At 64.3% G+C, this 57,671-nt stretch carries 49 protein-coding genes (1 of these 49 running past the window's edge); 22 read left to right on the forward strand and 27 right to left on the reverse strand.

From position 1 onward, the window contains the following. From AC0V2Y_RS07625 to AC0V2Y_RS07635, 3 genes are all read right to left on the reverse strand, one after another. A partial coding sequence (locus AC0V2Y_RS07625; protein ID WP_475418327.1) for a hypothetical protein occupies positions 1–235 on the reverse strand: 235 nt, incomplete at its 3' end. A gap of 106 nt (positions 236–341) precedes the next feature. Further along, entirely contained in the window at positions 342–830 is a 489-nt protein-coding gene (locus tag AC0V2Y_RS07630) for a tetratricopeptide repeat protein (protein WP_475415174.1), read from the reverse strand. After that, positions 827–2,860 (reverse strand): bifunctional 2',3'-cyclic-nucleotide 2'-phosphodiesterase/3'-nucleotidase, encoded by a 2,034-nt coding sequence (locus AC0V2Y_RS07635; protein WP_475415173.1) that lies wholly within the window; start codon positions 2,858–2,860, stop codon positions 827–829. The genes AC0V2Y_RS07630 and AC0V2Y_RS07635 overlap by 4 nt, the downstream gene beginning before the upstream one ends. 202 nt (positions 2,861–3,062) lie before the next feature. Between AC0V2Y_RS07635 and prfB the strand changes: the two genes are divergently transcribed. From prfB to lysS, 3 genes are all read left to right on the forward strand, one after another. Beyond that, positions 3,063–4,167, forward strand: a protein-coding gene (gene prfB / locus AC0V2Y_RS07640; RefSeq protein ID WP_139143151.1) for a peptide chain release factor 2 whose coding sequence is annotated in 2 segments (ribosomal slippage) — positions 3,063–3,143 and positions 3,145–4,167 — 1,104 coding nt in all. Because the reading frame shifts where the segments join, the coding sequence is not laid out codon by codon here. Positions 4,168–4,169: 2 nt separating this feature from the next. Beyond that, entirely contained in the window at positions 4,170–4,871 is a 702-nt protein-coding gene (locus AC0V2Y_RS07645; RefSeq protein WP_475415172.1) for an HAD family hydrolase, read from the forward strand. Positions 4,872–4,889: 18 nt separating this feature from the next. Next, positions 4,890–6,419: a lysine--tRNA ligase gene (gene lysS, locus AC0V2Y_RS07650; RefSeq protein WP_070291572.1), complete on the forward strand. Its 1,530-nt coding sequence runs from the start codon at positions 4,890–4,892 to the stop codon at positions 6,417–6,419. A 204-nt stretch (positions 6,420–6,623) separates the two neighbouring features. On the opposite strand, the gene AC0V2Y_RS07655 is transcribed toward lysS, so the two are convergent. From AC0V2Y_RS07655 to ppnN, 11 genes are all read right to left on the reverse strand, one after another. Continuing rightward, the gene (locus AC0V2Y_RS07655) at positions 6,624–7,625 is read right to left on the reverse strand and encodes a Gfo/Idh/MocA family protein (protein ID WP_475415171.1); all 1,002 of its coding nucleotides are present in this window, start codon (positions 7,623–7,625) and stop codon (positions 6,624–6,626) included. A gap of 12 nt (positions 7,626–7,637) precedes the next feature. Continuing rightward, positions 7,638–8,660: a porin gene (locus tag AC0V2Y_RS07660; RefSeq protein WP_475415170.1), complete on the reverse strand. Its 1,023-nt coding sequence runs from the start codon at positions 8,658–8,660 to the stop codon at positions 7,638–7,640. A 35-nt stretch (positions 8,661–8,695) separates the two neighbouring features. Beyond that, a complete protein-coding gene (locus tag AC0V2Y_RS07665; protein WP_475415169.1) occupies positions 8,696–9,655 on the reverse strand; it encodes a 2-hydroxyacid dehydrogenase in 960 nt (319 codons plus the stop codon). Between the two features lie 18 nt (positions 9,656–9,673). After that, complete coding sequence (locus AC0V2Y_RS07670; protein ID WP_475415176.1) at positions 9,674–10,633, reverse strand: sugar kinase; 960 nt, start codon at positions 10,631–10,633, stop codon at positions 9,674–9,676. Positions 10,634–10,644: 11 nt separating this feature from the next. Continuing rightward, a complete protein-coding gene (locus tag AC0V2Y_RS07675) occupies positions 10,645–11,391 on the reverse strand; it encodes a sugar phosphate isomerase/epimerase family protein (protein WP_475415168.1) in 747 nt (248 codons plus the stop codon). Further along, a complete protein-coding gene (locus AC0V2Y_RS07680; RefSeq protein WP_475415167.1) occupies positions 11,388–12,122 on the reverse strand; it encodes an amino acid ABC transporter ATP-binding protein in 735 nt (244 codons plus the stop codon). The genes AC0V2Y_RS07675 and AC0V2Y_RS07680 overlap by 4 nt, the downstream gene beginning before the upstream one ends. Then, complete coding sequence (locus AC0V2Y_RS07685) at positions 12,109–12,759, reverse strand: amino acid ABC transporter permease (protein ID WP_475415166.1); 651 nt, start codon at positions 12,757–12,759, stop codon at positions 12,109–12,111. The genes AC0V2Y_RS07680 and AC0V2Y_RS07685 overlap by 14 nt, the downstream gene beginning before the upstream one ends. Position 12,760: 1 nt before the next feature. Continuing rightward, the gene (locus AC0V2Y_RS07690; RefSeq protein WP_121669805.1) at positions 12,761–13,453 is read right to left on the reverse strand and encodes an amino acid ABC transporter permease; all 693 of its coding nucleotides are present in this window, start codon (positions 13,451–13,453) and stop codon (positions 12,761–12,763) included. Between the two features lie 90 nt (positions 13,454–13,543). Further along, positions 13,544–14,350, reverse strand: coding sequence for a transporter substrate-binding domain-containing protein (locus tag AC0V2Y_RS07695; RefSeq protein WP_475415165.1), 807 nt, complete (start codon positions 14,348–14,350; stop codon positions 13,544–13,546). Positions 14,351–14,566: 216 nt separating this feature from the next. Further along, the gene (locus AC0V2Y_RS07700; RefSeq protein ID WP_475415164.1) at positions 14,567–15,637 is read right to left on the reverse strand and encodes a LacI family DNA-binding transcriptional regulator; all 1,071 of its coding nucleotides are present in this window, start codon (positions 15,635–15,637) and stop codon (positions 14,567–14,569) included. A 204-nt stretch (positions 15,638–15,841) separates the two neighbouring features. Then, entirely contained in the window at positions 15,842–17,212 is a 1,371-nt protein-coding gene (gene ppnN, locus AC0V2Y_RS07705; protein WP_034782951.1) for a nucleotide 5'-monophosphate nucleosidase PpnN, read from the reverse strand. A gap of 368 nt (positions 17,213–17,580) precedes the next feature. Here ppnN and AC0V2Y_RS07710 point away from each other — a divergent pair, with 368 nt between their 5' ends. The 4 genes from AC0V2Y_RS07710 (at position 17,581) to AC0V2Y_RS07725 (ending at position 21,942) form a co-directional block, all read left to right on the forward strand. After that, entirely contained in the window at positions 17,581–19,029 is a 1,449-nt protein-coding gene (locus AC0V2Y_RS07710) for a peptide MFS transporter (protein WP_475418329.1), read from the forward strand. Positions 19,030–19,160: 131 nt separating this feature from the next. Further along, complete coding sequence (locus tag AC0V2Y_RS07715; protein ID WP_475415162.1) at positions 19,161–19,838, forward strand: UPF0149 family protein; 678 nt, start codon at positions 19,161–19,163, stop codon at positions 19,836–19,838. A gap of 12 nt (positions 19,839–19,850) precedes the next feature. Then, a complete protein-coding gene (locus tag AC0V2Y_RS07720) occupies positions 19,851–21,545 on the forward strand; it encodes a hypothetical protein (protein WP_475415161.1) in 1,695 nt (564 codons plus the stop codon). A gap of 13 nt (positions 21,546–21,558) precedes the next feature. Next, complete coding sequence (locus tag AC0V2Y_RS07725; RefSeq protein WP_475415160.1) at positions 21,559–21,942, forward strand: hypothetical protein; 384 nt, start codon at positions 21,559–21,561, stop codon at positions 21,940–21,942. Positions 21,943–21,951: 9 nt separating this feature from the next. Here the strand turns inward: AC0V2Y_RS07725 and AC0V2Y_RS07730 are convergent, their stop codons facing one another. Further along, positions 21,952–22,179, reverse strand: a complete 228-nt coding sequence (locus AC0V2Y_RS07730; RefSeq protein ID WP_436495566.1) for a hypothetical protein — start codon at positions 22,177–22,179, stop codon at positions 21,952–21,954. A 144-nt stretch (positions 22,180–22,323) separates the two neighbouring features. Between AC0V2Y_RS07730 and AC0V2Y_RS07735 the strand changes: the two genes are divergently transcribed. Both AC0V2Y_RS07735 and AC0V2Y_RS07740 read left to right on the forward strand, forming a co-directional pair. Continuing rightward, positions 22,324–23,517 carry a prenyltransferase/squalene oxidase repeat-containing protein gene (locus AC0V2Y_RS07735; protein ID WP_475415159.1) on the forward strand — a complete coding sequence of 398 codons (1,194 nt, stop codon included), beginning with the start codon at positions 22,324–22,326 and terminating at the stop codon, positions 23,515–23,517. Further along, the gene (locus AC0V2Y_RS07740) at positions 23,510–24,457 is read left to right on the forward strand and encodes an AAC(3) family N-acetyltransferase (RefSeq protein WP_475415158.1); all 948 of its coding nucleotides are present in this window, start codon (positions 23,510–23,512) and stop codon (positions 24,455–24,457) included. The genes AC0V2Y_RS07735 and AC0V2Y_RS07740 overlap by 8 nt, the downstream gene beginning before the upstream one ends. Here AC0V2Y_RS07740 and hepB read toward each other — a convergent pair. After that, positions 24,440–27,316 carry a heparin/heparin-sulfate lyase HepB gene (gene hepB, locus AC0V2Y_RS07745; protein ID WP_475415157.1) on the reverse strand — a complete coding sequence of 959 codons (2,877 nt, stop codon included), beginning with the start codon at positions 27,314–27,316 and terminating at the stop codon, positions 24,440–24,442. The two genes, AC0V2Y_RS07740 and hepB, sit on opposite strands and share 18 nt — an antisense overlap. Before the next feature lie 170 nt (positions 27,317–27,486). After that, positions 27,487–29,748 carry an OPT family oligopeptide transporter gene (locus AC0V2Y_RS07750; protein WP_475415156.1) on the reverse strand — a complete coding sequence of 754 codons (2,262 nt, stop codon included), beginning with the start codon at positions 29,746–29,748 and terminating at the stop codon, positions 27,487–27,489. A gap of 372 nt (positions 29,749–30,120) precedes the next feature. Here AC0V2Y_RS07750 and AC0V2Y_RS07755 point away from each other — a divergent pair, with 372 nt between their 5' ends. Then, positions 30,121–32,448: a penicillin-binding protein 1A gene (locus AC0V2Y_RS07755; RefSeq protein ID WP_475415155.1), complete on the forward strand. Its 2,328-nt coding sequence runs from the start codon at positions 30,121–30,123 to the stop codon at positions 32,446–32,448. 174 nt (positions 32,449–32,622) lie between these two features. Here AC0V2Y_RS07755 and AC0V2Y_RS07760 read toward each other — a convergent pair whose 3' ends face one another. Further along, the gene (locus AC0V2Y_RS07760) at positions 32,623–33,276 is read right to left on the reverse strand and encodes a TetR/AcrR family transcriptional regulator (protein WP_475415154.1); all 654 of its coding nucleotides are present in this window, start codon (positions 33,274–33,276) and stop codon (positions 32,623–32,625) included. 361 nt (positions 33,277–33,637) lie between these two features. Between AC0V2Y_RS07760 and AC0V2Y_RS07765 the strand changes: the two genes are divergently transcribed. After that, positions 33,638–34,552 (forward strand): lipase family alpha/beta hydrolase, encoded by a 915-nt coding sequence (locus AC0V2Y_RS07765; RefSeq protein WP_475415153.1) that lies wholly within the window; start codon positions 33,638–33,640, stop codon positions 34,550–34,552. Positions 34,553–34,562: 10 nt separating this feature from the next. Next, on the forward strand, positions 34,563–35,510 hold the full coding sequence (locus AC0V2Y_RS07770) for a lipase secretion chaperone (RefSeq protein WP_475415152.1): 948 nt from the start codon (positions 34,563–34,565) through the stop codon (positions 35,508–35,510). 59 nt (positions 35,511–35,569) lie between these two features. Here the strand turns inward: AC0V2Y_RS07770 and AC0V2Y_RS07775 are convergent, their stop codons facing one another. Beyond that, the gene (locus AC0V2Y_RS07775) at positions 35,570–37,333 is read right to left on the reverse strand and encodes a methyl-accepting chemotaxis protein (RefSeq protein WP_475415151.1); all 1,764 of its coding nucleotides are present in this window, start codon (positions 37,331–37,333) and stop codon (positions 35,570–35,572) included. Between the two features lie 340 nt (positions 37,334–37,673). On the opposite strand from AC0V2Y_RS07775, the gene AC0V2Y_RS07780 reads away from it, so the two are divergent. The 7 genes from AC0V2Y_RS07780 (at position 37,674) to AC0V2Y_RS07810 (ending at position 45,897) form a co-directional block, all read left to right on the forward strand. Beyond that, a complete protein-coding gene (locus AC0V2Y_RS07780) occupies positions 37,674–38,618 on the forward strand; it encodes a 5'-nucleotidase (RefSeq protein WP_475415150.1) in 945 nt (314 codons plus the stop codon). Positions 38,619–38,705: 87 nt separating this feature from the next. After that, complete coding sequence (gene mfd / locus AC0V2Y_RS07785; protein WP_475415149.1) at positions 38,706–42,149, forward strand: transcription-repair coupling factor; 3,444 nt, start codon at positions 38,706–38,708, stop codon at positions 42,147–42,149. A 55-nt stretch (positions 42,150–42,204) separates the two neighbouring features. After that, the gene (gene serB, locus AC0V2Y_RS07790; protein WP_475415175.1) at positions 42,205–43,047 is read left to right on the forward strand and encodes a phosphoserine phosphatase SerB; all 843 of its coding nucleotides are present in this window, start codon (positions 42,205–42,207) and stop codon (positions 43,045–43,047) included. 91 nt (positions 43,048–43,138) lie between these two features. Further along, positions 43,139–43,867, forward strand: a complete 729-nt coding sequence (locus tag AC0V2Y_RS07795) for a hypothetical protein (RefSeq protein WP_475415148.1) — start codon at positions 43,139–43,141, stop codon at positions 43,865–43,867. Continuing rightward, positions 43,864–44,790, forward strand: coding sequence for a TIGR04222 domain-containing membrane protein (locus AC0V2Y_RS07800; RefSeq protein WP_475415147.1), 927 nt, complete (start codon positions 43,864–43,866; stop codon positions 44,788–44,790). Before AC0V2Y_RS07795 ends, AC0V2Y_RS07800 begins: the two co-directional genes overlap by 4 nt. Further along, the gene (locus AC0V2Y_RS07805) at positions 44,780–45,634 is read left to right on the forward strand and encodes an MbnB/TglH/ChrH family RiPP precursor modification enzyme (RefSeq protein ID WP_475415146.1); all 855 of its coding nucleotides are present in this window, start codon (positions 44,780–44,782) and stop codon (positions 45,632–45,634) included. Before AC0V2Y_RS07800 ends, AC0V2Y_RS07805 begins: the two co-directional genes overlap by 11 nt. Next, on the forward strand, positions 45,631–45,897 hold the full coding sequence (locus AC0V2Y_RS07810) for a hypothetical protein (protein ID WP_475415145.1): 267 nt from the start codon (positions 45,631–45,633) through the stop codon (positions 45,895–45,897). Before AC0V2Y_RS07805 ends, AC0V2Y_RS07810 begins: the two co-directional genes overlap by 4 nt. Positions 45,898–45,901: 4 nt before the next feature. Here AC0V2Y_RS07810 and AC0V2Y_RS07815 read toward each other — a convergent pair whose 3' ends face one another. Beyond that, positions 45,902–47,770, reverse strand: a complete 1,869-nt coding sequence (locus tag AC0V2Y_RS07815) for a serine hydrolase domain-containing protein (RefSeq protein ID WP_475415144.1) — start codon at positions 47,768–47,770, stop codon at positions 45,902–45,904. Positions 47,771–47,856: 86 nt separating this feature from the next. On the opposite strand from AC0V2Y_RS07815, the gene AC0V2Y_RS07820 reads away from it, so the two are divergent. Beyond that, on the forward strand, positions 47,857–48,219 hold the full coding sequence (locus AC0V2Y_RS07820; RefSeq protein ID WP_099410143.1) for a DUF4870 family protein: 363 nt from the start codon (positions 47,857–47,859) through the stop codon (positions 48,217–48,219). A gap of 37 nt (positions 48,220–48,256) precedes the next feature. Here the strand turns inward: AC0V2Y_RS07820 and AC0V2Y_RS07825 are convergent, their stop codons facing one another. The 4 genes from AC0V2Y_RS07825 to phaC form a co-directional block, all read right to left on the reverse strand. Then, positions 48,257–49,423, reverse strand: coding sequence for a cystathionine beta-lyase (locus AC0V2Y_RS07825; protein ID WP_475415143.1), 1,167 nt, complete (start codon positions 49,421–49,423; stop codon positions 48,257–48,259). Between the two features lie 188 nt (positions 49,424–49,611). Then, positions 49,612–50,967: a 30S ribosomal protein S12 methylthiotransferase RimO gene (gene rimO, locus AC0V2Y_RS07830; protein ID WP_322427929.1), complete on the reverse strand. Its 1,356-nt coding sequence runs from the start codon at positions 50,965–50,967 to the stop codon at positions 49,612–49,614. 194 nt (positions 50,968–51,161) lie between these two features. Further along, on the reverse strand, positions 51,162–51,725 hold the full coding sequence (gene phaR / locus AC0V2Y_RS07835; RefSeq protein WP_219116002.1) for a polyhydroxyalkanoate synthesis repressor PhaR: 564 nt from the start codon (positions 51,723–51,725) through the stop codon (positions 51,162–51,164). 224 nt (positions 51,726–51,949) lie between these two features. Continuing rightward, complete coding sequence (gene phaC / locus AC0V2Y_RS07840; RefSeq protein ID WP_475415142.1) at positions 51,950–53,695, reverse strand: class I poly(R)-hydroxyalkanoic acid synthase; 1,746 nt, start codon at positions 53,693–53,695, stop codon at positions 51,950–51,952. Between the two features lie 218 nt (positions 53,696–53,913). Here phaC and AC0V2Y_RS07845 point away from each other — a divergent pair, with 218 nt between their 5' ends. Beyond that, positions 53,914–54,147: a hypothetical protein gene (locus tag AC0V2Y_RS07845; RefSeq protein WP_475415141.1), complete on the forward strand. Its 234-nt coding sequence runs from the start codon at positions 53,914–53,916 to the stop codon at positions 54,145–54,147. A 16-nt stretch (positions 54,148–54,163) separates the two neighbouring features. On the opposite strand, the gene pgeF is transcribed toward AC0V2Y_RS07845, so the two are convergent. Continuing rightward, the gene (pgeF, locus tag AC0V2Y_RS07850) at positions 54,164–54,949 is read right to left on the reverse strand and encodes a peptidoglycan editing factor PgeF (protein WP_475415140.1); all 786 of its coding nucleotides are present in this window, start codon (positions 54,947–54,949) and stop codon (positions 54,164–54,166) included. Beyond that, complete coding sequence (locus AC0V2Y_RS07855) at positions 54,949–55,974, reverse strand: RluA family pseudouridine synthase (protein ID WP_475415139.1); 1,026 nt, start codon at positions 55,972–55,974, stop codon at positions 54,949–54,951. Before AC0V2Y_RS07855 ends, pgeF begins: the two co-directional genes overlap by 1 nt. Positions 55,975–56,063: 89 nt before the next feature. Here AC0V2Y_RS07855 and AC0V2Y_RS07860 point away from each other — a divergent pair, with 89 nt between their 5' ends. Next, positions 56,064–56,867 carry an outer membrane protein assembly factor BamD gene (locus AC0V2Y_RS07860; protein ID WP_070220227.1) on the forward strand — a complete coding sequence of 268 codons (804 nt, stop codon included), beginning with the start codon at positions 56,064–56,066 and terminating at the stop codon, positions 56,865–56,867. 95 nt (positions 56,868–56,962) lie between these two features. On the opposite strand, the gene yaaA is transcribed toward AC0V2Y_RS07860, so the two are convergent. Beyond that, positions 56,963–57,671 carry the 3' portion of a peroxide stress protein YaaA gene (gene yaaA / locus AC0V2Y_RS07865; protein WP_475415138.1) on the reverse strand. The gene runs 62 nt beyond the window's last position, so the window shows 709 of its 771 coding nt (coding positions 63–771); its start codon lies off the right edge, out of view — the gene reads right to left on this strand; the stop codon is at positions 56,963–56,965.

The raw sequence follows: 57,671 nt of genomic DNA on the forward strand, positions 1-57,671 counted from the left end.
GCTTCGGATGGCCCATCTTGACAGGCGCGGGCAGCTGCGCCATCGCGCAAGACGCCACCATCGCCAGCATGCCCAGACCCGCATGCCGCCATCGTTTGCCTGGCAGGCGCGGGGAGACATCACGGACGGATTTCCTTGCCATTGCTTGCATTGCCATACGTTTCCTCAATTTCCATAACAAAGTTATCAAAAGACCATTCATGACATACTGCCACGGATCTTTTAATAACAACAATAAATGGACTCAAACTGAGCCAAATAGAGAAGAAAATATAAGGAAAGGACTTATTTGCGAGAATTAATATTTCTTGAGAAAAATAAGCAATTCTCCAGGCGCATCATCACGGCTCGGCGGCACGGTGCCCCATCGCATGCGTGGCCATCTTCAGGTACAGGAAGGACTGTTCCTCGCTATGCGCATAGCCCATCTGCCCTTCGGCCAGGGCGACGGATTTCTGCTGCAGCGCTTCCGGGTAGTCCAGGTCGCAGGCGGCGTCGAGCCAGTAGCGCGCCCTGGCTTCGTCGGTATCGGCCAGCATGTTCGCCACGATGAACATGGCGGGCGCCACGCCCCGTTGCGCGGCCAGTTCCAGCCAGCGCAGCGCGGCAGCGCCGTCCTGCGGGCCGCCCATGCCGTTCTTGTGCATCAGTCCCAGATAGTACGCGGCGGGACCGCTGCCCTGCCCCGCCTCGCGTTCGAACAGGATGCGCGCCTGCGGCTGGGTCGCGCCCCCCGCGCGCATCAATATCTTGGCCTGGGCCGTCAGGTCCGGCCCTGCCGATGCCAGCGGCGATACGGCCAGGGCGATGGCACACAACCATGCCTTCATTTCGACAGGTCGAGCTGATACAGCGCAAAGCCCTTGCCCGCGCCGTCGTCAGCTTTCAGCTGCGTCACGTTGTCGATGCCGGCCGCTTTCGCCAGCTCGATCACGCCCGGCGCGGAATGGAACACCACCGGGCCTTTGGTGGCCACCTTGGCGAAGCGCCAGCTGCGCGCCGAACCGTTTTTCGCGCGCGTCAGGTTTTTCTGCTGCGTGACGTAGGCAATCAAGAGTTCGCGGTTGTTGTCGGGCGAGGCCACCACCGTCTTGCTGCCGTCGAGGCCAGGGAAATTGCCGCCGCCGCTGGCGCGGTAGTTATTCGTCGCGATGAGGAACTCCTGGCTGGAATCCACGGGCTTGCCCTTGTACGTCAGCGCCTGGATGCGCTGGCCCGGCGGCTGCGTGACGTCGATCTGGTAGCGCACGTCGGCACTGGTGATGGCGTCGAAGTTATAGCTTGGGTGGGCCGTGTTGACCAGTTCCTGCGCTTCCAGCTTGTTCGGGTCGATGGTGTTGAAGCGCCGCGCCGACTGCTCCAGCCAGGCTTTCAGCTCCGCGCCATTCATCTTCACGCCGTACAGCGCGTTCGGATACAGATACAAATCGGCCGCATTGTTCAGCGCCACGTTGCCCGCCTTCACGTCCGTGTAGTCGGACACCCCGGCCGAGCCGCTCTTGAACGGCGACGACATCGACAGCACGGGCAAGTGCGCGTACTGCGGCAAATTCGCTTTTACATACGCGGCCAGGTAGCCGGCCTGCGCCTGGTTCACCACCTCGATGGCGCTGACGTCGCCCACGTCGGCGAAATACGTCGACATGCGGAAGTCCGTGGCGCCGACCGGTGTCTGCACGTAGGCGATCGTCGCCGCGTGCTCCTCGGCCACCAGTGTGGCGATGGCTGGATCGGGAGTGACATAACTCTTGTCCGCGTTCTGGATGCCGCGCGCTTCCACCGTCGTGGCGCTCTTGTCGATCACCCACTGCTTGCCGTCGTGGCGCAGGCGCAAGCCGATCACGCCCAGGTGCTTGCCCCACAAATTGGCCATCACGGTGGGCACGCCGTTGACCAATCCTTTGACCTTGTCGACGCCGGGCAGATTAAACTGCGGCACCGTGCTGGCCGCGTTCGGGAACAGCTGGTGCGAATGGCCGATCAGCATGGCGTCCACGCCCGGCACTTGCGACAGGTAGTAATTGCCGTTTTCCATGGTCGGCGAGTACGGGCTGTCATCGAGGCCGCCGTGCGAGATGGCCACCACCAGTTCGGCGCCCTTCGCGCGCATCTCGGGAATGAATTTTTCCGCCGTCTCGCGCACGCCCTGCGTATAGACGCGCCCTTCCAGCCAGCGCTTGTCCCAGGCCATGATGGTGGGCGGCGCGAAGCTGATGATGCCCACCTTCACGGTGGCGGTGATGGCCTTGCCATCGGGGCCGGCGGCCGTGATCTGCTTGTCGATGATGTGGTACGGCGCAAACAGGGGCTTGCCCGTCCTGGCGCTGTAGACGTTGGCCAGCACTTGCGGGAACGCGGGGCCGGCGCAGCGCGGTTTGCCGGCATCGACGCTGTCGACGTCGAAGCGGTTGCCCGTCACCTGGCTCAGGAACGCCAGGCCGTAGTTGAATTCATGGTTGCCGATGCCGCCGCCGTCCACTTTCAGCAAATTCATCGCCTTGTAGATGGCCAGGGTCTGGTCGCAGGCCAGCGGTTTGACCAATGCCTGGTAGTCGGCCAGCGCCGTGCCCTGGATGGTGTCGCCGTTGTCGAGCAGCAGATTGTTCGGGAATTGCGCACGCGCCTGGGCGATCAGGGCCGCCGTGCGTTCCAGGCCGATCGACGGTTCCGCCTGCAGCTTGTAGTAGTCATAACTGAGTACGTTCGCGTGCAAGTCCGTCGTCTCCAGCAGGGCCAGGGTGGCGCTGCTGCCGGCCGGCGCGGCCGATGGCGCCGGGGCGGATCCCGTGGCGGCGGGCGGCAAGGCGCCGCAGCCGGCCAGCAGCAGCGGTAACAGGGCGAGACGGGGAAGTTGAAGCATGATGTGTTCCTGTGGAAAGACAATATCGCCAGCATCATACGCAGCACGATAGCCATCATCAAGGCAAAAATATTGTCGCAAATACAGCAAAATACGCATTTTATTGCCCCGCGCGGCCGCAATTGCGCCGCGGCGGCAGCGGAAACGCGCCACGCTCGCGTATAATTCAGGGTTTGATTTCACCATAGAAGACCAGAACATTATGGAAGCCGAACGCATCAATATCATCTCCGCCCTGCTCAACGACCTGACGGTCCGCGAAGCCGAACTTCGGAGGTATCTTTGACTTCACTGTCAAGTCGGAGAAACTAGAGCAAGTCAACGAAGAACTGGAAGACCCTACCGTCTGGAACGATCCCAAGCGCGCCCAGGACCTCGGTAAGGAGAAGAAGGCGCTGGAAGCCATCGTCTTTACCCTGGCCAAGGCCGATGCCGACCTGCGCGACACCCGCGACCTGTTCGACATGGCCCGCGAAGAAGGCGACGACGAGACCCTGGAAGCGATCGAGCAGGACGTGCAGGAAATCCGCAAGGTCATCGAAAGCATGGAATTCCGCCGGATGTTCAACAATCCGATGGACCCGAACAACTGCTTCATCGATATCCAGGCCGGCGCCGGCGGCACGGAAGCCCAGGACTGGGCCTCGATGCTGTTGCGCCAGTACCTGCGCTATTGCGAACGCAAGGGTTTTAAAGTTGAAATCCTCGAGCAGTCCGACGGCGAGGTCGCCGGCATCAAGACGGCCACTTTGAAGGTCGAAGGCGATCACGCCTACGGCTTCCTGCGCACGGAAACGGGCGTGCACCGCCTGGTGCGCAAGTCGCCGTTCGACTCCGCCAACGGCCGCCACACCTCGTTTACGTCGCTGTTCGTGTATCCGGAAGTCGACGATTCGATCGAGATCGACGTCAACCCGGCCGATATCCGCGTCGATACCTACCGCGCGTCGGGCGCCGGCGGTCAGCACATCAACAAGACCGACTCCGCCGTCCGCATGACCCATGCGCCAACCGGCATCGTGGTGCAGTGCCAGAACGACCGTTCGCAGCACCGCAACCGCGCCGAAGCGATGGAAATGCTGAAAGCGAAACTGTACGAGCATGAACTGCGCAAGCGCATGAGCGAACAGCAAAAGCTGGAAGACTCGAAGACGGACGTGGGCTGGGGTCACCAGATCCGCTCCTACGTGCTGGACCAGTCCCGCATCAAGGACTTGCGCACCGGTTTCGAGACGGGCAATACCAAGGGCGTGCTCGATGGCGACATCGACGACTTCATCTCCGCCTCGCTCAAGCAAGGCGTATAAGGATGAACGCATCCGCTCCGGTGCCGGCGCAGCGCGCCTTCCTGTTCGACATGGATGGCACGATCGTCGACAACATGGCCTTCCACACGACATCGTGGCTGGCGTTCTTTGAACGCCACGGCCATGCGCTGGACGCGGACGCCTTTTTCCGCGACACGGCGGGACGGCAGGGACACGAAATCATCGCCAAGTACCTGGGCGAGGATGCCGACCACGTCACCCTGCTGGCGGAAAAGGAAGTCGTCTACCGCGAACTGTATGGCCCGCACCTGGCCACGGTGCTTGGCTTCGACCGGCTGATCGCCAGCGCGCGCCAGCATGGCGTGGGACTGGTGGTCGGCACGGCCGCGCCGGACGAGAATATCGCGTTCACGCTCGACGGCCTGGACCTGCGCCACCACTTCGACGCCATCGTCGGCGCCGCCGACGTGGAACGGGGCAAGCCGCACCCGGACGTGTTCCTGAAAGGCGCGCAGCTGGCCGGCGCGCTGCCGCAAGACTGCATCGTCTTCGAAGACGCGCCCCTGGGCGTGGAAGCGGCGCGCCGTGCCGGCATGCGGGTCGTGGTACTCACCACCACCCTGCCGGCCGAGGCGTTTGCCGCATTCGACAACATCATTGCCATCGTGCCGGATTTCTCCGCACTCGACGTCGACGCACTGTTTGCCAGCGTGGCGCCAGCGCTGGCACCACATCATCAATAATCACCAACGAAGAACACCATGACTACGGATATCCAAGAACAAGCCGCCGCCCCCGATGAAAACAAGATCATCGCCGAGCGCCGCGTCAAGCTGGCCGCACTGCGCGAACAAGGCGTCGCCTTCCCGAACGATTTCCGCCCCGAGCACAAGGCGGCCGATCTGCACGCGCAATACGGCGGCAAGACGCGCGAAGAGCTGGAAGCCGAACCTGTCACCGTGGTGCTGGCCGGCCGCATGATGCTCAAGCGCGAAGCGGGCAAGAAAGCCGCCTTCGCCACCCTGCAGGACGCTTCCGGCCCGAAGGCCGACGGCCGCATCCAGATCTACGCCACGCTTGATCTCACCGGCGAAGCGGCCATGGCCGCCCTGCACCACTATGACCTGGGCGATATCCTGGGCGTGACGGGCACCCTGTTCAAGACCAAGACGGACGAACTGACCATCAAGGTCACCGAACTGCGCCTGATCACCAAGTCGCTGCGCCCGCTGCCGGACAAATTCCACGGCCTGGCCGACCAGGAAACGAAGTACCGCCAGCGCTACGTCGACCTGATCATGAACGAAGAGACGCGCCGCACCTTCAAGGCGCGTACCGCCGCCATCTCGTCAATCCGCCGCTTCATGGAAAAGAACGAGTTCATGGAAGTGGAAACGCCGATGCTGCACACGATCCCCGGCGGCGCGGCGGCCAAGCCGTTCATCACGCACCACAATGCGCTCGACATGCAGATGTTCCTGCGCATCGCGCCCGAGCTGTACCTGAAGCGCCTGGTCGTGGGCGGCTTCGACCGCGTGTTCGAGATCAACCGCAACTTCCGCAACGAAGGCGTGTCGATCCGTCACAACCCGGAATTCACGATGATGGAATTCTATGCGGCCTATACCGACTACAAATGGCTGATGGATTTCACGGAAGCCGTCATCCGCCAGGCCGCCATCGACGCGCACGGCACCGCCACCCTGACCTACGGCGGCCGCGAACTCGATTTGGCAAAACCGTTCCACCGCCTGACCATCGTCGAAGCGATCAACAAGTACGCGCCGGGCTACACGCCGGAGCAGCTGAACGATGCTGACTTTATCAAGGAAGAGCTGAAGAAGTTCGGCGTCAAGCCGTTCGCCACGGCCGGCCTGGGCGCGCTGCAACTGGCGCTGTTCGAAGAGACGGCTGAAGCGCAGCTGTGGGAACCGACCTACATCATCGACTACCCTGTTGAAGTGTCGCCACTGGCGCGCGCTTCCGACACGGTGGCCGGCATCACCGAACGTTTTGAACTGTTCATGGTGGGCCGCGAGATCGCCAACGGCTTCTCCGAGTTGAACGACGCGGAAGACCAGTCGGCCCGCTTCCTGGCGCAAGTCGCTGCCAAGGATGCCGGCGATGAAGAGGCGATGTTCTACGACGCCGACTACATCCGCGCGCTGGAATACGGCATGCCGCCAGCCGGCGGCTGCGGCATCGGCATCGACCGCCTGATGATGATCATCACGGATTCGCCGAACATCCGCGACGTCCTGCTGTTCCCTCACTTGCGCCGCGAAGAGTGATGAACACCTGAAAAATCTACTGCGCGTCGCGATTTGCGGCCTGCGATGCTCACTGCCTCGGCGGCCCCGTGCCCAGCACAGTTGCGCTTCTTAGCCGCAACTCACATCCGCTCGCTACGATTTTTCAGGCGTTCGAGGCTTCAAGGCAAAAAAAGCCGCCTGATTTTTTTAATCAGGCGGCTTTTTTACGTCTGCCGCAGGCCGTCAGCCGGCCAGGGTCACGCGCTGGTGGCTGCGGCTCGCTTGCTGCGCCGCCAGCGCCGTCGCCAGCGCGCGCATGCCGTCGTCGCCCGTGGCGGCCGGCTGCCCTTCGCCGCACATGGCGCGCTGGAAGGCACGCACCGAGCGCACGTATAGGTTCTCGTGCTCGACGGGGATGTCGACGCTGCCGCCGTCGCGCGTCAGGCTGATGCTGCCGACGGGACGCTGCGTCATCACGCCGGTGGCGAAGATGGTGCCCTTGCTGCCGATGATTTCCACGCCGGACAGCGAATACGGCGCGTTGAACGCATCGTGCACCTGCACCAAAGTGCCGTTGTCGAACTCGATGACGGCCATCAGGCCTTCTTCCAGCCCGGCCACCGTCATGCCGCCGCTGGTGGCGCAGGCGGTGACGTGGCGCGGTTCCGCGTCCAGCAGGAAGCGCAGGGTGTCGACGTCGTGCACGAACATGTCGAGCGTGACGCCGCCCGATTCCGGCGCATCCAGGCGCCAGCCGCGCAGGTGCTGCGGCAGGTTGTTCGCGTGCAGCACGCGGCAATACAAGGGCTGGCCGATCTCGCCCGCGCGTATCAGCTCGCGCACCTTGCCGTGGCTGGCGGCGTTGCGCAGGTGGTGGTTAATCCCCAGTACCACGCCCGCTTCGGCGCAGCCGTCGACCATGCGGCGGGCGTCGTCCAGGTTCAGCGCCAGCGGTTTTTCGCACAGCACGTGCTTGCCCGCGCGCGCCGCCTGCAATGTCTGCGCCATGTGCCATTCGTTGGTGGTGCTGATGTACACGGCGTCCGCGCCTGGATGGGCCAGCGCCGCAGCCAGGTCCGTGTAGCTGGCGGCGATGCCGAATTGCCCGGCAAAGGCGGCGCCGCGCGCGGCATCCGTGCTGACCACGGCCAGCACTTCCGCGTCGCCCTGCTGGCGGATCGCGTCGACCATCCATTCGCGCGCCACGGTGCTGGCGCCGACCAAAATCCATCCGGTTTTCTTCATTCGATTCTCCAGTTAAAAAGTGTGGCGCAGGCCCAGGTTCCAGGCCTGGTTGCCGGTGCCGTTGTCGGTGGCATTGCCCACCAGGTAGGCGGCGCCGTTGCGGTTGTCGATGTGCGCGTAGGCCGCGTACAAGGTGCTGCGTTTCGACAGCGCGTACGTGTAGCCGATGCCGAGCTGGCTAGCGTCGCCGCTGGCGGCGCGCCGGTCGTCGCGCCGCACGTACGAAAACAGGATGCGGTGCGGACCCACGGGCACGGTGGCGCCCAGCATCAGGTCCGCGCTGTCGACCGTGGTGGCAGCGCCCGCCGTGCTCTTGCTGACGGCGACGGCGCCATGCGCCTTGACGACGCCGAAGTCCCAGGTGGCGCCCAGCACCGTGTTTCTCGCCGTCCCCGCCAACTGCGCGGCAGACAGGGTATTGGCGTCCTGGTGCGCCATGCGCACATGCAGCGGCCCGCTGGCATAGGTGGCCGCCGCGCCCGTGTAGCGCCTGGCCGAAGCGTCGCCCGGCACTTCGCCGAAGCCGTACGCCAGTTCGCCGGACAGTCCCCCGCGCACGGGCGAGCTGTAGGTGATGCTGTTGTCGACGCGGCTGATGTAGCCGGCCGTGAAGACGTTGCTCATCCTGCCCGCAAAACCCAGGTAAAACGGGTCCAGCGCCCCCAGGCTGCTGTCGATGAAGGTGTACTGGCGGCCCAGCCGCAAGGTGCCCGCCGCGCAGGCGAGGCCGACGAAGGCCTGGCGCCCGAACAGCAGGCCGCCCTGGGCCGAAGCGCCCGTGTCGGCCAGGATGCCCGCATCCATCGTAAAGATCGCCGTCATGCCGCCGCCCAGGTCTTCGCTGCCCTTGAAACCCAGGCGCGAACCGTTGGCGATGCCGCTCGTCAGCTTGAGCACCCTGCCTCCGGGGCCGCCGCTCTCGGACACCACGCCCAGGTCCGCGATGCCGTACATGGCCACGTTCGACTGCGCCGCGCACAGGCCGCCGCAGGCGCCCGCGCCGATGATCATTGCCCTTGCTACCTTGTTCTTCATCTCTTGCCCTGTCCATTCTTTTATAAATACTGTTCTTAGCTGACCAGGTGACGCGGCCGCTCGCCGCGCAGGCCGGCCAGCAGGTTGTCCACGGCTTGCTGCGCCATGGCGTAGCGCGTTTCATGCGTGGCCGAGCCGATATGCGGCAGCGCCACCACGTTGGCCATGCGCGGCAGCGGATTGTCCGGCGCCAGCGGTTCGCGCTCGAACACGTCCAGGCCGGCGCCGTGGATGGTGCCCTGCTGCAGCGCCTCGATCAGCGCCGCCTCGTCGACGATGCGCCCGCGCGAGCCGTTGATGAAGATGGCGCCGGGGCGCATCAGCGCGAATTCGCGCCGCCCCATCATGCGTTCCGTCTGCGCCGTCAGCGGCAGCACCACGCAAACGAAGTCGGAGCCGGCCAGCAGCTCGTCGAGCGCCACCTGGCGCGCGCCCAGCGCCGCCTCCACCTCGGGCACGGCCTCGCCGTTCACGTACAGCACCTGCATGCCGAAGCCCAGCGCGGCGCGGCGGGCGACGGCGCGGCCGATGCGGCCCATGCCCAGCATGCCGATGGTCTTGCCGTGCACATTGACGCCGTACTGGCTTTCGCCCACGCTGCGCGTCCAGCGTCCGGCCTTGACGAATTCGGCCAGTTCGACGACCCTCCGCGCGCTGGCGAGGATCAGCGCGAAGATCGTGTCGGCCGTCGTTTCCGTCAGCACGTCCGGCGTATTGGCCAGCAAAATGCCCCGTTCGCGCAAGTAATCGACGTCGAACTGGTCGACGCCCACCGAAATGGTGGAAATGATGCGCAAGTCTTCGGCCGGGTCCAGCAGTTCGCGGTCCAGGCGCACGCTGGCGCCCAGCAAGCCATGCGCACCGCGGATGGCGGCGGCGAACGCGGCGCGGTTGCCCGCGTCGATCGCTTCGAAATACGTCACCTCGCATTCGGCGCGCAGGCGCGCCAGCAGCGGTTCGGCCAGCTTTTTATACACAAGCACATGTTTTTTCACGAGTTTTCCCCTGTTCGTTCAAGATTGACCCAGCGCGTCGAGCTGGGCGCGGGTCGGCAAGCCTTCCATGTCGCCGGCCACCTGGATGGCGAAGGCGCCGACGCGGTTGCCGCGCCGTACCGCCTGCGCCAGCGGCAAGCCTTCCAGCAAGGCGCTGACCAGGCCGGCCGCGAAGCCGTCGCCGGCGCCCACCGTGTCGACCACGTTGTCCACGCGCTCGCCCGCCACCATGCCGCTGTCGCCGTCGGCCGTGCGGTAGTAGGCGCCCTCGGCGCCCAGCTTGATGACCACCAGCCGCGCGCCCTGCTGCAGATAAAAGCCGGCGACGTCGTGCGGCAGGTCATGACCGGTGAGGATTTTTCCCTCCCCCAGGCCGGGCAGCACCCAGTCGGCCCTGGCGGCAAGGCGGTTGATCTGCTCCACCATGACGGCTTGCGACGGCCACAACGAGGGCCGCAGGTTCGGATCGAACGACACGGTCCGGCCATGCTCGCGCATGAAGTCGATGGCCTGGCCGGCGAACGCCAGGCTGGTGGCGGACAGCGCGGCGGCCACGCCCGTGGCGTGCAGGTGGCGCGCGGACAGGAAATAGGCGGGGTCGAAGTGCTCGGGCGCCAGCCGGCTGGCGGCGGAACCCTTGCGGAAGTATTCGACCAGGGGATCGGCGCCGTTCTCGGCCTTCTCCTTGAGCAGGAAGCCGCTGGACTGGCCGGCGACGGCGGCGACCCGGCTGCAATCGACGCCCTCTGCCTGCACGCTGGCGCGGATGAAGCGGCCGAACGAGTCATCGCCCACCCTGCTGAGCCAACCGACTTTCAAGCCCAGGCGCGCCAGGCCGATGGCGACGTTCGTCTCGGCGCCGGCCAGGCGGCGCGTGAAATGCGCCACGGCCGCCAGGTCGCCCGTTTCCTCGGCAACGAACATCGCCATCGCTTCGCCGTAGGTGACGACGTCGAGCGCATGCGCTCCATGCATCATTTCGTGTTCCATCATGCGGCCTCCAGCATCCGGATGTAGCGGCCCGTTTCAGCCACCAGGTCGGTAGCCTCCAGCGGGAATTCGATGGCCCGCTGCACGCCCGGCGCAAAGTGCGCGAAGACGGCGCGCCAGGCCGGATCGGCGTCGGAAACGGCGCAGGCGGACAGCCGGCCCCCATCCTCCAGCACGGCCTTGCAGTGCACATAGCGCACGTACGGCGCCAGCAGGCGCGCCGCCTGCTGCGCATCCTCGCCCACCCAGCGCCAGTTGCCGATGTCGAAGGTCAGCCCCACGGGCAGGCCGATGTCGCGCGCCGCAGCCAGGAAGCGCGCCATGGTCGCCAGCTTGCCGCCATGGGCCGTCTGGTCGTTTTCCACCAGCAGCGCCACGGGCGCCGCCGCCAGCTGGGCGTTCAAGGCGTGCAAGGCCGGCGCGGCCGGGTAATAACCCAGCGACACCTTCAGGTAGCGCGCCCCGAGGCGCGCCGCCTCGTCCAGCATCTGCTGCAGCAGTTCCTGCCGTAGCAGCCCGTCCGCGTCCCACAATTCGATGGGCGTGGAATACACCGAGTACAGGCCGCGCGCGGCCACCGCCGCGCCCATGCGCGCCAGGTCCGGCCAGTCGGAGGTGAACAGTTCGCGGCGGATCTCGATGCCGGCGCCGCCCGCATCGGCCACCACGTCGATGAAATGGCTTTGCCCCAGCTGCCTTACCCTGCTTGCGCCGTAGGCCGACGCCGCCACCAAAACGGGGCTCATTTGATCGCTCCCGCGCCGACGAACTGGCGCGCTTCGGGCGTTTGCGGATTGCTGAAGAACGCTTCCGACGGCCCGCTTTCCCACACCAATCCCTGGTGCATGAAGACGGTGACGTCAGCCATGCGCCGCGCGAACTCCATCTCGTGCGTCACCAAGAGCATCGTCATGCCCGCCCGCGCCAGCTCTTCCATCACATTCAGCACTTCCTGCGTCAGTTCCGGGTCGAGCGCCGACGTCACTTCGTCGAACAGCATCACCTGCGGCTCCAACGCCAGCGAACGGGCGATCGCCACGCGCTGCTGCTGGCCGCCCGACAGCTGCTCGGGATAGGCTTCGTGCTTGTGGTCCAGGCCCACCTGCTTGAGCACGCGCAGCGCCGTGGCGCGGCCCTGGGCGTCAGGCACCTTCTTGACGATGCGCGGCGCCAGCATGACGTTTTCTTCCACCGTCAGGTGGGGGAACAGGTTGTAGCTCTGGAAGACCATGCCGACGTCCTTGCGCAAGTCGAGCAGGTGTTCCTGGCGCGCCGTCAGCGTGTGGCCGGCCACGACGATGCTGCCGCTGTCGATGGTTTCCAGGCCGTTGATACAGCGCAGCATGGTGCTCTTGCCGGAGCCGCTGCGGCCGATCACGGCGATCACCTGGCCACGCTCGACGGCGAACGAGACGCCCTTGAGCACGTGGTTGGCGCCGAAGCTCTTGCTGATATTGTCGATTTCAACGATGGGCATGGAATTTCCTTTCCAGTGAATGGCTGTAGCGCGACAGCGGATAGCACAGCGCGAAGTAGATCAGGGCGACGACGGGGAAGACGATGAAAGGCAGGAAGGTCGCATTGCTGACCAGTTGCCCGGCCCGCGTCAGTTCCACCACGCCGATGATCGAGGTGATCGAAGTGTTCTTGATGATCTGCACCATGAAGCCCACCGTCGGCGGCAGCGAATGGCGCAGCGCCTGCGGCAGGATGACGTAGCGCAGCTGCTGGTAGCGGTTCAGCGCCAGCGCGGCCGATGCTTCCCACTGCTGCCGCTGCACGCCTTCGATGCAGCCGCGCCAGATCTCGCCCAGGTAGGCGCTGGCAAAGATCGTCATCGCCGCGCCGGCCGCGATAATCGGCGACAGCTTGTAGCCGAACAGGGCCAGGCCGTAATACGTCAGGAACAGCACGATCAGCACGGGCGTGCCCTGGACCAGCTGGATGTACAGGGCGCTGATGCAGCGCAGGACCGGGCTGCGCGCCGTGCGCAGCAGCGCCACCGCGAAGCCGGCGATGCCGCCCGTGATGAAGACGAGCAGCGACAGGCCGATGGTCCAGCGCGTGGCCTCGAGCAGGAATTGCAGGTTATCCCAGGAAAAATCACTGATCATGTCAAGCTCCCATGCGCGCCGCGCCCAGACGGCGGCGGCGTTTGAAGACGATCTGGCCCAGCACCCAGAAGCCGAAGCGGAACAGCAGGGCCAGCACGATGTACAGCACCATCACGACGATGTAGATCTCGAAGCTGCGGAAGGTTTCCGCGTCGAGCAGGTGGGCGGCGGCGGTCAGCTCTTCGGCGGAAATTGCCGACACGACGCTCGAGGCGAGCATCATCAAGGTGAACTGGCTGGCCAGCGCCGGATACACCTTTTCCAGCGCCGGTAGCAGCACCACGTGGCGCATCACCTGCCAGCGCGTCATGCCCAAGGCTTGGGCCGCCTCCAGCTGCGAGGGATGCACGGCGCCGATGCCGGCACGCACGATTTCCGCCGCATAGGCGCCCAGGTTGACCGTCATGGCGACCAGGGCCGCGCCGTTCGCGTCGAGCTGCAGGCCCAGCGACGGCAAGCCGAAGTAGATGATGAACAGCTGCACCAGGAACGGCGTACTGCGGATCACCTCGACATACGCGCGCACCACGGCGCGGGCATAGGCGGGACCGTTCTTCAGGATGACGGCGGCGCACACGCCCACCGCCAGGCCCAGCACCATCGCCAGGGCGCTCAGGCGTATCGTCAGCGCCGCGCCCCACAACAGGCGGTCCAGCGATTGCATGACGAGTTCGAAATGAAATTCATACGGCATACTCAACTCCTTGTCTGCGTGCGCATCCCCGGCCGCGCCACCGTGGCGGCGCGCCGTGCGGACGGGCACTTTCCTATGCGGCTGGCGGTATCAGAAGGTCGGCAGCGCCGGCAGCGGCGCGCCGCTCCACTTGCGCGCGATGGCGTCGAGTTCGCCGTTCAGCTTGACGTAGTAGATGAAGTTGTTGAGCCACTGGTGCAGCTCGAAGTCGCCGCGGCGCACCGCCATCGAGTTCGGCTGCAGCGAGTAGGTGAAGCGGACCTCGATCTTGCCCGCGCCGCGCGTCTTGATGATGTCGAGCGCCATCGTGCTGGGGATCGAGACGGCGTCGACCTGCTTGCTGAGCAAGGCCTGGGTGACGGTGGCGTCATCCTCGAAACGCACGATATTGGTGCCGGCCGGCGCCATGCGGCTCAGCGCCGTGTCGTTGGTGGTGCCGCGCGTCACGCCCACTTTCTTGCCCTTCAACTCGGCCAGGGCCTTGAATTTGCCGCCGACCGGCGCGACGATGGCCAGTTCGAAGGCGCTGTAGGGCATGGTGAACATCAGGGTCTTGGCCCGTTCCGGCGTGGGCGCCAAGGTCGCCACGAGGAAATCGACCTTGCCCGACTCCAGCGACGGCACGCGCGACGGCGCCGTCAACGGCACCACTTCCACGGGCAGGTTCATGTATTTGCCGATCAGGTTGGCGACGTCGACGTCATAGCCGACGGGCGCGCCCTTGGCGTCGATGCTGCCAAATGGCGGCGTGCCGCTGACCACGCCGATGGTCAGCTTGCCTTTCTTGATCAGGTCGCCAAGCGTCTGGGCGCCGGCGTCGGCGGCCGCGCCCAGGGCGCACGTGGCTGCCAGTGCGCAAGCCAGTATCTTCGAATAGAACAGTGTCGTCATCTTCATGTTTCCGTCTCCTGTGATCCCGGTACCGGCCTCGTCGAGGCACTTCCGGGAATAGTGTCAAATGGACGATTTATTTCGTCTCTTGCCGTATCACTCCAACTGCATGCCAACCATTGCCCTGCCTGACTATCCACGCTCCTTTCCCAGGTGAATATCATCTATGAAACCGGTTCCATAACGATCTCAAAAAAAAAGGGCAACGCCCTCTTCCCCTTCTCAAGCGTCGCCGCCCTTGCGTACTTCGCTACCCTGAGTGGAATTGCGCACAATCAACTTGCCAGGCAACAGCACCTCGCGCGGCGGGCATTGATCGCCCTGCAGGCGCGACAGCATGCACGTCATCGCCGAAAAGCCGATGTCATAGGTCTGCTGCTCGATCGTGCTCAGGCCCGCCAGCGGCGACCATGGCAATTCATCAAAGCCCAGCAAGCCCACGTCCTGCGGCATGCGCAAGGCAAGGCGCTGCAGCATCAGCGCCAGTTCCAGCGCCACCATGCCGTTCGAGGCCAGCAGCGCCACGCGGCGGCCGCGCCACTGCGCCAGGCATTGCCGCACCTGCGCGTCGATGGCGGACCGGTCGTCCAGGTCCACGGCCAGCACTTCGCCCACGCAGCCGGGATGCTCGGCCATCACGGCCTGGAACCCTTCGGCGCGCATCAGCCGCGAACTGACGCCCGTCAATGGCGGCGCGACGAAGGCGATGGCGTCGAAACCCTGTTCGATCAGATGCGCGGTGGCCAGCCGGCCCGCCTGCACATTGTCCAGGCCCACGAGGTCGAAATCGGCGCCCTCGATGCGGCGGTCGACCAGCACGATGGGCATGTCCGCCTGCTGCAGGTCGGACGACTGAATATTGCGCCCCTGCGTGTTGACGATCAGTCCTTCCACGCTGTACGAGCGCAGCGCGGCCAGCGACTGGCGTTCGCGCTGTTCGTCATTGCCGGTATTGCACAAAATCAAGGTATAGCCATGCTGCTGGCAAGCCGCTTCCACGCCTTGCAGCACGGCCACGGTGTAGGGATTGAGCATGTCGGCCACGACCATGCCGATCAGGCGCGTGCGTCCCCGCTTGAGGCCCCGCGCCATCTGGTTCGGCTGGTAGCCAAGGCGCGCGATGGTGCTGGCGATCTGCTGGCGGATGTTCTCGGACAGGGCATCGAGTTCGCCGCCGAGAAAGCGCGACACGCTGGTCTTCGACACGCCCGCCTCGCGCGCCACCTGGGCGATGGTCACGGGCCGGGCCGGTTCGCCGGAAACTGTTTTCTTGCTGCCGCGTACTGAATCCAAGGGTACTCTCCACTACCTGTTGATCTGCATATTCTTATTTTGGAACCGGTTCCAAAGATAGCACCCACGCATCGATGACGCAAGCGATTTGATTGCCTGTGGCGGCGAAGGAACACGATGGGGGCATGGATGGGAACGCGGATGCAAAAACGCCGCCCGCCCCTTGCAAACACAGGGGGCGGGCGGCGCTGGCTGGAAAACGGCTTATTGGACCACGGTATAGCAAGGCACGTAGGCCGTGCCCGCCAGCTTCATGCGGTGCTGCGCCACGAACGAGGCCAGCAGCGCATCCATGGGGCCGGCGATGGATTTATCGCCGTGGATCTCGAAGTTGCCGTGCTCTTCGATCGAGCGGATGCCGTCATCCTTGACGTTGCCCGCCACCACGCCGGAGAACGCGCGGCGCAGCTGGGCCGCCAGCAAGTGCGTGGGCTGGTTCTTGTGCAGGCTCAGATTGCGCATGTTTTCATGCGTGGGCTGGAACGGCTTCTGGAACTCGTGATCGATCTTCAGCAGCCAGTTGAAGTAATACGCGTCGCTGTGCGCCTTGCGGAATTCGCGCACCTGGCGTATGCCTTCGAGCATTTCGCGCGCCACCAGTTCCGGGTCGTCGATGATGATCTTGTAGCGCTGCTGCGCTTCCGGCCCCAGGGTGTCGCTGATGAACTGGTTGATCTGCACGAAGTACTCGCGCGACGTTTCCGGGCCCGTGAAGATCAGCGGGAACGGAATCTCGGCATTGTCCGGGTGCAGCAGGATGCCGAGGATATACAGAATCTCTTCGGCCGTGCCCGCGCCGCCGGGGAAGACGACGATGCCGTGGCCGGCACGCACGAACGCTTCCAGGCGCTTTTCGATGTCCGGCATGATGACGAGGTCATTGACGATGGGGTTCGGCGATTCGGCCGCGATAATGCCCGGCTCCGTGATGCCCAGGTAGCGGCCATTGTGCAGGCGCTGCTTGGCGTGGCCGATGGTGGCGCCCTTCATGGGGCCCTTCATGGCGCCCGGGCCGCAGCCGGTGCAGATGTCGAGGCCGCGCAAGCCCAGCTGGTAACCCACTTCCTTCGAATAATTGTATTCGGCGCGGTTGATCGAGTGCCCGCCCCAGCAGACGACCAGGTTCGGGTTGAGCTGGGTTTGCAGCACGTTGGCGTTGCGCAGGATGTGGAACACGGCGTCCGTCACGCCTTCCGTGCTCTGCAAGTCGAATTTCGGGTTGCCCGTCACTTCATCGCTGACGAAGATGATGTCGCGCAGCACTGCAAACAGATGCTCGTGGATGCCCTTGATCATCTTGCCGTCGACAAAGGCGATGGCTGGCGCGCCCTTGATGTCGAGCTTGATGCCGCGCTCGCGCTGGATGATGGAGATTTCAAACGACTGGTAGCGCTCCAGCAGGGCGCGGCCATCGTCGATGGTGCTGCCGCAATTCAAGACCGCCAGCGCGCAGCGGCGGAAGGTGTTGTACAGGCCGCCCTGGCTGGTGTCGAGCAGTTTGTTGACTTCAGTCTTGGAGAGCACGTCCAGGCGGCCTTCCGGTGAAACCAGAGTATCGATAACGTCGTGTTCCATAATGCGAAAAATCCCTTTAAAAATCGATGCTCGAAGGTCTTGCAGCCTTAATATACGACAAGTCAGGCAAGTTGTGCTGTACCGCCGCAAAATCGCCCAGGCCATCCTTGCCTGCAAACCGGTTTGACCAATATGAAACAGTCATTCTTGCTAATGCGAATGGAAACCTTCGCTCCACGCAATTTGTAGATTAGAATGCCAGCCTATTGGAATTCCCGTGCGTACGGTTCTTCATGAGAGTCCCCGCCGCCCGCAGGCTTCCATAAGTTCGTTGTATCGATTGACTATAATAATTTTTCAGGAGGAACCGCATGAGCGGTGCGACTACGCCCAACAAGGAAGCCGTTATTCCCGAGTTCAAGCAGATTATGGGCCATCCAAGCCCATTGTGGATGTTGTTCATGACTGAATTCTGGGAACGCTTCGCGTTCTACGGAGTTCGCTGGGCGCTGGTACTGTACATCGTGGCCCAGTTCCACGGCGGTGACGGTTCGGGACAGGCAGCGGCCAACCTGACCTACGGTTCCTTCCTCGCGCTGGTGTACGCCGGCGCCCTGTTCGGCGGCTACATCGCCGACCGCGTCATCGGTTACCAGCGTTCCATCCTGCTGGGCGCCATCTTCATGGCTGCCGGCCTGTTCTGCATCTCCGTGCCGAACCAGGACATCTTCAACCTGGGCCTGGCCACCATGATCGTCGGTAACGGCATGTTCAAGCCGAACATCTCGACCATGGTCGGCAAGCTGTACACGACGGCCGATCCGCGCCGCGACAGCGGTTTCACGATCTTCTATATGGGTATCAACATGGGCGCCATGGCAGCCCCTGTCTTCACCCAGTGGCTGGCCGAGTCGATCTTCGGCACCAGCGCCATGCCGTCGTACAAGATGGTCTTCATGGCGTCCGGCTTTGGTATGCTCATCAGCCTGGTATGGTTCGCCATCGGCCGCCGCGCCCTGAAGGGCATCGGCGCTCCGGAAGCCGGCGCCGACAGCCCGATGCGCGTCGTCTGGGTGGCCATCGGTTCCCTGTGCGTAATCCCGCTCGTGTACTTCCTGCTGACAGTGGATGCGGACAACCTTGCTATGGTCCTGTTTGCACTGTTCGCCGGCCTGGCCGTGATGCTGATGATCGAAGGCATACGCAACGGCAAGGTGGCGCGTGACAAAGTCATCGCCATGCTGCTGATCTTCGCATTCAACATCCTGTTCTGGATGTTCTTCGAGCAGGCTGGCAGCTCGTTTACCTTCCTGGCTGACAAGATCGTCAACCGCGACCTGGGCTTCTGGATCTTCCCGACCGCCTACTTCCAGACCGTCAACTCGGTCGCCATCATCGTCTTCGCGCCGATCATCGCCGCCGTCTGGGTCTTCCTGGCGCGCCACAACGTCAACCCGTCGATCCCGCGCAAATTCGGCCTGGGCTTGCTGGGCAATGCGCTGGCCTTCGGCCTGCTGATCTTCGCACTGTCGAGCCTGGTTGGCGCCGACAACAAGATCCCGTTCTGGACCCTGGCCACCGTGTACGTGCTGCAATCGATCGGCGAGCTGTGCCTGTCGCCTATCGGCCTGTCGATGGTCACCAAGCTGGCGCCAGTGCGCCTGGTGGGCCTGGGCATGGGCGGCTGGTTCCTGTCGACCGGTATCGGCAATAGCCTGTCGGGCATCTTCGCCAGCCACGTCAGCGGCACCAGCGGCATGTCGGTGCAGTCGGCCCTGTCCGGCTACACCTTCGGCTTCTGGTCCTTGCTGGGCGCCGGCGTGATCCTGTTCCTGATCGCACCGCTGATCAACAAACTGATGCATGGCGTGAAGTAAGCGTCTTGCTGTAGATCAAAACGGCGGCCTGCGGGCCGCCGTTTTTCATTCCGGCGCCGGTTGTTGCCTTGGCGGGCGGTACAATACCGCCAGGGCCACCGGCCACTCCACCCACATCACCAAAGAATATTATGTCCAGCATCTCCACCACCACGCCCCTCTCCGACGACGAATACGCCGAACTCGACACCCTGCTGGCTGCGCCTGCCCTGGCCGGCCGTGCCATGGATGTGTCGATGCTCGAAGGTTTTCTCACGGCCGTCGCCCTGAGCCCGAAACAGATCGCGCCGGAACAGTGGTTGCCATGGGTGTGGGACAAGGCGGCCGGCAGCGCCTTGCCGGCACAGGGCGAGGCCAGCGAACGGGCGGCCAGCCTGGCGCAGCGCCACCATGCCTACATGGTCGAATGGCTGGCGAAGGACCCGGACAGCTTCGAACCCATCTACGTCTGCGGCCCCGAATGGAGCGTGCCCGCCTGGTGCGCCGGATTTATCCTGGGCACGAGCCTGGACAAGCCCCAGTGGGCGGCCCTGGCCGTCAGCCATCCTGAGTACCTGGCGCCGTTCCAGCACCTGGCCACGGCCAGCGAACTCGATGACGAGGCGGCCGAAACGGCCATGGATGGCGTGATTCCCGCTGTCATCGCCATCAACGGGGCCTGGGCGCGCCAGCGCCATCTGAAACAAAGCCAGCCCGGCGCCACCGTCTTGCGCGAACTGCCGAAGACGGGCCGCAACGACCCGTGCCACTGCGGCAGCGGCAAGAAATACAAGAAATGCTGCGCCGACGCCGATAGCGCGGCCGGCTAAGGACGCATCTCCTTGCGCCAACTGCTGACGGCCATCCTGCGCTTCCTGCTGCGCCACGCGCTGCAGTTCGCGCTGTTCATCGCCATCCTGCTGGCAGGACGATTGCTGCTGGCCGAATGGCGCAGCTACAGCGCCGGCAGCGAGGCTGTCGCCGCGCTCAGGCTGGCCGCCGATGACGCCAATAGCCATGGCGCCAGCCTGGCCGAGGCGGCCACGCTGCGCGTCAACGCCTTGCAGCACGCCTCGCACGCGGCCATCGCGGCACGCCTGGCGCAAGTGCAGGCGCAATTGGCAGCCTTGCGCGCGCAGCGGCAGCCGTCGCTGTTTTCCCTTCCCCTGCCCGACACGAGTACCCTGGCCTTGCATGCGCAGGAGGAAGCCACGCGCCGCGTGGAAATCGAAGTGCTGGCGCAGGAAGCCCGTTACCTGACCGCCCTGCAGGCAGCGATCGGCGGCGAGGATGCACGCCAGACGCTGGCGCGCCTGCATGCTGAGCATGTACGCGCGTATGCCGCACTGCAAAATAATGGGCGCCAGCGCCGGCAGCTGGAAGCGCAGCACCCCGTGGCGGCGCGCCTGCCCGGCAGCGACGCTTACGCGCAGCTGTCGCAGCTCGAAGCGGAGGGCCAGCGCTTGCGCGAGATCAATCTGCAAGCGTATCAGGCCTGGCTGGCGCAGCGCGCGCGCACCAGCAATGCTGCCCGCCCCGCGCCATTCGCCATCGACGAGCCAGCGCTGGCCGGCGCGCTGGCGCCCGTACAAAAGGCGATTGCATCAGGCGAAGAACAACTGGCGCGCAACTGGATCGCCCGCTGGCGCGCGCCCGTGCTCGACGTGGCGCCCACGGCCGCCCTGCTGGTGCTGTCGGCCATCCTGCTGCCCGCCACCATCAAGACCTTCTTTTACTTCGTGCTGGCGCCCATCGCTTCGCGCCTGAAGCCCTTGTCCATCGCGCACGCGCTGGACGTGACGGCCACTGCGCTCCCCCTGCCGCCCGATGGCCAGTCCCGCATTTCCGCCGTCTCGCAGGCGTTGCAGCTCAAACCCGGCCAGCAGATGCTGATCCATCCCGCATACCTGCAATCGTCGCCCGTCGGCACGCATAAACGCACGCAGTGGCTGCTGGACTGGCGCTTTCCCCTCACCAGCCTGGCCGCCGGCATGGCGGCGCTGACGCGGCTGGAAAGCAGCGAGCCCGCATCCGTGACGATCTCCGCCAGCGACGACCCGCTGCTGGAAGTGGCCGTCGTGCACCTGCCAGCCGGCAGCGCGCTCGTGTTCCAGCCACGGGGCCTGGTGGGCCTGGTCTGCGACGCGGACCGGCCGCTGGCGCTATCGAGCCACTGGCGCCTGGCCAGCCTGCACGCCTGGCTCACATTGCAGCTGCGCTTCATCGTCTTTCGCGGCCCCGTCACCCTGATCGTGCGCGGCTGCCGCGGCGTGCGCCTGGAACGGGCGGGCCAGGGCCGCTCCATCAGCCAGTCCGCCACCCTGGGCTTTACTACCGACGTGCTGTACTCGACGATGCGCAGCGAAACCTTCCTGCCCTACCTGCGCGGCCAGCAGGCGCTGCTCAACGACCGCTTCGACGGCGCCCACGGCGTCTACCTGTACGAAGAAACCCCGCGCCACGGCAAGCAGCCGGGCAAGGTGGGCAGCTGGTTCGAGGGTTTTACGGACGCGATCTTGAAAGTGTTCGGCATCTAGCCGAAGAGACCATATGAACGACTTCCTGTTTGCCGATTTTCTCGAAGACCAGGCCGCGTATGCGGCGGCTGAGGCCTACTGGCAGGCGCGCCTGGCCTTCCTCGACGGCCTGTGCGCGCCGTATCTGCGCACCGCGTTTGCCAACGGCCAGCCTTTTTATGACGGCAATCCCATCGTCAACCTGGCGGACCGCAACGCCGGCAAGGCGGCGCGCATCGTGCAGCAATGCCCGCAGGAGTGCGGCCCCGGCTACACGAGCTTCGGGCAAGCCATCGAGCTGGCCGGCAGCGATGGGCCGCATCGGCCGGCGCAGGAAAAGATCATCGTGCTGACCTTGACGCAGGCAACGGCGCAGAAGGCCATCGATGAACTGCGCGCATGGTTTGCGCCAGCGTAGGGCTGCCGGCTACGCCGCGATCGAATGCGACACCGTCAGCCACTCGCCCGGCTGCAGATTCGCCGCCGCCTCGCGCGTGGCCAGCACGCTGTCCGGGTCCAGGTCGGACCGGTTCAGCTTGTAGGAATAGGCGAAATCGTCGGCATCGAAGGCCTGCCCCGCCTTGACGTAATACTTGAAGCCGACAAACGAGTCGGGATTGGTGACGACCGAATACTCAAGCGTGACACTGTTCATGGCTGGCCTCGTCGATAACGGTGAAGTGTCCATTATGCGTCAATTCCGGCGGCAGCGACGCGGCGGCCAATCCTTGCGGCACGTCAATAGGCCTGCCGATGGCCGGCGCTACAGTAGCCTGAGCCAACCACCGAATGGAATGCCATGCGCGCCTTGCTCGCGAAGATACGGAACACACTGGCGCCGCGGGCGGGCCTGCCGGCGGCGGCGCGCATGGAGCGGCTGTCGGACCGGCGCGGCCTGCCCGCCTTTGACCCCGGGCCGCAAGCCGTCGTCGAGGCCTGCACGGCCTGGCTATGCGCGGCGCAAGACCATTCCAGCTCGAACGACGGCGGCGTCGCGCGCGACTACAGCCTGCTGACAGGCTGGTCGAGCTCCTACCCGGAGACCACCGGCTACATCATCCCCACCATGATCGCGCTGGCGCAGCGCACGGGCGACGAGGGTGGGGATGATGCGCTGCACGGGCGCGCGCGGCGCATGCTCGACTGGTGCGTGGCCATCCAGTTCCCCGCAGGCGGTTTCCAGGGCGGGAAGATCGATTCGACGCCGCGCGTGCCCGTCACCTTCAACACGGGCCAGATCCTGCTTGGCCTGGCGGCCGGCGTGGCAGCGTACGGCGACGCCTACCAGGACGCCATGCACGGCGCGGCACGCTGGCTGCGCGACAGCCAGGATGCCGACGGCTGCTGGCGCCGCCATCCGACGCCGTTCGCCAGCGCCGGCGACAAGGCCTACGAAACGCACGTGGCGTGGGGCCTGTTCGAAGCGGACCGCATCGCACCGGGCCAAGGCTATGGCGCGGCCGGCCTGCGCCAGGTCGACTGGGCGTTGACAAAACAGCGTCCCAACGGCTGGTTCGCCTCGAACTGCCTGGACAACCCGCTGCTGCCCCTGACCCACACCATCGGCTACGCCCTGCGCGGCGTGCTCGAAGCGCACCGTTATTCGGCGCGCGCCGGCCTGCTGGACGCCGCCGCGCGCACCGGCACGAGCGTCGCCAGGGCCGTGGCGGCCGACGGCTACCTGGCTGGCCGCCTCGGCCCGGACTTCCAGCCTGGCGCCGATTACGCCTGCCTCACGGGTTCCGCGCAAAACGCGCATTGTCTGTTCCTGCTGTACCAGCGCACGGGCGAACGGCGCTACCTCGACGCGGCGCGCCGCTTGAACAGTTACGTGCGGCGCGCGGTCTGCATCGACGGCCCCGCGCACGCACGCGGCGGCGTCAAGGGCTCGTTTCCCGTCGATGGCGACTACGGCACCTGGGCTTACCTGAACTGGGCCGCCAAGTTCTGCATCGATGCCAACCTGCTGGAACTGGAATTAGGCCATGCTTGACGGGGCCAGGCGCGCCGCCAGGGCCGCGCTGGAAGCGTGGCGCCGCGCCGCCAGCGCCCGGCAAGTGCGCCACGACGCCCCACACGTGACGCGCGCCGGACTGGCCGCCGGTCTGGCGCGGCTGGGCATCGCGCACGGAGACACGCTGTTCGTGCACTCGTCGCTGAAAAGCCTGGGCTATGTGGAAGGCGGCGCGGCGGCCGTGGTCCATGCCCTGCAGGACGCCGTCGGCCCGCAAGGCACCCTGCTGCTGCCCACCTATTACCTGCCCGGCGGAACCGTGCGCGCCACCTGCGCCATGACGAACTATGTGTTCGACCCGCGCCGCCATGGCACGCACATGGGGCGCCTGCCCGAAGCGTTCCTGGCAAGCGGCAATATCCACCGCAGCATCCACCCCACCCACTCCGTGTCCGCGTGGGGCCGCCATGCCGTCCGTCTCACCGAGGCGCATCACCGCGCGCCGTCGATCTTCGGCGTGGGCTCGCCCTGGCAGCGCTTCATGGGCTGCGAGCAGGCCAAGGTGTTGGGCCTGGGCATTTCCATGGGACCGGTGACGTTCTATCACGCGCTGGAAGACGCCATGGGCGACGCCTTTCCCGTCCCCGTGTGGGAAGACAAAACAGAACTACTGGCCTGCCTGGACCACGCCGGCCGGCACTGGGACGTGCCCGTACGCCCCTTCGATCCGGCCATCGCGCAGCGCCGCATCGACCATCCGGGCCGCGGCGACCTGCGCGATTATTTTGCGCGCGAATTCGACGCCGCGGGCCTGCGCGTCAACGGGCAAGTGGGCCACGCGGCGGCGTGGGCCATCCCGGCGCAGGCATTTTATGACCACCTGCGCCAAATGGCGTCCGAACACATCACGATCTACGCCAGCGCGGAAGAACTGGCGGCGCGGCCCGTCGCCGATGGCGCCTTACGGCACGGCCGGTGAGGCTGGCAAGGCCGCCGCGCGCGCCGTTCCCGTCCCGTTGCGCTGCAAATCGTACATGCCTGCGCCGCTGGCGACGAAATACAGGGTGCCCGCCTCGGCATTGACCTCATCCTCGATGGGGCCACCCGTACCGCGCTTGCGGACAGTCCAGCGCCCCTCCTGCAAATCCGTCACCAGCACCTGCATGGACGCGCTTTGCGCCGGCAGTTCGACAGTGATGGTCCCGCCGAGCGGCAGGCCGCTCCTGGAAAACAGCACCACGCGGTCCTTGATCTGCACGCCGGCCAGCAGCGGCGAGGCGATGGCCGTCGTGGGCAGCGCTGGCAGCGCGCTGCCGGCATCCATCACCTGCATGACATTGAGGAACAAATCCGTTTCGTTACCCGTCGGCGGCGAGACTTCCAGCCGCCAGGCGCCCGCTTCCTCGGTCGAATAGTCCGCTTCGGGCTGGATAGGATAATTGGTGCCGCCGACGCTGAACTCATTGCCGCTGCCGCCCACCTTGGCCAGCACGGCATTCGCCGGCAGCAGGGTGCGGTTGATCAGCTTGCCGTTGTACTGGTAGCGATGGTTGTAGTCCCACTCCGTGCGGCGGACCACCGCGGTGTCGCCGGCGATCTCGGGCTCGGACTGGCTGTGCAGCAGCCAGGTCTTCCTGAATCCCGCATCGCTGGCGCTGACCCTGTCGAAGACGACCAGGGCGGCCGGGTGATCCCCGTCCTTGAGATTGAGGAACACGAACGAGCGCTGGAACTGGCGCACCTTGCTGCTGTACGCGGCCGTCAGGTCGCCCTTGATGTAGCTGAAGTCCGGCGCCTGCGCCTGGGGGCCGGACTGGTGCCGGAGGACCGTGGCCACCTTGTAGCCGTTGGCCAGTTCCGCCAGGGTTTGCGGCTCCTCGCCAGGAAAGCGCTGTCCGCCGTCATTGGCATAACCGTCAAAACTCTCGCTGGGGTCATACACCAGCATCGTGTTATGCGCGATGCTGCGCTTGTGATAGTTCATGTCGTGCGTGCTGCCGTATTCCAGGACAATGGCGGGATCGGTCACATCCCTGCCGCTGTAAATGCCCGAATCGATGGCAAGGCCGCCCTTGTAGTAAATCTGGAAATGCCCGGCGTCGTAATGCTCGTGGTTGCCGAACCAGTCGCCGCCCAGCTTCATCGTGGCCACCACATGGCCGGACTCCGCCTGCATGCCATCGGTCCAGCCCGTGCGGGCGATCATCAGGCCGCCCGGGTCCGGAAAATACTTGGTCAACGGCAAGGTGGCGGGACTGGGCGTGCTGTCCATGGCCGTGTTGCCCAGCAGCACAGGCCACAGGCTGTCCCGGGGATGGATAAAGCTGGTCGACTGCTGCGACGACTGCGTCAGGTACTCGTGCTTCAGGGTGGGATTGTTGTAATAGGCCGCCGGCAGCAGGAAGGCCAGCGGTTCGCTCCAGTATTGCGTGCTGTTGGTGTACGAGGAATGGTAGACGTCGCCATCGCGCATCCATTGCCCGTCGGGGCGGCGCGCATACAGCCAATGATACGGCGTCATCTGCTGCACGGGATCGAACACGGGAGCGGCGCCCATGCGCCGGAACAGCCATGCGGCGTACATGTCCGCCAGGAAGCGCACCGTGCCGTAGGATGCCCCCTGATGAAAGGCTTGCGCCGCGTACGCATAGTTGCGCGGCGCAATATAGTCGGCAAAGAAGCGTCCGGCAACGATGTTGTAGACCAGCGGCGCCTCGTCATAAAAGGCGATGGCGGCCGACAGCTGGTCGCGCAGCAGCTGGTTGTCGCTGCCATGGCCCACGACGGCGCCCTGGCGCGAGGGCGGAAAGCCGATTTCCATCGTCGCGGCGATCTGCGTGAAGCGCGTGACGACATAGGCGCGCTGCTGCGCGCTCATCAGCCTGTAGCACCAGTCATACACCATGGCGCTGGCCAGGATGATGTCGCCTTTTTCGTTCGGGTGGCTATACCCGGGTGAAAAGCGCACGGCCGCCAGGTAGTCGAGCAGCATTTGCACGGCTTCGCCGCCCCGCTGCGCCGACGCCGGCGCGCCACCGCCTTCATACAGCAGCGAGAACAGCGCCTTCGCCTTGATCCGGCTCACGACTTCGGTCTGGTGGTTCGTCGCGGCCGGGCCGCCGGGCACGAACGGCGGCAGCGCAACCACGGCCGGCGCCTGGATAAACGCATGCAGGACCGTGCGGTGCTGCGCCATCTCGGCCGCATTCGACTCGAAACGGCCGCGTATGGCGGCCAGGTCGCCCACCCGGGCAAACAGGCGCGGATGCTCGCCTGGCGGCGGCAGCACGGTGGGCAGCGGGTACGCTCCATAGCCTTGCGGGACAAAGTCGGCGAGCGCCGTCACCAGCAGGCAATCGATGCCCACGCCGCCGTCACGGTACTTGAGCTTGAGTTCGCGCACGCCGGCCGCCAGCCAGCGCGTGACGGGCACCCAGGTCCACTGCGCGGCCTGGCCGGCGATGAACGGCACCGCTACGCTGGCATAGGCGCCGTTGTCGAGCGCCAGGTACAGCGAGGCGGCATCCGCCGCCGGCGCCAGCACGCGCAGCCAGACCGTGTAGTTGCCGGCGCGGGGTACGGCCACGCTGTACGACAGCTCGGCCGCCGCGCCCGGCGTATCGGCGCGCGCCAGGTCCGCCGGCGTGGACAGGTAGCTGCCGCCGGAAACCACATTGCTGCCGAGATACTCTTGCGTCCACGGACCGCCTGGCGCCCCGGCCTCCGCCTCGAACATGGCTTCGACGGGAAAAGACGCCGCCTGCAGCGCGGGACTGGCCGCCAGCAAGGCGACATGGATCAAATATTGCAACTTGTGACGGTATCGCAGCTTGAACATTCCTGGCACCCCATTTTGTTGTATTTTAAATATCAGCAACGATACACCATGCGGCGTCAGTCCGATTGTATTTTTACAACAAATACCGGCGGCGGCCCGCCGCGCGCATAAAAAAACCGCCCGGTATCACTCCCGGGCGGTTTTGGCTGGCAATACGGACCGGCCGCGCGCTATGCCTGCGGCGCCTTCTTCTCGCGCGCCACGAAGTACAGCAGCACGATGATGGCCGCATACGGCAGCAGAGACAGCGCATCCGCATTCAAGCCCGCGTAGAACGGATTGCCGTGTTCGGCCCAGTCGGCCATCATCTGGTCGAAGTGCGTGAGCACGCCCGCCGTGATGGCGATGATGATGCCGGCCAGCGCGCCGCCGGCGATGTAGCCGGACGCCAGCAGCACGCCAGAGCTGCGGTCGCCCGCCAGCTGGCGCTCTTCCTCGTTCAGCTTCGCGTTGTGTTCCAGCTTGTTGTTGCGGCGGTCCGCCAGCCAGCGCACCAGGCCGCCGACGAAGATCGGCAGGGTGGAGGACAGCGGCAGATACACACCCACGGAAAACGCCAGCGACGGGATGCCGGCCATTTCCAGCACCACGGCAATCATCACGCCGAACAGCACCAGGGTCCACGGCAGCTGCTGGTCGAGGATGCCCTTGATGATGTAGGACATCAGCACGGCCTTCGGCGCATCGTATTTCTTCACTTCCGAACCGTCCGGTCGCTTGCTGTAGTGGCCATTGATGCCCGGGTCCACCAGGTAAGCCAGCTGGCCATCATCCTTGACAAAATACTTGCCGGCCGGGCCGCCCACGGTATCGGTCTTTTGCCAGACTTTATACGTATTGTGGTCGCTCTCGGCTTGCGGGCCATGCAGCGCGCCCGTCACCGTCAGCTTCGATGCATCGACCGTCAGGCCGGGCGCCACCTGCGCGGCCGGCACGTAGACGGTGCTCGCCTCGTTCAGCTTCAGCAGAATCGGACCGAGGATCAGGGCCGACGACAAGGCGCCCGCCAAAATCGCGTACTGCTGCAGGCGCGGCGTGGCGCCGACCAGGTAGCCCGTCTTCAAGTCTTGCGAGGTGGTGCCCGCATTGCTGGCGGCGATGCAGACGATGGCGCCCACCGACAGGGCCGTCACATAGTAACGCCCGCCCGTCCACCCCATGATCAGGAAGATCAGGCAGGTAAACAGCAAGGTGGCCACGGCCATGCCGGAGATCGGGTTCGACGAGGAGCCGATTTCGCCCGTCAGGCGCGACGACACGGTGGCGAACAGGAAGCCGAAGACGAGGATCAGCAGCGCGCCGAGGAAGTTCATGTGCAGCGGCGTGGCGAAGGTGATCACGGCGATGATGGACAGGCAGCCGATGACGACCCATTTCAGGGGGATATCCTGGTCCGTGCGCAGGGTGGAATCGCTCTTGACGCCCTTGCCGATGCCTTTCAGGCCGGCCGACAGGCTCCGCCAGATCATGGGCATGGCGCGCACCAGCGAAATCAGGCCGCCGGCGGCCACGGCGCCCGCGCCGATGTACAGCACGTAAGCGCTGCGCACATCGTCGGCGCCCATTTCGCTGATCAACTTGGTGCCCGGCGAAAGCACGGTGGTCAGGCTGTCGCCGAAGAACTTGATCATCGGGATCAGCAGCAGATACGACAGCACGCCGCCGGCCGCCATGGTGGCGGCAATGCGCGGGCCGATGATGTAGCCCACGCCCAGCAATTCAGGGGAAATCTCGGCGCCGATGGAGCCGCCCTTGAGCGGCGCGGCAAATTCCACGCCCGGTGTGTCCTTCCAGCCCTTGAACGAGATATTGAAGACTTTATACAGCAGGCCGACGGCGAAACCGCCGAAGATGATCTTGGCGCGGCGCTTGGCGTCCAGCGCCGCGGCCGAGTCCTTCTCGATGCTTTCGCCGGCGGCGATGCGCGATTCTTCCGTGGCGGCCGCCTTCAGCACTTCGGCGCAGGCCGTGCCTTCGGGGAATTTGAGTTCCTTGTGCTGGTCGACGATCATGGTGCGGCGCATGGGGATCATCATCAGGATGCCCAGCAGGCCGCCGAGGATACCGACCAGCATGACTCTAGAGATTTCCAGGTCGAAGCCCAGGATCAGGATGGCGGGCATGGTCACGCCCAGGCCGAAGGCCAGCGATTCGCCGGCCGAACCGGCCGTTTGCGTGATGCTGTTTTCCAGGATCGAGGAATCCTTGCCGCCCACCTTCTTGGCCAGGCCGAACAGGGTGATGGCGATCACGGCGACGGGAATCGAGGCGCTGACGGTCAGGCCCACTTTCAGCACCAAGTACAGCGAGGAGGCGCCAAAGACCATCCCCAGGATGACGCCCATGAACAGCGCGCGGAAGGTCATTTCGGGCAATTTCGCGTCGGCCGGAATATACGGCTTCATGGCGCTCGGTGTTGCATCTTTTGCCATACAAAGTTCCTTAGTCTTGTAAAATAAACAGCCCGGATCTAAGTAACCCTCGGGAAATTAGTGTGAATTTATGACGAACAGAAGCGGATGCTATGCAAGGCGCTCACTGCGACGCAGTGCGAGCACTGCTAGCAGTGAGCAAGCCTCGTCGGCCACCTTGCAGAGCGCCGGTTATGGAAGTCAGAAATCACAATAATTTATTGGGGGTTACTTAGGCCCGGGCTATTTTCTTGAAGCCGTGACTATCGCACAGGCGCGTTTCGATGAAAAGGTTTTTTGCTCCCCGTCCCGGCGCCTTGCCCGCACGGGAAGCGCCGCCGCATTGGTCTATAATCGCTGCCACCGTGCCCTGCACGCTCACGTGAGACTGCCTTGACTGCCAAACGATCCGGATTCCCCTGGCCTTCCCGCCGCGCCACCGTGCGCGCCTTCATCCTCGCCGGCGGCGCCGCGCTGGCCGCCGCCGTGCTGCTGGCCGCTTATCTGTTCCTGTACGTGCGCCCCCGCCTGCCCGAACTGGGCGTCATCACCGATTACCAGCCGAAGATCCCGCTGCGCGTGTACACGGCCGACAATGTGCTGATCGGCGAATTCGGCGAAGAGCACCGCGACTTCGTGCCGATTGCGCAAGTGCCGGAAATGATGAAAAAAGCCCTGCTGGCCATCGAGGACAGCCGCTTCTACGAACACCACGGCATCGACTTCGTGCGCGCCGGCGGCGCCGTACTGTCGAACCTGCGCCATGGCTTCGGCCACGGCGGCGGCTCCACCATCACCATGCAGGTGGCGCGCAATTTCTTCCTGACGCGCGAAAAAGTCGCCTCGCGCAAGCTCAATGAAATCATGCTGGCCCTGAAGATCGAGGCGGCCTTGTCGAAAGAGCAGATTCTCGAGCTGTACATGAACCAGATGTACCTGGGCCAGCGCTCGTTCGGCTTCGGCAGCGCCGCGCAGACGTATTTCGGCAAGCCCTTGTCCGAACTGTCGATCGCGGAAATGGCCATGCTCGCGGGCCTGCCGCAAAACCCCTCGCGCCACAACCCGATCAGCAATCCGAAAAAGGCGCACGCGCGCCAGCAACTGGTGTTGAAACGCATGCGCGAACTCGATTACATCAGCGAAGGCCAGTACCGGCAGGCGCTGGCGCAGCCGCTGCATGTCAATACGCGCGGCAAGCAGGGTTTCGACACGCACGCCGAATACGTGGCCGAACTGGCGCGCCAGGCCGTGTTTGCGCAGTTCAAGGAAGACAGCTATACCAAGGGCATCAGCGTCTACACGACGATCCTGAAGGCGGACCAGGATGCGGCCTACGCCTCGACGCGCCGCAACGTCATCGCCTACGACCAGCGCCACGGCTACCGCGGCCCGGAAACCTTCATCGACATGCCGGCTGACGCAGAACAGCGCGACGACGCCATCGATGCTGCACTGCAAAAACGCCCGGACAGCGACGGCCTGATCGCCGCCGTCGTCACGGAAGTCGCCAGCGGCAAGGTGGTAGCCGACACGGGCGACGGCGACGCCAAGGCCATTACGGGCGACGGCTTGCGCTTTGCCGCCCCGGCCCTGTCCGCCAAGGCGAGCGCCGGCATCAAGCTGCGCCCGGGCGCCGTGATCCGCATCAGCCAGGACGCCAAGGGCAACTGGGCCATCACGCAAGTGCCGCTGGTGGCCGCCGCCTTCGTTTCGCTCGATGCGGACACGGGCGCCTACCACGCCATGGTGGGCGGCTTCGACTACAACCTGCAAAAGTTCAACCACGTCACGCAGGCGTGGCGCCAGCCCGGTTCGGCCATGAAGCCCTTCGTGTATTCGGCGGCGCTGGAAAAAGGCTTTTCGCCGGCCACCCTGATCAACGACGTCCCCCTGGAAATGCAGGCGGGCGGCAAGGTGTGGGCGCCGCAGAATGACGATTTCAAGTTCGACGGCCCCATCACCATGCGCTACGCGCTGGCGCAATCGAAGAACGTGGCCTCGGTGCGCATCCTGCGCGCCTTGGGCGTGCCGTACACGCACGACTTTATGGAAAAATTCGGCTTCGACCCGGCACGCCAGCCGAACAATCTCACCATGGCGCTGGGCACGGGTTCCGTCACGCCCGTGCAGATGGCGGGCGCCTACGCCCTGTTCGCCAATGGCGGCCACCAGGTGGAACCGTACCTGATAGACCGCATCATCGACGCCAAGGGCACCATCCTGATGCAGACCAAGCCGCCCGCGCCGAACGACGACAAGACCCTGGCGCTGGACCCGCGCAACGCCTTCGTCATGGACAGCATGCTGCGCGAAGTGGCGCGCACGGGCACGGGCGCGGCGGCGACGAAAAAACTGGGCCGCACTGACATCGCCGGCAAGACGGGCACCACCAGCGACGCCGTCGATGGCTGGTTCGCCGGCTACGGCGGCGGCATCGTGGCGGTGGCGTGGATGGGCTATGACGAACCCAAATCGCTGGGCGGACGCGAATTCGGCGCCACCCTGTCCATGCCGATCTGGATCGACTACATGCGCACTGCCCTGGCAACGCGCCCGCAAATCACGCGCGACGTGCCGGCGGGCCTGAGCCAGGTTGACGGCGAATGGCTGTACGATGAATTCATCGACATGAATGGCGTGAAAACGCTGGACATGGACGTGGAGACGCCGACGGATCCGGCGGCGCTGCCGGAAACGCTGCCGCCGGAAACCACGAACTGACGCAGCTATCTTGTCGGATGACGCTTCGCTAATCCGACCTGCCTCTTACTGCATCAATCACCAGTATCTTGTCGGATTACGCTTCGCTAATCCGACCTACCTCTTACTGCATCGATCACCAGTCGTAGGTCGGGTTAGCCGGGACGGCGTAACCCGACAAGTACCGCCGGGGGTTTACGCAGCGGTCATGCTCAAATATCCGCGCACCGTGCCGACCACGCTGTCGGCGAAATCGTCGACATTGACCTTCGCGGCGCGGTACTTCCAGCGTTTCACGTACCAGTCCTGGAACAGGGCCAGGCAATGCGCCGCCAGCAAGGTGGGATCGCCTTGCGGCTTCGGCGCGATTTCGGCGATGGTGGCGGCGATCAGGGTCTGCACGTAGAGTTCGGAATTTTTAGCCATGCTGCGCTGCTCCACCTGCAGCACGCGCGAATCCATGAAGACGAAATAAAACCACGGCTGCAGCACTTCGGACAGGTAGATCGACGAGCGTATCATCGCCTCCAGGCGGTCCAGCGGCGACTTCACGTCAACGAACAGCAGCGGCAAGGCTTGCGTGGCGTGGCGCACCACGTCCTCGATCATTTCCGCCAATTGATCCTTGCTGGTGATGTAGCCATACAGGCCACCCATCGACAACCCCGTCTCGCGGCACAGGTCGCGCAAGCTCATGGCGCGGAAGCCCACGTCATTGGCCAGGCGGAAGGTGGCGACGAAGATGCGTTCGAGATTTTCCAGCGCCGGCTTGCGGCGCTTGACGCCGATGCGCTCCGCGTGGCGGTCAAGAATATATTCCCAGATGTTTTCGCCATTTAAGGGCGTCATCTGCTGAAACTGTTCAAAATTAAAATGGGTCGACAAGTGCATTCCCAAGTAACGGTGTATGAGCAATGTAAGACAGCACCTGGGCGGCGCTGCAAGACGGCGGGACGGCTGATGCGGGGCCGATTATAGCTCAGGAAAACAACTATTTGACCTTTCAACTATGCAATGACTACATACGCAACGCCAAATTCCCACAGTTATTGCGCTGCATCATGCAATTCAAATGCAATTTAAATCCAGCGGTGCTACATTCAAAAAACCGAGCGCTCGCTATATTTAACGCATCGATAGAATGTGAAGGAGCACGCGGTTCATCGCTACAGCATCGACATTTCCATATTATTCAAATAACGGAGACAAAATGAAGACTCGCTTTTGGCAACTGCTATCCACCCTTCTGCTTTCCCTCGCCATCCTGCCCGGCAGCGCCAGCGCCGCCGGCTACACGCAAACGAAGTACCCGATCGTGCTCGTGCACGGCCTGTTCGGCTTCGACAAGCTGGGGCCCGTCGACTATTTCTATGGCGTGCCCGACGCCCTGCGCAGCGGCGGCGCGCAAGTGTATGTGACCACCGTGTCGGCCGCCAACAGCACGGAAGTGCGCGGCGAGCAGCTGCTGTCGCAGGTGCGGCAGATCCTCGCCGCCACCGGCGCGGCCAAGGTCAATTTGATCGGCCACAGCCACGGCGGCCCCACGGCCCGCTATGTCGCTTCCGTGCGGCCCGACCTGGTGGCGTCCGTCACCAGCGTGGCCGGCGTCAACAAAGGTTCCAAGGTGGCCGATATCCTCAGCGGCGCCATTCCCAACACCAGCGGCGCGCTGGGCAATGCGCTCGCTTCCCTGATCGGCATTTTGTCGGGCAACAAGGGCTTGCCGCAAAACGCGGGCGCCTCGCTCGCCTCGCTGTCCACGGCCGGCTCGCTGGCTTTTAACAGCCGCCACCCGCAAGGCGTGCCCACCTCCGCCTGCGGCGAAGGGGCCTACCAGGTGCAGGGCGTGCACTACTTTTCGTGGAGCGGCGCGCAACCGTACACGAACGTGCTCGACGTGGGCGACCCGGCGCTGGCGGCCATCAGCCTGGCCTTCGGCGGCGCCAAGAACGATGGCCTGGTCAGCAGCTGCTCCAGCCACCTGGGCAAGGTGATCCGCGACGACTACGCCATGAACCACCTCGATGAAGTCAACCAGTTCGTCGGCATCGTCAACCTGTTCGAGACGAACCCCGTCACCGTCTTCCGCCAGCAAGCCAACCGCCTGCAAGGCCTGGGACTGTAAGGAGGCTGCGATGCGCACGAACGCGAGATGGCTCATCGGCGGCAGCCTGGCGGCCCTGGTCCTGTACCTGGCATTGCGGCCGGGCGAACCGCCCGCCCCGCCGCCGGAGAAGGCGGAACCGGACCTGTTCGCGTTCGTGCGCTCGATGGAAGGCACGCGGCCCGACGGCAACGTGACGGTGGCCACCGGCGACAAGCTGGTGGTCGACGCGGAACTGGGCCATCTGTTCGACTACTACCTGGCGGGCCTCGGTGAAAAGCCGCTGGCCGCCATCCGCAGCCAGATCGAGGCGGAACTGGACAGGCGCCTGGCGCCCGTCCCCGCCCGCGAAGCCAAGCGTCTGCTGGGCGCTTATCTGACCTACAAGCAGGCGCTGGCCGGTGCGGAACAGGCCTTGCCGGCGCAGGCCGATCCCGCCGTGGCGGCGCGCGCGCGCCTGCAAACGATGCGCGCCCTGCGCGGCAATTATTTTACGCCCGAGGAAAGCGCAGGCCTGTTCGGCGCCAGCGACGCGTATGACGACGACGCCGTGGCGCGCATGGCGATCCTCGGCGATACGTCGCTCGATGAAGCGCAGCGCCAGGCGCAATTGACGGCGCTGGACCAGAAAATGCCGCCCGCCCAGCGCGACGCGCGCGACGCGCCCGTCAGGGTGGCGCAGCTGGACGCCTCGGTGAAGGCGTTGCGGGCCCAGGGCGGCGGCGAGAATGAAGTCTACCGCCTGCGCGCCAGCACCTTCACGCCGGCGGCGGCGGCGCGCCTGGCGGAACTGGACCGCGAGGAATCGCAGTGGCAGCAGCGCATCATCGCGTATCAGGCACAGAAGGCGCGGCAGGCCGAGCTACCTGGCGGTGCGCAGGATGCGGCAGCCCTGCAGCAGCTGCGCGACGCCAGTTTCACGCCGGATGAACAGCGCCGGCTGGGCGCCTACGAACAGGCGCCGCCGGCCACGCCTTAGACAACAAAACGGCCGCGCGAGGCGGCCGTCCGGTAGCGCATGCTGGCGCCGTCAATCCGTCAAAACACTTCCCACTCGTCGTCGCGCGGCGCGCTCTGGCGCGAGGATGGCACGGCGTGCAGGGCCGGGCGGCCAGAGTTGGGGCGCGATGCGGGACGCGGTGCAGGACGCTGCGGTGCCGCGCTGGCCACCGCGGCGCGCGGCGCAGCAGGCTTCGCGCGCGCGGCCGGCGCCTGCGCGCCATCGAGCTTGAAGACGCTGACCACCTGGGCCAGCTGGCCCGATTGCTCCTGCAGCGATTCGGCCGCGGCGGCCGCCTCTTCCACCAAGGCCGCGTTTTGCTGCGTCACCTGGTCCATCTGGCCGATGGCCTGGTTGATCTGGTCGATGCCCGAGCTTTGCTCCTGCGTGGCCAGGCTGATTTCCGCCATGATGTCCGTCACGCGCTGCACGCTGGCGACGATTTCCGCCATCGTGCTGCCCGCCTCGGCCACCAGCTTGCTGCCCGTGTCGACGGCCACCACGGAGTCGCCGATGAGCGTTTTGATTTCCTTGGCCGCCGCCGCCGAGCGCTGCGCCAGATTGCGCACCTCGGTCGCCACCACGGCAAAGCCGCGTCCCTGCTCGCCCGCGCGCGCCGCTTCCACGGCCGCATTCAGGGCCAGGATATTCGTCTGGAAGGCGATGCCGTCGATGACGGAAATGATGTCGACGATCTTGCGCGACGAGTCGTTGATGGCGTCCATCGTTTCGACCACCTTGCCCACCACGGCGCCGCCCTTCACGGCCACGCCCGAGGCGGAGAGCGCCAGCTGGTTGGCTTGCTGGGCGTTGTCGGCGTTTTGCCGCACGGTGGACGTCAGTTCTTCCATCGACGACGCCGTCTCTTCCAGCGAACTGGCCTGCTCTTCCGTGCGCGATGACAGATCCAGGTTGCCGCTGGCAATTTCCGACGAGGCCGTGGCAATCGTCTCCGTGCCGCCACGCACCTGGCCGACGATGTTGACCAGGCTGGAATTCATGTCTTTCAGCGCCTGCAGCAGCTGGCCCGTTTCTTCCGTCGTGTGCACCTCGATCCGGCTCGTCAGGTCGCCCGAGGCCACCGTTTGCGCCACTTTCACGGCCGAATTGATCGGCTGCGTGATGGCCCGCGTGATGTAGGCGGCGCAGCCCATGCCCAGCGCGGAGGCCAGCAAACCGAGGATGACCATCAGGCTTTCCGAGCGGATCACGGCCGCGCTGCCTTCCTTGACGCTGGCATCGGCCACGCCGTTATTGAGCTTGATGATCTCGTTGAGCGTGGCTTCGGCCTTGCCGAACAGCGCGCGCGAATCCAGGTACTGCTTGTAGAACGCCACGAACAGCTCTTTCTGCCGCTGCTCGTCACGGTTGTCGGCCAGCTGGCGCAGGATGGCGCGCACCTTGTCGTCGTCCGCCTTCCAGGCTGTCCACTCGCCCTGAAAGCGCTGCCACAGCACGGCTTCCTCGGGAGTTTGCGGCAGCGGCTCGTACAGCTTGCGGCCCGCCTCGATATTCGTCCAGGCCTTGGTGCGCAGCTGCAGCGCTTCCGCGAACTTGTCCTGTGCCTGGTAATTGTTTTCATAGATGGCGGCCGTCAGGGTGGCGGCGGCGACGGCCGTCTGGCCTTCGCTGATCATCATCAGGCCCTGGATCGATGGCAGGCGCACCACGCCGATCTCATTGACGGCGGTGCCCACGGTGGCGATGCCCGTATAGCCGCTGATGCCCACCACCAGCAAGGCCACCATCATCACGGCGACGAGCGTCGCCAGCTTCCATTTGATCAGTAAATTCTTAAACATGGCTAGGTCCTTTATAAAGTCACGACGACTGCTGGCGAAGTTGGGGCTGGCATGTTCGAGTAAAACAGCTGACACTTGTATAAAGGTGGCGGGGATAGGGCGTACGCTTCGTTACAATTGGCGAGATTTCGTAAGTGGAAGCATAGTGGAAAATACGCTCGCTGGCTGCTACATACTTGATACAAAACAAGATTTCTTTCTTTACTGTGGCGCATATTGCACAGGGGACAGAAAAAACGGCCTGGCGCCCCGCTTTGGTGCAAAAAATCCCCATAGGCCACTATTGGCTACGCAGTTGATAGTCGTATAAGATGAGCAACAAGCAAACAACGGACAGACCATGGCTTATCCTATCGAACACAAACTGGTGATCGGGGTCGCATCCAGCGCCCTGTTCGACCTGGCCGAATCGCATCAGGTCTACCTCGACAACGGCCCCGAGGAGTACCGCAAGTACCAGGAAGCGCATATCGACACGGTGCTGCCGCGCGGCGTGGCCTTCCCCTTCATCCGCCGCTTCCTGAACATCAACAAGCACTATCCGCGCCAGTCGCCCGTGGAAGTGGTGCTGTTTTCGCGCAATTCGCCGGAAACGGGCTTGCGCGTGATGCATTCCATCGCCCACTACGGCCTGGACATCTCGCGCGCCGCCTTCATGACGGGCAAGTCGCCCTACCCTTACCTGCCCGCCTTCAACGCCTCGCTCTTTCTCAGCGCGAACGAGGACGACGTGCGCAGCGCGCTGGCCTGCGAGTATCCGGCCGGCCTGGTGCTGCCATCGCGCACGGAAGACGACGAAAGCGACGAGGAATTGCGCGTGGCCTTCGATTTCGACGGCGTGATCGCCGACGACGAGGCGGAAACCGTGTTCAAGCGCAACAATGACGTCGATGAATTCCACGCCCATGAAACCCTGAACGTGGGCACGCCGCACCGCCCCGGCCCGCTGGCCGGCCTGTTCCAGAAGCTGGCTACCATGCAGCGCCTGGAAGAAAAGGCGCAGCGGCGCGACCCCGGCTACAAGAAAATCCTGCGCATCGCCATCATCACGGCGCGCAACGCGCCCTCGCACGAACGGGTCGTGACGACCCTGAAAAGCTGGGGCGTGGCGGCCGACGAGACGTTTTTCCTCGGCGGCATGGACAAGTCGCGCGTGCTGTCCGTGTTCAAGCCGCATATCTTCTTCGACGACCAGTTGAGCCACCTGAAATCAGCGGGCGGAACCATCCCGATGGTGCATGTCCCGTTCGGGATTGCAAATATGCGTGCGGGCGATGGTCTATAATCCTGCCTGTCAGCGCCGTCACTGGCGGCGCGGCGCGCATCACAGCTGTCCCACTCAACTGCCTCTGCCACTAGTGTCATCGCCTGCATGTCCTTAGACTTAACAAAAGCCCTCCCCAAGCCCGGCAACCGCTATGCGCTGCCCGCCCTGTATGGTTCATCCGACGCCTATGCCCTGGCGCTGGCCGCTTTGGCCTTGAAAGCGCGGGGCCAGATGCTGGCCGTGGTGGTGGCGCAGGCCAGCGACGGCCAGCGCCTGCTCGATGAAATCCCCTGGTTTGGCGGCAAGGAACTGCGCTGCCATCTGCTGCCGGACTGGGAAACCCTGCCCTACGACGCCTTTTCGCCGCACCAGGACCTGGTCTCCGAGCGCCTGGCCACCCTGCACGAAATCCAGACGCGCCAATGCGACGTACTGATCGTGCCGGCCACCACGGCGCTGGTGCGCCTGGCGCCGCCGTCGTTCCTGGCCGCCTACACCTTCTTCTTCAAGAAGGGCGAAAAGCTCGACGAGGCGCGACTGAAGTCGCAGCTGACACTGGCCGGCTACAACCATGTGTCGCAAGTGATGTCGCCCGGCGAATACTCGGTGCGCGGCGGCCTGCTCGACCTGTTCCCCATGGGGTCGGCCCTGCCCTACCGGCTGGACCTGTTCGGCGACACCATCGAAACCATCCGCACCTTCGACGCCGACACCCAGCGCTCGCTGTATCCCGTGCACGAAGTGCGGCTGCTGCCGGGGCGCGAATTTCCCATGGACGAAGCAGCGCGCACCACCTTCCGCAACCGCTGGCGCGAACAGTTCGAGGGCGACCCGTCGCGCTCCGTCGTCTACAAGGACATCAGCAGCGGGATCGCCTCGGCCGGCATCGAATACTATCTGCCCCTGTTCTTCGAACAGACGGCGACCCTGTTCGACTATCTGCCGCCCGACGCCTCGCTGGCCCTGGTGGGCGAGATCGACGCCGCCATCGGCCGCTTCTGGACGGACACGCAGTCGCGTTACCGCTTCCTGAAGGCGGACCGCGAGCGGCCGATCCTGCCGCCCGAAGCGCTGTTCCTGTCCGACGAGCAGTTCTTCGGCCTGGCCAAGCCGTATCCGCGCCTGGCGATCGCCAAATCGAACGATGCGCTGGCCTCCGAACTGTCGGCGCCGATTCCCAACATCGCCGTCAACCGCCGCGCCGACGACCCGCTGGCCAACCTGCGCAGCTACCTGCTGCAAGCGGGCCGCCGCGTGATGATCTGCGCCGAATCGAACGGCCGCCGCGAAACCCTGCAACAGTACTTCGCCGAATACGACCTGCACCTGACACCGGTGGAAGGCAGCGACGGCTTTTTGCAGTCCGACGCCAAGCTGATGCTGGGCGTGGCGCCGCTGCACGCGGGCTTCGAGCTGTTCACGCCGGAAGGAAATCTATCCTTCATCACCGAGACGGAGCTGTATGCCGGTTCCGGCCGCCGCGTCGGCACGAAGAAACAGGAAGGCGTGACGCAGGTCGAGTCGATGGTGCGCGACCTGTCCGAGCTGAAAATCGGCGACCCCGTGGTGCACATCAACCACGGCATCGGGCGCTACATGGGCCTGACCAGCATGGACCTGGGCGAAGGCGAGACGGAATTTTTGCACCTCGAGTACGCGAAGGACACCAAGCTGTACGTGCCGGTGTCGCAGCTGCATGTGATCTCGCGCTATTCGGGCGCCTCGCCGGAAGACGCGCCGCTGCATTCGCTGGGCTCGGGCCAGTGGGAAAAGGCAAAGAAGCGCGCCGCCGAACAGGTGCGCGACACGGCCGCCGAACTGCTCAACCTGTACGCGCGCCGCGCGCTGCGCCAGGGCCACTCGTTCGAATTCTCGTCGCACGACTACCAGCGCTTCGCCGACAGCTTCGGCTTCGACGAGACGCCGGACCAGGCCGAGGCCATCCACAACGTCATCAAGGACATGACGTCCGGTAAGCCGATGGACCGGCTCGTGTGCGGCGACGTCGGCTTCGGCAAGACGGAAGTGGCGCTGCGCGCCGCCTTCATCGCCGTCATGGGCGGCAAGCAGGTAGCGATACTGGCGCCCACCACCCTGCTGGCCGAGCAGCATGCGCAAACCTTCGCCGACCGTTTCGCCGACTGGCCCGTGCGCATCGCGGAACTGTCGCGCTTCCGCACCGGCAAGGAGATCACGCAGGCGTTCAAGGGCATGGCCGACGGCACCATCGACATCGTCATCGGCACGCACAAGCTGCTGTCGGACGACGTGAAATTCACGCGTCTGGGCCTCGTCATCATCGACGAGGAACACCGATTCGGCGTGCGCCAGAAGGAAGCCTTGAAAGCCTTGCGCGCGGAAGTGGACGTGCTGACCCTGACGGCCACGCCGATTCCGCGTACCCTGGGCATGGCGCTGGAAGGCTTGCGCGACTTTTCCATCATCGCCACGGCGCCGCAAAAGCGCCTGGCCATCAAGACTTTTGTCCGCAGCGAGGGAGAAGCCATCATCCGCGAAGCGTGCTTGCGCGAACTCAAACGCGGTGGCCAGATCTACTTCCTGCACAACGAGGTGGAAACCATCCAGAACCGCCTGGCCATGCTGACGGAACTGCTGCCCGAGGCGCGCATCGCCGTGGCGCACGGCCAGATGCACGAGCGCGACCTGGAAAAGGTCATGCGCGACTTCGTCGCCCAGCGCTTCAATATTCTGCTGTGCACGACCATCATCGAGACGGGCATCGACGTGCCGACGGCGAACACCATCATCATGCACCGCGCCGACAAGTTCGGCCTGGCGCAGCTGCACCAGCTGCGCGGCCGCGTGGGCCGCTCGCATCACCAGGCCTACGCCTACCTGCTGGTGCACGACGTGCAGGGCCTGACTAAACTGGCGCAGCGCCGTCTGGACGCCATCCAGCAGATGGAAGAACTGGGCAGCGGCTTTTACCTGGCCATGCACGACCTGGAAATCCGCGGCGCCGGCGAGGTGCTGGGCGAGAGCCAGTCGGGCGAGATGACGGAAATCGGCTTCCAGCTGTATTCGGACATGCTCAACGAAGCTGTGCGCTCGCTGAAGGCCGGCAAGGAGCCGGACCTGGCCGCACCGCTGGCCTCGACCACCGAGATCAACCTGCACGTGCCGGCCCTGCTGCCGGCCGACTTCTGCGGCGACGTGCACGAACGCCTGTCGATCTACAAGCGCCTGGCCAACTGCGCCACGCAAGAGAAGATCGACGATATCCAGGAAGAGCTGATCGACCGCTTCGGCAAGCTGCCCGACGCCGTCAAGGCCCTGGTCGAGACGCACCGATTGCGCATCGCGGCGAAAACCGTGGGCATCGTCAAGATCGACGTGCATGGCGAGGCGGCCACGCTGCAATTCATGGCCAAGCCGCCCATCGACCCGATGCGCATCATCGGCTTGATCCAGAAGAACCGCCATATCAAGCTGCATGGCCAGGACAAGCTGAAAATCACGGCCGCCATGCCCGACCTGGCCGCGCGCGTGACGCAGATCAAGACCACCATCAAGCAATTGACGGTGTAGATTATTCCCATCTTTTATGCAGGCCTGACCCATGACCAATACCAAGACCATCACCATGAATCTGATCCTGCAGGGTCTGGACGGCGATAGCGCCCGCCTCGAACGCATCGCCGCGCTGGCCGCGCCCACGTCCATCACGCGCCTCGGTCCGAACGCCGTGCGCTGCGAACAGATCGCCTATTCGCCCGCGCTGCGCCCCACCATCGAAGTGGCGGCCCAGGCGGCGCAGCTGGACGCCACCTACATGATGGGACAGCGCGAACTCAGTGAGTTCAAGCTGGTGGCGATGGACATGGATTCGACCCTGATCACCATCGAGTGCATCGATGAAATCGCCGACATGCAGGGCCTCAAACCGCAAGTGGCGGCCATCACGGAGGCAGCCATGCGCGGCGAACTCGATTTCGCGGCCAGCCTGAAGCAGCGCGTGGCCCTGCTCGAGGGCCTCGATGCGTCGGCCCTGCAGCGCGTCTACGACGAGCGCCTGAAACTGTCGCCGGGCGCCGAGAAGATGATGGCGGCCGTGCAGGCGGCCGGCCTGAAGACCCTGCTGGTCTCGGGCGGCTTTACCTTCTTCACCGAGCGCCTGAAACAGCGCCTCGGCCTCGACTACACGCACGCGAACGAACTGGAAATCGTCGACGGCAAGCTGACGGGCAAAGTGTTAGGCGGTATCGTCGACGCCGAGGAAAAGCAGCGCACGGTGGAGCGCGTGTGCGCCGAGATGGGGATTGCGCCATCGCAGGCCATCGTCATGGGCGACGGCGCCAACGACTTGAAAATGATGGGCATCGCCGGCCTGTCCGTGGCATTCCGCGCCAAGCCCGTGGTGCGCTCGCAGGCGGACGTGGCGCTGAACTTTGTGGGACTCGACGGCTTGCTCAACGTCTTGACCTGAGCCGGTGCCAGGCGGTGCGCGCACGGTTGCATAAGTTTGCTATATTGCAAACTTATGCTCATCCCGCCAGCCCACCGTGAAAGAACACCGCATGCCGCCACCGCTGCCAGAAGAAATACGACGCCACCTGGATGTGTTCGTCGCCGCCGCGCAAACGGCCTTCGGCGCCGACTTGGCCGCCGCCGTGCTGTTTGGCTCGGCCGCCGACGGCCAGTTGCGCGCCACGTCCGACGTCAACCTGCTGTTGCTGCTCAAGCGCTTTACGCCGCCGGCGGCCGATGCGCTGCGCGCTCCCTTGCGCCTGGCGCACGCCGCCATCGACTTGCAGGTGATGTTCCTGCTGGAGAGCGAATTGACGCAGGCCGCCGATGCCTTCGCCGTGAAATTCGCCGACATCATCGCGCGCCACCGCGTCTTGCTGGGCAATGATCCTTTCGCCAGCCTGCACACCAGCCGCGATGCCGTGCTGCGCCGGCTGCGGCAAGTGCTGCTGAACCAGCAGGTGCGCATGCGCGAACGCTATATGCTATTGAGCCTGAATGAAGAACAGCTGGCCGGCGCCATCGCCGACGCCGCCGGTCCCTTGCGCTCGGCCGCCGCCTCGCTGGCGCAGCTGGCGGGCAAGTCTGCGCTGTCCGGCAAGCAGGCGCTCGAAGCGTTTGTCGACCAGCTGGGCGAACCGTCGCTGCACGCAGCCCTGCAAGCCATGTCGGCGGCGCGCGAAACGGCGCGCCTGGCGCCCGGGCAAGCGCTGCCCGCCTTCACAAGCCTGATGACGATTACCGAACGCTTGCGCGAACACGCGGAGCAGATGCGTTGAACGGTCTCAATCCCTTTGACTGGAGCGGGCCGTGGTTCCTGCTGGCCTATCTGATCTTCGGCGCGCTCGTGTACTACGGCGTGCGCGAGCTGCTGATCCGCCAGGAAGTGCGCAATCCGCATGCCCAGCTGTCGCTCGCCGACGATCCCTACCGCATCGCCTTCTTGCGCGGCGGCGCGCTCGAAGCCGTGAAGATCGCCGCCATCGTGCTGGTCGACCGCGGCTTGCTGCGCGCCGATGGCCCGCTGCTGGAAACGGCCAGCGCCGACAGCCTGCGCTTCGCCAGCCACGACATCGAACGCGATGTGCTGCGGCTGTACCTGGGCCGCCAGGGCCATAGCAAGGAACTGGCCGTGCAGGCCGGGATGCTGCCATCGTGCCGCGCCTACCAGGAGACCTTGACGCAGCAGGAATTGCTGGTCGGCCCGCCGCTGCTGCGCCGGCGCGAACGCATCACCTGGGCCGCGCACTGGCTGCTGGTGACGGTGGCCGGCGTCAAGGCCGTCATCGCCATCAGCCGCCAGCACTACAACCTGCTGTTCCTGGCGCTGCTGCTGGCGATTTTTCTCCTCATGCTGCGCGGCTTACGCACCCAGGCGACCAGCTGGAGCGCGCAGCGGCTGCTGACCGACTTGCGCATGCTGTTTGGCCGCCTGAACATGCGCTCGGCGCGCCTGCAGGCGGGCAGCAGCAGCGCGGACATGGCACTGCTGGCCGCCATCTTCGGCATCGGCGCCCTGCCCTTGTCCGTGTACGCGTATGTCGCCGAGCTGTACCCGGCGCCCCGGCACAGTTCGGGCGGCGACTCCTCGTCCGGCGGCACGGGCGACTCGGGTGGCTCTTCATCGGGCGGCGACGGCGGCGGAGATGGCGGCGGCAGCGGCTGCGGCGGTTGCGGCGGTGGTGGCGGCTGTGGCAGTTAGCCAGGCAAGCGCGCGCGACCGCGTCGGCCTGGGCTGGCGGGGCGAACTGGCTGCCGGCATCCTGTCCCACCTGGCGCGGATCGACGTGCTGGAAGTGATCGCCGACGATTATTACCATGCCTCGCGCGCCGCCATCGCCGCCCTGCGCCGCCTGGCGCGCCAGGTGCCCGTCAGCCTGCACGGCGTCGGCATGGGACTGGCCTCGACGATACCCGCCGACCCGCGCCGCCTGCAGGCGATGGCGCGCCTGATGAAGGAGGTGCAGGCGGAATCGTGGTCCGAGCACCTGAGCTTTGTGCGCGCCGGCGGCATCGAAATCGGCCACCTGGCGGCGCCGCCGCGCACGCCGCACAGCGCCGCCGGCGCCATCGCCAATATCGCGCTGGCCACGCGCATCGTCGGCAGCGCGCCGCTGATGGAAAACATCGCCACTCTGGTGCAGCCGCCGGCCAGCACGCTGGACGAAGCCGGGTGGCTGGCGCAGATTATCCATGGCGCGCAAGTCCCGCTGCTGCTGGACCTGCACAACCTGTATGCGAACGCCGTCAATATTGGCGAGCAGCCGGAGCAAATGCTGCTGCGCCTGCCCCTGGACAGGGTGGGCGCCGTGCATCTGAGCGGCGGCCACTGGATAGCTGCGCCTGGCGGCGGCCAGCGCCTGCTGGATGACCATCTGCACGACGTGCCGCCCGACGTCTTTGACCTGTTGACCCAGCTGGCGCGCCATGCGCCGCAACCGTTGACGGTGATCGTCGAACGCGACGGCAATTACCCGTCGTTCGACCACGTGCTGGGCCAGCTGGAATTGGCGCGCGCGGCCTTGCGCGCGGGGCGCAACGCATGAGTTCCCCCGCACTGGAAACCTACCTTGCCAGGCTGTACACGGACGACGCCGTGCGTGACGCCTTCCTGCTGGAACCCCGCGCGCAAGCCTTGCTGCATGGCTTGTCGCAGCAGGAAGCGGAGGCGATGGCGGCGATGGACCGCGTCGGCCTGCAGATGGCGGCGGCCAGCTATCGCGCCAAGCGGGCCGGGCGCGCCGAACACGGCACCCGGACTACTCCGCTGCAACCCTGGTGGCGCCGGCTGCTGGCTGCCTGGATCTGACCGCCTACATCTGCCACAGCCGCAGCGGCAGCAAGCCCCACCAGGCCAGCACCAGCAGCAGTTGCAGGGCCGCCAGCAAGGCGACCCAATCCCATTTCGCCCACGAGCCCGCCTCGGCTAGCGTGCCGCGGCTGCGCCAGCAGCGGGCCAGGCCGAATGCCGTGGCCAGCGGCAGCGCGGCCGTCGCCACTGTCAGCAGCACGCTGGCCACGGTGACGTCGCCGAGGCGCAGATAGGACTGGAAATAAAAGAACGGCAGCGGCAAGAGCAGCGCCAGCAGCGACAGCAAGGGCGCGAACAGATGGTCGCCCCGCCCCAGCCTGCGCAGCGCGGCGCGCCAGACGCCCACCACGAGCACGTACAGCAAGCCGGCAGCCCCCAGGGCCAGGCTGCCCCACAGCACCAGCATGCGCAGCATCGACGCGCGCTCGTAGCTGCGCAAGCCGTCGCTGAGCACATGCTTGCCATCTTCCTGCATCAGCACATGCGACGCGGTGCTGCGGTCGCTGGCGCGGAACAGCAAGCCGCCCACCGGTTCCAGTTCCTTCGGTTCGCCCTGGAACGGGATCAGGAACAGCGATTCGCCATCCCATTTGAGGCGCGTAAAGCCGAAGACGGCATCGACCCAGGCCATGCTGGCCATGGCGCTGGGCGACGGCACGTAGACGCCCTGCCAGTTTTCCACCGTGGGCGCGGGCGTGCCCTGCGGGGCCGGCGCGCGCAGCGGCAGTTCCAGGTCGCGCAGCAGCAGGCGGTTGAAGCGCTCATAGTCGGCCCGCTCCGCATCCGTGTTGAAGGCCACGAAGAAGGCGCTGTCCTGCTCCGGATAGATGCACAGCATGGCGCGGAAACCCACGGCCGTACCAGGGTGGCAGGCACCCACCACATTGTGGCGGTCGCGCACGGCCAGCGCCAGGCCGTGGCCCGTCGTCAGGCCCGCCTGCGCCGCATCCGTGCCGGCCGGCTCCGACAAGGCGCCCATCAGGGCCAGGTCGATGAACTGCGTACCCTGCAGCTTGCCGTCGCCCATCAGGAACCGCGCCAGCTTGCCCATGTCGGCCGCCGTGGTGGTAAATTGCGCGGCCGGGCGCAGATACTGGGGCACGGCCGGCTGCGCCACGCCATGCTCGAAATAACCCATGGCCAGGCGCGGGTCCGCCTGCGGGCCTGTCTGGCTGACAAAAGCAAACGTGCTGTCCGCCATGCCCAGCGGCCGCAGCAGCTGCGCGTCGAGGTAGCGCTCATACGGCTGGCCCGTGACTCGCTCGATCACCATGCCCAGCAAGCCGTAGCCCATGTTCGAGTAAGCATAGCGGCTGCCGGGCCGGGAGCGCACGCGCAGCAGATTGCCGCCGCCGTCAAAAGCGGCGGCCAACGGCGTGTCCGGCGCCGGTTGCAGGCTGAAGGCCTGCCAGAAGCGCACGTTATCGAGGCCGGACGTATGTGCCAGCAGGTGGCGGATGCGCACGGGATCGCTGGCCAGCCACGGGTTTCTCAGCGCCAGATCGGGCAGCACCTGCCGCAGGGGCGTGTCAAGCGTGAGCTTGTCTTCGCTAATCAGGCGCAAGACGCCCAGCGCCAGTGCCACCTTGCCCACGGAGCCCACCTGCATGCGCGTATCCGCCTGCATGGGTACTTGCCTGGCGGCGTCGCGCAGGCCGGATGCGCCGACCTTGACTGTGCCATCGGGCAAGACTTCGCTCCAGACGGCGCCCGCCAGGCCCTCTTCCTTCAAGCCGGCCGCAAACTCCGCCTCGAGGGTGGCACCGGCGGCATGCGCCGCCGTGGCGCAGCACAGCAGCAAGGCCGGTGCGGCGCGCCGCAGCCATGACCTGGCGCGCGCGGCCAGGGTGGGATATTGATTTCGTTTCAACAATGTAATCCGCCTTTTTCCATGGACTGCGCTCCCGCGCCGCTTTGCTTGTTACAATTAAAAATTGCGCAACGACGGGAGCTTTCATGTCACAAGATATTATTTTGGATACCCAACTCCAGCAGACCAAAAACCTGGCCTGGTGGTTGTACCTGATACATGGCGCCAGCTTCGTGTTTTCGCTGGGCGCGTTTTCCTTCATTCCGCTCATCATCAATTATGTGAAGCGGGACGAGGCGGCCGGGACCTTCGTGTACAGCCATCACAGCTGGATGATCCGTTCCTTCTGGTGGTATGTGGCCTGGATCGTCGTCGGCGCCATCCTGTGGATCACGCTGATCGGCATTCCGCTGGCGCTCGTCGTGTGGGGCGTGGCCTGGCTGTGGAAGGCTTACCGCCTGCTGCGCGGCTTTCTCGACCTGAACAACAACAAGCCCGTGCCCATGTAAGGACTTGCGGGCAAGCCGTCGTGCTTGCCCACTGCCGCTACATCGCCGCGAACGCCCGTTCGATATCGGCGATCAGATCCTGCGGATCTTCCAGCCCCACGTTCAGGCGCACCAGCTGGCCCGGCAGCGGCCAGCCCTTGCGCATGGCGGCGATGCGGTACGGCATCACCAGGCTGTTCGCGCCGCCCCAGCTGTAGCCAATCTTGAACAACTGCAAGGCATCGACGAAACGGTCCGTCTGCGCCTCCGTGTAGCGGGCGTCGAACAGCACGGAAAACAGGCCGCCCGCGCCCGTGAAATCGCGCTGCCAGATGGCGTGGCCGGGGCAATCGGCGAAAGCCGGATGCAGCACCGTGGCGATCTCGCTCCTGCCCTTGAGCCAGGCGGCCACCGTGCGCGCGCCCCTGTCGTGGGCGTCGAAGCGCAGCTTCATCGTCGGCAAGCCGCGCAGCACCAGGTAGGCGTCGTCCGCCCCCACGCCCATGCCCAGACGCATGTGCGCCTGCGCGAGGCGGTCGTGCAGCGCCCGCTCGCGCGTGATCAGGGCGCCCATCAGCACGTCGGAACCGCCCGACTGGTATTTCGTCAGCGCCTGCATGATGATGTCCACGCCCAGGTCGAAGCCGCGCAGGGCCAGGCCCGCCGACCACGTATTGTCCAGGGCCACCAGCACGCCGCGCGCGTGGGCGGCCGCGCAGATGGCAGGCAAGTCCGGCACTTCCATCGTCACGGAACCTGGTGCTTCCGTCCAGATCAGCTTGGTATTTTCCTGGATCAAGGCCGCGATGCCTGCGCCGATGAGCGGATCGTAATAACGGGCCGTGATGCCGAAATCCTGCGCCAGCCAGCGTCCCAGTTCGCGGTTCGGGTTGTAGATATTTTCCGGCAATAACACATCGTCGCCCGTCTTCAGCAGCGCGAAGTCCGCCATGGCGATGGCCGCCAGCCCCGACGGCGCCAGCAGGCAGTGCGTACCCCCTTCGATCTCGGCCAGCCGCGCTTCCAGGGTGAACGTGGTGGGCGTGCCGTGCAAGCCGTAGGTATAGGCGTTCTTTTCTTTCCAGTCGCCCGAGCGCATGGCCGCCACGTCCTTGAACAGCACGGTCGAGGCGTGATGGATGGCGTTGGGAAACGCGGCAAAGCCTTGCGGCGCCTGGTAATCGCTGTGGATCAGCGCGGTTTGCGGAGATTTGGGTGTGGTCATGGCGTCGGAAAGTAAAAAAGGCGGCCCAGCATTTGCTGGTCCGCCTTGATTGTAAGGGCTTATGCCCTTGCCTGCCGTACGTATGACAGAGTGTTACACCTGCATAAAAAACGTTCAGGCCAAGGCGCGCTGCCGAAGACAGTACTTTACTGTACGGCAAGGCAGCGCAACGCAGGCATGGACGTTTTTTACTCGGCGGCGCCCCACAGGTCGTGCGCATCCGCTGATGTAATTGTGACGTCGACGAACTGGCCGACGGCCAGCTTGCGGTGCGGCTCGAACGGCGGCTTGACGTACACGACGCCGTCGATTTCCGGCGCGTCGGCGGACGAGCGGCCCACGCCGCCGGAACGGGTGACTTCATCGATCAGCACGCGTACGGTCTTGCCGACCTTGGCCTGCAGACGTTTCTTGGAAATTTCTTCCTGCAGCAGCATCACGCGGCCGCGGCGCTCTTCGCGCAGCTCTTCCGGCACAGGATTGGCGATGGCGTTGGCCGTCGCGCCTTCGACGGGCGAATACGCGAAGCAGCCGAGGCGGTCGATCTGCGCTTCCTTGAGGAAGTCGAGCAGGTATTCGAATTCTTCTTCCGTTTCGCCAGGGAAACCGGCGATGAAGGTCGAGCGGATGGTCAGGTCCGGGTTGATGGCGCGCCAGGCCTGGATGCGGTCGAGGTTTTTCTCGCCGCTGGCCGGGCGCTTCATGCGTTTCAATACGTCAGGATGCGCATGCTGCATCGGAATATCGAGGTATGGCAGGATGTGGCCGCCGCTCATCATCGGGATGATCTGGTCCACGTGCGGGTACGGGTATACATAGTGCAGGCGCACCCAGGCGCCGTAGGACTTGGCCAGTTCGCCCAGCGCTTCCGTCAGCTGCGTCATGTGGGTTTTCACGGGACGGCCATTCCAGAAGCCGGAGCGGAATTTCACGTCCACGCCGTAGGCCGAGGTGTCTTGCGAAATGACCAGCAATTCCTTGACGCCGGCCTTGAACAGGTTTTCCGCTTCGATCATCAGTTCGCCGATCGGGCGCGAGACGAGGTCGCCGCGCATCGACGGGATGATGCAGAAGCTACAACGGTGGTTGCAGCCTTCGGAAATTTTCAAATACGCATAGTGCTTCGGCGTCAGCTTGACGCCTTGCGGCGGCACCAGGTCGAGGAACGGCGCATGCGGTTTCGGCAGGTGAAAATGGACGGAATCCATCACTTCGGCCAGCGCGTGCGGCCCCGTGACGGACAGCACTTTCGGGTGCACCTTCATGATGATGTCGTCGCCGGCAGCATCTTTCTTGGCACCCAGGCAGCCGGTGACGATGACCTTGCCGTTTTCAGCCAGCGCTTCGCCGATGGCGTCCAGCGACTCTTGCACGGCAGCATCGATAAAACCGCAGGTATTGACGATCACCAGATCGGCGCCAGCGTAGGATTTCGCCGTTTCGTAGCCTTCGGCGCGCAGTTGGGTCAGGATTTGTTCGGAGTCGACCAGCGCTTTCGGGCAGCCGAGCGAGACAAAGCCCACTTTCGGCGCCGCACCTGGCATGGCCTGCATGGCCTCGGGCTGGGCGGAAGGAACGGGAATACGGTGAATTTCAGACATAGTTGGCAGCTAGTAAAATGGTGAGGCGAATCGGCTATTGTACCCCGAGCCGCCCCTTGCTGACAGAACTATGCTGTTTTGATGACGCCGATACAACTCCCGGACGATCAAATCGCCCGGTGAGCGTGTGGCATTGATTACTTTTTGTCGCTTGGAGGAACCGGCGGCACAAACGGGAAGGTGCCGAACAGATTCTTGCTCTGGCTCTGCATCTGTTCCTGCATCTGCACGAACAGACTCTTGCTCTGGTCGATGTAGTTGTTCATCATGCCTTGCATCATCGGGCCCTGGACATTCATGAACTGGGTCCACATTTCCGGGCTGAATGGCTTGCCTTCGAAACTGCCGGCCGACGTGCCCGTGAATTTGTGCTGGATATCGGTGAACGCTTGCACGTTCTTTTCCAGGTAGGATCCCATCATGCCCTGCATGGCGTGGCCATAGTAGCGGATGATCTGCGACAACACGCTGCTCGAGAACATGGGTGCGCCGTTCGCTTCCTCTTCCAAAATGATTTGCAGCAAGATGCTGCGCGTCAAATCTTCATTGGATTTGGCATCGACGACGGTAAACACTTCATTGTCCAACACCAGCTGCTTGACATCCGTCAAGGTGATGTAGGAACTGGTTTGCGTGTCGTACAGACGGCGGTTGGGATATTTTTTAATCAGGCGGTCTATACTTTTTTTTGCACTACTCATCACAAGTTCCACTTATTGCGCCGCAGCGCATACTGAGTTAATCCGAAAAAAAAGCGAACGTGGGTCCGCTTTCGCACCTGCCTACGTTTTCCATTATAGAGTGGAAAACGGCTCCATTGCACATCAGGGTAGTAGATTCCCGCATTTATTGCAACGCAACTAAAAGTAGATTCCTGACAAGACCGGTGATTACGCCGGTCTTGCCCGGCAAAACGCTTTGTGAATTAATCCGCCCTGACTTTAACATACCGCCCCGGCGCCGGCTCGATTGCCGCGTGGCGCTTGTTGCCCGGCTTGCCTGGCGCCTTCACCTGGGCGCCGCCGTGTTCGGCCAGGAAGGCCGCCCATTCGGGCCACCAGCTGCCCACGTGCTCGGTCGCGCCTTCCATCCATTGCTCGGCACTCAAGGGCTTGGCTTTCGCCGTGCGCGCGCCTTTGCCTGCGTCGTTGCTCCAGTAACTGCGCTTTTTCTTCGAGGCCGGGTTGATCACGCCGGCGATATGCCCCGAGGCACCGAGGATAAAACGGTTGGCTTTCGGCTTTTTCGGGTTCAGCAGGGCCGTGCTGGCGTAGGCCGCGCCCCAGGGCACGATATGGTCTTCGCGCGAACCGTAGATGAAAGCGGGTGCGTCAATGCTGCTCAGGTCGACTTTTTCACCGGCCACCGTCAGCTTGCCCGGCACCTTCAGGCTGTTTTCCAGGTAGGTGTTGCGCAGATACCAGCAAAACATGGGGCCCGGCAAGCCCGTGCCGTCGCCATTCCAGTACAGCAAGTCGAACGCGGGCGGTTCCTTGCCCTTCAGGTAATTCGACTGCACATAGTTCCACACGAGGTCGTTCGGACGCAGGCTCGAGAAAGTGCTGCCCAGGTCGCGGCCCGACATCAGGCCGCCCTTGGCCAGCGTCTGTTCGCGCAGCGCCACTTGCGGCTCGTCGATAAAGACGTCGAGCGCGCCCGTGTCGCAGAAATCGAGGAAGGTGGTCAGCAGGGTCAGGCTGGCGGCCGGATTCTCGCCCCGTGCCTTGAGCACGGCCAGCGCCGTCGAGACGATGGTGCCGCCCACGCAAAAGCCGAACATATTCAGCTTGTCCTGGCCGGAAATGTCCTGCGTGACCCGAATGGCTTCGATCACGCCTTGCTCGACATAATCGTCCCACGTCAGGTGCTGCATGCTCATGTCCGGATTGCGCCAGGACATGAGGAATACGGTATTGCCCTGCTCCACCGCATAGCGCACGAGCGAGTTTTCTGGCTGCAAGTCAAGGATATAGAATTTATTGATGCACGGCGGCACCATCAGCAGGGGCCGCTGGTGTACCGTGGGGGTGCTTGGCGTGTACTGGATCAGCTGGAACAAGGCATTTTCAAACACCACCGTGCCCGGCGTGGTGGCCACGTTGCGGCCCACTTCGAAGGCTGATTCGTCCGACTGCGAAATGCGGCCCTTCTGCATGTCGGCCAGCATGTTCGTCAAACCCTTGGCCAGGCTTTCGCCCTTGGTCTCGATCAGGGTTTGCTGGGCATCGGGATTGGTGGCCAAAAAGTTGGCGGGCGACATGGCATCGACGATTTGCTGTACCGCAAAGGCAATCTTTTGCTTCTGGTGCGGCGTCGCTTCCACGGCATCGGCCATGGCGCTGAGAAATTCGGCATTGAGCAGATAGGCGGCCGCGTTGAAGGCCGACAGGGGGCTGGCGTGCCAGGCGGGCGCGGCGAAGCGGCGGTCTTTCAGCTCCGGCGCCTTGCCAGCCATAAAGTCAGCCCACAAGCCCGTCAGCTTGGCCACGTAGGCATTTTTCAGTTGCTCGATCGCTTCCGGCTTGATGCTGACGCCCGCATCCTGCAAAATGCCGGCAATCGGATTGCCCTGGGGCTGCGGTACCATGTTGAACCACGTCTTCCACTGCTCAGGATTGCTGATCTGCGCCATCCATTCCTTGGTCATCATTTGAGGATCGGGCATGTTCATAGATATATGTAAGTCCATTCAAGATTGAGGGACGCCGAACAAAACCTACTGCGCGTCGGTATAGGCGGCCTGCGATGCTCACCGTACTAGAGTACGGTTGCGCTTCTTAGCCACCTCTCCCTTCCGCTCGCTACGGTTTTGTTAGGCGCCGAAACGTAGTCGAAAAATAAATATTTTTGGATCATCTGCATGCAAACTCTTACCCACTGCCACTACTCATGATGCTCATGACCGCTGTTGCCTGGATCTATGTCGTCGGCCTCATGGCGCTGACGGAAGCGTCCATCGTCGCCGGGGTGATGACCTTCGTGCTGTACTGCGTCATCCCGCTGTCCATCCTATTCTATCTGACGGGCTCGCGGCGACGCAAACGCAAGGCTGAGCGCGTCGCTGAACTGAACGCCCGCGCGCTCGCCTCAGCAGACGATAAAACAAAAACGGCAGACACATAAGTGCCTGCCGTGCAGATTATTTGCGCCAGATCAAACTGGCCTGTCTTCCCGTGACGCCATCGCGCCGGTACGAGTAAAACTGCGCCGCATCGCTGACGGTGCAATATTCCCCACCCGCCACTTGCGCCACGCCATCGCGCAACAGCATGGTGCGCGCCAGCGCATAGATGTCGGCCAGATACTTGCCCGGCTTGCCGGCGATGGCGGCGAATGCATCCGACAACACTTGCCGTTCAGCATCGTCGCGCGCGCCGTCGCGGAACGCCTGCAGCACATCCTGCCCCACTTCAAATTGCTGCGGACCAATGGCCGGCCCCAGCCAGGCGAGGATCTCCGTCGCGCCCTGCGCGCGCATGCTGTCCACCGTGCGCTGCAAGACGCCGTTGGCCAGGCCGCGCCAGCCCGCGTGGGCCGCGCCGACGACCAGGCCATCGCTTGAGCTGAACAGCACGGGCAGGCAATCGGCCGTCATCACCACGCACACGGCGCCCGCCTGCGTGGCGATGCTGGCGTCGGCATCGGGCACGCAAGCGCCCAGCGTAACGGCATCGGCGACGGCCACGCCATGCACCTGCGACAGCCAGGCCGGCTCGGCCGGCAAGACTGCCGCCAGCCGCGCCCGGTTGGCGGCCACGTGGTCAGGATCGTCGCCCACGTGCGTGCCCAGGTTCAAGCCGCCGCCGCCCTGCCCGTCACCATATGGCCCCTGGCTGACGCCGCCCGCGCGCACGGTCGCCAGCGCGCCCACATTCGCGGGCAAGCCGGGCCAATGGGGAAGAATGCCAGGCAACGGTGACGTCATCAGACCTGTTCCGGCTCGGGAATGCCGGCCGTGGCGATCAGTTGCGCGAAATCATCGGCCAGCGGCACGATCCATTCGCACGCTTCCAGGGTGCCCGGATGCACGAGGCCCAGGCGGCGCGCCTGCAGCGCCTGGCGCGAGAAGACGGACACCAGGTGCTGCTTGCCGTACACGTAGTCGCCGACCAGCGCAAAGCCCAGATGCTGCATGTGCACGCGGATCTGGTGCGTGCGGCCTGTTTCCAGGCGGCATTGCATCAGGCTGACGGGACGGCGGTCGAGTTCACCGCTGCCGATCAATTCATAGTGCGTGATGGCGGGCTTGGCGGTGAAATTCTCCGACACGGCCATCTTGACCCGGTCGCGCGGGTGACGCGCGATGGACGCATCGATGGTGCCCGCCATTTTCGGCGTGCCCCACACGAGCGCGAAGTACTCGCGCTTGACGGTGCGCGCCTGCAGCTGGCGCACGAGGTCCGTTTGCGAAGCGAGGGTCTTGCCGACCACCATCAGGCCGCTCGTATCCTTGTCCAGGCGGTGCACGATGCCGGCACGCGGCACGCCGGCCAGTTGCGGGCAGTGGTGCAGCAAGCCGTTGAGCAAGGTGCCCGACCAGTTGCCGGGGCCCGGATGCACGACCAGTCCGGCCGGTTTGTTGATGACGATGATATGCTCATCTTCGTGCACGATGTTCAATTCCATCGCTTCCGGCTTAAAAGCCTCGTCTTCCGGCGCGCTTTGCGGCAGAATGACGATCTTCTCGTCGCCATAGGCGGTCATGTTGCGTTTGGCAACTTTTCCATCGACGGTCACGAAACCGGCTTCCAGCCACAATTGCAGGCGGCTGCGCGAGTATTGCGGCACCAGCTGGGCGATGACTTTATCGAGGCGGTGGCCGCAGGCGTCCGGCGTCAGTTCCAATGTAATCGGGGCCATTTCCTCGAAGACGTCGTCGGCGGCAAAATCGCCGTCAAACGCCTCTTCGGCAGCATGGTAAGAAAGGGAGTCAAACGCGGGGTCAGCCAAATTAGGCTTCGGAGTTAATATCACAGCATTCCCATCGGCTATAATCAGCCTATTGTAAAATCTTGGTTAAAACCTTCTTGCAAAACGTCATGCAAAAAAAATTATCGTTGGTAGTCGCTTCAGTCGTTCTGCTCGGCATGTCCGCTTGCAGCTTGTTGCCTGAAAAAGTGGATGAGACCAAAAACTGGTCCGTTACGAAATTATACTCGGAGGCGCGTGAAGAAATGGCCGGGCAGCACTATGAAGCTGCAATCGGCCTGTTCCAGAAGCTGGAGGCTAACTATCCTTTCGGCAACTATGCTCTGCAAGCGCAGATGGAGATCGCTTACGCGTATTATAAGTCGGGAGACCAGGCTCAGGCACTGGCCGCCGTCGAACGCTTCATCAAGTTGCATCCGAACCACGCCAATGTGGACTATATGTACTACCTGCGGGGCCTGATCAGCTTTAACGACCAGATCAGCTTCCTGAACTTCCTGTACGAGCAAGACCCGACCGAGCGCGACCCGAAAGCCACGCGCGAAGCGTTTGCCGCCTTCAAGCAACTGGTCGACAAGTTTCCAAATAGCAAATATGCGCCCGATTCGCTGGCCCGCATGAACTATTTGATCGATGCCATGGCGAAATATGAAGTCCACGTGGCGCGCTATTACTACCGCCGCGGCGCCTACCTGGCCGCCGCCAACCGCGCGCAAACGACGGTCAAGGACTTTGCCGCCTCGCCGGCCATCGAAGAAGCGCTGTTCATCATGTACCGCTCGTACGACAAGCTGGGCTTGACCGACCTGCGCGACGATACCTTGCGCGTGCTGACCAAGAACTACCCGAACACGGCATTCCTCAGCCCGGAAGGGGTGAACAAGGAACGCAAGTGGTGGAAATTCTGGCAGTAAAATGAAAAAACCGGAGCTTGCTCCGGTTTTTTCTTGACCCAACAACAGAATCCGGGGTCAGACCCGTCGGGTCTGACCCCAGCCGTCCGCTGCATTCAGTTGCCAATTTTACGTCGAAACACCCAGCTAGCATCATTCGACGCTTCCGGCACGAAGCCATAGCCATCGACGTCGAACTGCTTGAGCTGCTGCGGATCGCGGATCTGGTTGACGGCCGCATAGCGGGCCAGCATGCCGCGCGCGCGCTTGGCGTAGAACGAGATGATTTTATATTTGCCGTTCTTCCAGTCCTCGAACACGGGCGCGATGACGGGCACGTCCAGCTGGCGCGGCTTGACGGATTTGAAATATTCTTCGGAAGCAAGATTGACCAGCACTTGCGCGCCCTGCTCCTTCGCCGCGCGGTTCAGGCCGTTGGTGATGGTGTCGCCCCAGAACGCATATAAATCCTTGCCGCGCGCGGTCGTCAGGCGCGTGCCCATTTCCAGGCGGTGCGGGTGGATCAGGTCCAGCGGGCGCAGCAAGCCGTACAAGCCCGACAGGATGCGCACGCGCGACTGGGCATAGTCGAGCTGGGCCGGCTGCAGGCTGCGCGCCTCGAAACTGGCATATACGTCGCCGTTGAAGGCCATGATGGCCTGGCGCGCTTCCGCCAGCTGCGGCGTCCAGGATGCATAGCGGGCCACGTTGAGGGCCGACAAGGCATCGGAAATGCCCATCAGGCTGCCCACTTCGGCGGGCGAGAACTGGCGCATGCGCTCGATGAGCTGGGCAGAATGGTCGAGAAAATCGGGGGTGCTGTGC

It is taken from the genome of Janthinobacterium sp. BHSEK (assembly GCF_056174685.1).

Coding starts and splice junctions, on each gene's coding strand:
- AC0V2Y_RS07630 (WP_475415174.1), bottom strand. CDS start 830: ATGAAGGCATGGTTGTGTGCCATCGCCCTGGCCGTATCGCCGCTGGCA.
- AC0V2Y_RS07635 (WP_475415173.1), bottom strand. CDS start 2,860: ATGCTTCAACTTCCCCGTCTCGCCCTGTTACCGCTGCTGCTGGCCGGC.
- AC0V2Y_RS07645 (WP_475415172.1), top strand. CDS start 4,170: ATGAACGCATCCGCTCCGGTGCCGGCGCAGCGCGCCTTCCTGTTCGAC.
- lysS (WP_070291572.1), top strand. CDS start 4,890: ATGACTACGGATATCCAAGAACAAGCCGCCGCCCCCGATGAAAACAAG.
- AC0V2Y_RS07655 (WP_475415171.1), bottom strand. CDS start 7,625: ATGAAGAAAACCGGATGGATTTTGGTCGGCGCCAGCACCGTGGCGCGC.
- AC0V2Y_RS07660 (WP_475415170.1), bottom strand. CDS start 8,660: ATGAAGAACAAGGTAGCAAGGGCAATGATCATCGGCGCGGGCGCCTGC.
- AC0V2Y_RS07670 (WP_475415176.1), bottom strand. CDS start 10,633: ATGATGCATGGAGCGCATGCGCTCGACGTCGTCACCTACGGCGAAGCG.
- AC0V2Y_RS07675 (WP_475415168.1), bottom strand. CDS start 11,391: ATGAGCCCCGTTTTGGTGGCGGCGTCGGCCTACGGCGCAAGCAGGGTA.
- AC0V2Y_RS07680 (WP_475415167.1), bottom strand. CDS start 12,122: ATGCCCATCGTTGAAATCGACAATATCAGCAAGAGCTTCGGCGCCAAC.
- AC0V2Y_RS07685 (WP_475415166.1), bottom strand. CDS start 12,759: ATGATCAGTGATTTTTCCTGGGATAACCTGCAATTCCTGCTCGAGGCC.
- AC0V2Y_RS07690 (WP_121669805.1), bottom strand. CDS start 13,453: ATGCCGTATGAATTTCATTTCGAACTCGTCATGCAATCGCTGGACCGC.
- AC0V2Y_RS07695 (WP_475415165.1), bottom strand. CDS start 14,350: ATGAAGATGACGACACTGTTCTATTCGAAGATACTGGCTTGCGCACTG.
- ppnN (WP_034782951.1), bottom strand. CDS start 17,212: ATGGAACACGACGTTATCGATACTCTGGTTTCACCGGAAGGCCGCCTG.
- AC0V2Y_RS07710 (WP_475418329.1), top strand. CDS start 17,581: ATGGGCCATCCAAGCCCATTGTGGATGTTGTTCATGACTGAATTCTGG.
- AC0V2Y_RS07715 (WP_475415162.1), top strand. CDS start 19,161: ATGTCCAGCATCTCCACCACCACGCCCCTCTCCGACGACGAATACGCC.
- AC0V2Y_RS07725 (WP_475415160.1), top strand. CDS start 21,559: ATGAACGACTTCCTGTTTGCCGATTTTCTCGAAGACCAGGCCGCGTAT.
- AC0V2Y_RS07730 (WP_436495566.1), bottom strand. CDS start 22,179: ATGAACAGTGTCACGCTTGAGTATTCGGTCGTCACCAATCCCGACTCG.
- AC0V2Y_RS07735 (WP_475415159.1), top strand. CDS start 22,324: ATGCGCGCCTTGCTCGCGAAGATACGGAACACACTGGCGCCGCGGGCG.
- AC0V2Y_RS07740 (WP_475415158.1), top strand. CDS start 23,510: ATGCTTGACGGGGCCAGGCGCGCCGCCAGGGCCGCGCTGGAAGCGTGG.
- hepB (WP_475415157.1), bottom strand. CDS start 27,316: ATGTTCAAGCTGCGATACCGTCACAAGTTGCAATATTTGATCCATGTC.
- AC0V2Y_RS07750 (WP_475415156.1), bottom strand. CDS start 29,748: ATGGCAAAAGATGCAACACCGAGCGCCATGAAGCCGTATATTCCGGCC.
- AC0V2Y_RS07760 (WP_475415154.1), bottom strand. CDS start 33,276: ATGACGCCCTTAAATGGCGAAAACATCTGGGAATATATTCTTGACCGC.
- AC0V2Y_RS07765 (WP_475415153.1), top strand. CDS start 33,638: ATGAAGACTCGCTTTTGGCAACTGCTATCCACCCTTCTGCTTTCCCTC.
- AC0V2Y_RS07770 (WP_475415152.1), top strand. CDS start 34,563: ATGCGCACGAACGCGAGATGGCTCATCGGCGGCAGCCTGGCGGCCCTG.
- AC0V2Y_RS07775 (WP_475415151.1), bottom strand. CDS start 37,333: ATGTTTAAGAATTTACTGATCAAATGGAAGCTGGCGACGCTCGTCGCC.
- AC0V2Y_RS07780 (WP_475415150.1), top strand. CDS start 37,674: ATGGCTTATCCTATCGAACACAAACTGGTGATCGGGGTCGCATCCAGC.
- mfd (WP_475415149.1), top strand. CDS start 38,706: ATGTCCTTAGACTTAACAAAAGCCCTCCCCAAGCCCGGCAACCGCTAT.
- serB (WP_475415175.1), top strand. CDS start 42,205: ATGAATCTGATCCTGCAGGGTCTGGACGGCGATAGCGCCCGCCTCGAA.
- AC0V2Y_RS07795 (WP_475415148.1), top strand. CDS start 43,139: ATGCCGCCACCGCTGCCAGAAGAAATACGACGCCACCTGGATGTGTTC.
- AC0V2Y_RS07810 (WP_475415145.1), top strand. CDS start 45,631: ATGAGTTCCCCCGCACTGGAAACCTACCTTGCCAGGCTGTACACGGAC.
- AC0V2Y_RS07820 (WP_099410143.1), top strand. CDS start 47,857: ATGTCACAAGATATTATTTTGGATACCCAACTCCAGCAGACCAAAAAC.
- AC0V2Y_RS07825 (WP_475415143.1), bottom strand. CDS start 49,423: ATGACCACACCCAAATCTCCGCAAACCGCGCTGATCCACAGCGATTAC.
- rimO (WP_322427929.1), bottom strand. CDS start 50,967: ATGCCAGGTGCGGCGCCGAAAGTGGGCTTTGTCTCGCTCGGCTGCCCG.
- phaR (WP_219116002.1), bottom strand. CDS start 51,725: ATGAGTAGTGCAAAAAAAAGTATAGACCGCCTGATTAAAAAATATCCC.
- phaC (WP_475415142.1), bottom strand. CDS start 53,695: ATGAACATGCCCGATCCTCAAATGATGACCAAGGAATGGATGGCGCAG.
- AC0V2Y_RS07845 (WP_475415141.1), top strand. CDS start 53,914: ATGATGCTCATGACCGCTGTTGCCTGGATCTATGTCGTCGGCCTCATG.
- pgeF (WP_475415140.1), bottom strand. CDS start 54,949: ATGACGTCACCGTTGCCTGGCATTCTTCCCCATTGGCCCGGCTTGCCC.
- AC0V2Y_RS07860 (WP_070220227.1), top strand. CDS start 56,064: ATGCAAAAAAAATTATCGTTGGTAGTCGCTTCAGTCGTTCTGCTCGGC.